Source organism: Nonomuraea sp. ATR24 (assembly GCF_041950485.1).
Taxonomy (GTDB): Bacteria; Actinomycetota; Actinomycetes; order Streptosporangiales; family Streptosporangiaceae; genus Nonomuraea; species Nonomuraea ceibae.
In genome coordinates this window covers 226185-275403 of the sequence record NZ_JBGNUU010000013.1, presented here as the reverse complement: position 1 = coordinate 275403, position 49219 = coordinate 226185, and the positions used below count along the sequence as shown (strand labels likewise).

The window sequence follows — 49219 nt, the reverse complement described above, 5'->3', positions numbered from 1 at the left end:
TCACCCGTTCGCCGCTCGAGTACCCCGAAGGGCCTTTCCGCTCGACTTGCATGTGTTAAGCACGCCGCCAGCGTTCGTCCTGAGCCAGGATCAAACTCTCCAAAAAAGGTTTGATACCAGGCAACATATCCGTCAAATATTTGACGAGGTGTTGCATGAAAAACTTCATGCACTGGCTTTTGACACACTGTTGAGTTCTCAAGAAACGGACGCTTGCTCCCCAGTCCTGCGAGAGGCGCTCATTTCGTTGTGTCTTAATTCTTTCAGCCGTTCAAGTCTCTGTCAAATTGACCGGACTTGCTCGACCTGCTGGAATTTCGACGCCCCGCTAACTTACCAGCCATTCGGACAGCTTCGAACCGTCCGGATGTCTCGCCAGAGAGTGGGATTCGCCGGGCACCTCCGGAGCTTGATCAGCCCCTCGTCGCCCGCGCCTCAGCAACTCTAGCAGCCCCGAAGACCACCGTGGCCCGTCTCGGGTAATCATGACGTTCTTCCCTCCCCAGGCAACCGCCAAACCTCTCCACGCGCATGGCAAGGCTCGGCCCGGGGGCGCACCCCCCGGATCCGGCGGAACGCGCAAGTGCCCGGCAAGTCATCCGCAATCGCTCCCAGGTACGAAGTACGTACGAGCAGACTGCGCTCTCGGAGGTATCCGCCATGACCCGCTCGGAGTTCGACGACATCCGCGCCTTCCTCGCCGACGACGCCACGCAGCCGGAGGATCTCCTGCGCATCGCGCGGACGCTCGTCGACGACCTTGAGCACGCCCGGATGCGCGAGGCCGTCATGCGCACCCACTACCTGCGGCTGCTGACCGCCGCCCGCGCCACGGTGGCGGCCGACTCGGTGGGGGCGCCCGAGCCGATGGCGTTCCTCACGCACGAGCTGGGCGAGCACGGCCAGCTTCCGGCGAACGGCGAGGCCGTGCAGCGCATCCTGTCCGACGCCCGCACGGCGGCGGCGCTGCTGGCCTGCCTGGAGCAGCATGCCCGGCCGAGGCCCCGCGCCGGCATCCGGTTGCGCCGCTGCGTCGGCTCCGTCCGCACTCTGCCGCGCTGACCCCGACGCGCCCCTTTCCGGACCGGTCGGGAGGGGGCGCCACGCCGGGTCGGTCAAGGGAGAGGCGCCACCGGGGGGCCGAGGAAAGAGGTGCCGCTGCTGGGCCGCACCGGACGAAAAGCGTGCGACCCGGCCCGTACAGCGGCGGACCGTAGAACCGGCGCGGGATAGAGCGCGCGTGTATCACCGGATGACGACCTGGGACATACCCGCGCTTGGCGGACGGCCTGGGAGACTGCGCATATGTGGCAACGCGGGATGAACTGGGCGGCAATCGCCTTTGTCGGGACATTCAGCGTTATGTGGCTGGGTGTCGTGGTGTACGCGGACGTGGCCTCTGCCTTTTGGACGCGCGCCGGTCAGGTGGTGTTCGCCCTGTTCCTGCTCGGATGGGCCGGGTGGAAAGCGGCCATCATGATCGGCAAGGCGTGAGTTCGATGAGCGAGCAACCGTACGAGGTCAGTCAGGACCTGGGGGACGACCCGCAGGCGTCGTTCGCGGCGATGTACCTGGACCGGCTCCCGCAGCGGCATCGGATCGACGAGATCGACGACGCGGCCGCCCGCGGGATCTCCCGGTGGACGCGCGAGGAGGACGTGCGCGAGTCCGACGCGCACGTCGACCCGCTCGCCGAGCCGGAGTGCTACTTCGAGTGACTACGGCGTGTACGGCGGCGCGACTCCCCAGCCCCAGTGGGGCACGGGCGCCTGGGGCGGAGGCGTGGCGCCGGGCTGGGAGTTGTGCCGGGCAATGCGGGTGCCCCATTCGATGTAGCCGAAGAACGCGGCCCTGAACTCGGGGTCGTCGGGCAGCGCGACCTCGTCGGCGGCGTCCATGAGCAGGCTGACCCAGCGCCGGCGCTGCGGCTCGGTGATGGCCTTGCCCAGGTGGTAGGAGAGCATGTGCGCGTATCCGCCACGTTCGTCGGTGTAGCGCGACGGACCGCCGAACACCTCCGCCAGCCACATGGCGACGTGCTTGGGGTGCCCCGGGTCCATGTGCGCGAACAGCGGCCCGATGAGTTCGTCCTTGACGACGTGTCCGTAGAAGACCTCGGTGAGCCGTTCCAACGCCTCGATGCCGCCGGCCCATTCGTAGAGCGTCGGCACATTCTCTTCAGTCATGTAATCATGTAATCATTGATCAACAATGGCGGACAAGCCCATAATTCCGAGATGTTCGACCATAACGACCACTACCACGGCCTGCTGCTGAAACAGCTTCCGCCGGGCGCCCGGCACGCGCTCGACGTGGGGTGCGGCACGGGGGCGTTCGCGCGGGCCCTGGCCGCGCGCGGGCCGGCGGTGGACGCCGTCGATCCGGACGAGGCGGTCATCCGGGCCGCCGGTCAGACTCCCGGGGTGACGTTCACGCACGGCGACATCACCGCGATGGAGCTGCCGGGCGGACGCTACGACTTCGTGTCCTGCCTGGCGAGCCTGCATCACGTGCCGTTCGGCACGGTGAGCCGGCTGCGGGAGGCGCTGGCTCCCGGCGGGGTGCTCGCGGTGCTGGGCTGCTATCGCGAGAGCACCTGGTCCGACCGCCTGGTCAGCGGGGCGGCCGTCCCGGCGAACGCCGCCATCAGGCTGGCCCTGGCAGGCAGGGCGGCGCACTCGCCGGTGCGGGCGCCGGTCAGGCCGCCCGCGATGACGCTGCCGGAGATCAGGGAACGGGCCGCCGAGCTCCTGCCCGGGGCCCGGATCCGCCGTCTGCTCTTCTGGCGGTATCTGCTGGTCTTCAGAAAGCCTCGCACGTGACGTACCAGCGGCCCGAGAGGTGGTCGGCCGACGTGGCGCGGATGGTCCCGGTGGAGTAGGTGAGCCCGCAGAACTCCAGCCATCCCCCGGAGCCGACGACGCCCAGGTCGGTGCTGCCGACATGGCGTACGGCACGGCCGACGGGGAACAGGCCGACCCATTCGACGCCCAGCCCGGCCTCGACGTCGCCCACGGTGACGCTCTCCGGATGCATGGGCAGGGACCGTACGTAGGTCGACAGGGCGTGCTCGGAGACGGCGAACGCGAACCGGATCGGCAGGTCGGCGGCCACGACGGCGAAGGTGGCGACGGCGAGCAGCGGGCCGACGGCGGACAGCTTGCGGTAGCGGCGCAGGAAGAACAGCACGCCCCAGGCGACGGCCGCCAAGATCCAGAACATCAGCGCATAGGACCAGATATATAGGCTGCCGCCGGGAAATATCGCCCCGATCACGCTCGCCGTGGCCGCGATGCTCGGTGGCACCACCAGCCACAACCACCGCATATCCCTACGCCTGACCGGTCCCCCTGGCCCATGCACACCAGGGACCATAGCAAGGCGGCTGCTGAAAGTTTCACCCTTCCGCACAGCCGAACAGCCTGTCCCGCCTGTGACTTTCGCCGGGCGCCCTCGTCGCGGCCGGTGCGGACCCTTCTGGGAACGGCGACCGGCTCCCTACCATCCGAGTGAACCCCGTGGGAGCGCTCCCACATCACCGGACGGAGTATCCATGTCTCGCAGCAGGCCCTTGGTGGCCGCCATCGTCGCCGCGGCCGTCACGGCGGTGGCGGGGGCGGCCGTCTTCACCTCCTCCGCCGTCCAGGCCGCCGACTCCGCGTTCTACGTCGACCCGCAGACCAACGCCGCCAAGTGGGTGGCCGCCAACCCCGGCGACAGTCGCGCCGCCGTGATCAGGGACCGGATCGCGGCCGTGCCGCAGGGCCGCTGGTTCGCCAGCTACAACCCGTCGGCCGTGCGCGGCCAGGTGGACGCGTACGTGGGCGCCGCCGCGGCGGCCGGCAAGATCCCGATCATGGCCGTGTACGCGATGCCGAACCGCGACTGCGGCGGCCCGAGCGCCGGCGGCGCCCCCGACCACGCGGCCTACCGAGGCTGGATCGACCAGATCGCCGCCGGTCTGGGCGGCCGCCCGGCCACGATCGTGCTGGAGCCCGACGCGCTGGCCATCATGTCCAACTGCATGAACTCCGCCGAGCAGGCCGAGGTCAAGGCCTCGATGGCCTACGCCGGGCAGCGGTTCAAGGCGACGTCCTCGCAGGTCAAGGTGTACTTCGACATCGGGCACGACGCCTGGCTGTCGCCGTCGGAGGCCGCCTCGCGGCTGAACGGCGCCCAGGTCGGCACCAGCGCCGACGGCATCGCGGTCAACACCTCCAACTACCGCTCGACGCCCGGCCTGGTGTCCTACGCCAAGAGCGTCATCGCGGCGACCGGCGTCTCCGGGCTCGGCGCGGTGATCGACACCAGCCGCAACGGCAACGGCCCGGCGGGCAGCGAGTGGTGTGACCCGGCGGGCCGCGCCACCGGCACCTGGAGCACGACGGACACCGGCGACCCGGCGATCGACGCGTACCTGTGGGTAAAGCCGCCCGGCGAGGCCGACGGGTGCATCGCCTCGGCGGGACAGTTCGTGCCGCAGCGGGCGTACGACCTGGCCATGGCCGCGCCGCAGCCGACCGTCACGCCGACGGTCACCGTCTCCCCGACAGTTACCCCCACCGTCACCCCCACGGGCACGCCCGGCTGCACCGCCACGTACAAGCTGGTCAACAAGTGGCAGGGCGGGTTCCAGGCCGAGGTGACCGTGCGCAACACCGGCACGGCGCCGATCAGCGGATGGCGGGTCGGCTGGACGTTCTCCGGCGGTCAGTCGATCTCGCAGCTCTGGAACGGCTCGGTGTCCGGCAGCGGCGGCAACGTGACCGTCTCCAACCTGGGCTGGAACGGCTCGGTCGGCCCCGACGCGACCACCACGTTCGGCTTCCTGGCCAACGGGGACGGCACGAGCACGCCGTCGCCGATCAGCTGCACGACGTCCTGACGGCTACCTCCGGCTCACCGCGTGGGTGACGAGCGTGGTGAGCACGTCCTTGACCGAGGCGCGGTTGCGCGCGTCGCACAGGACGACCGGGGTGCCCTCGTCCAGCCCGACGGCCCGCCGTACCTTCGCAGGATCGTGACGGCGGGCCCCGTCGAAGCAGTTGACCGCGACCACGAACGGCAGCTTGAGCTGCTCGAAGTAGTCCACCGCCGGGAAGCAGTCCTGCAGGCGGCGGGTGTCGGCCAGGACGACGGCGCCCAGCGCGCCGAGCGCCAGCTCGTCCCACATGAACCAGAACCGGTCCTGGCCCGGCGTGCCGAACAGGTAGAGCCACAGGTCCTCGCGGATGGTGATGCGCCCGAAGTCGAGCGCCACCGTCGTGGCGACCTTGGTCTCCACGCCCGACAGGTCGTCCACGCCGACGCCGCGGTCGCTGAGCAGCTCCTCGGTGTGCAGCGGGCGGATCTCGCTGATGGTGCCGACCATCGTCGTCTTGCCGACGCCGAATCCACCCGCGATCAGGATCTTCAGGGCCGTCGCGGTGAGCGTCCCGCCGGAGGGCCGGGGGCGGTCAAAGCCTGCGAATTCCATGCAGTACATCCCTGTAAGTGCGTTCGTCGATCGTCTGGTCGGGAGGCTGCGGCGGGTCGATGTTCACCAGGCCCTCGCGCCGCAGGTCGCCGAGGAGCACACGGGTGATGTTGAGCGGCAGGCCGAGCTGCGCCGCCACGTCCGCCACCGGCGTCGGCCGGCGGCAGATGGCCAGCATGGCGTGGTGCTCGGGGTTCAGCCCCGGCAGCTCGAAGGGCGTCCTGATCGTCGTGACGATCGCGACCAGGTCGAACGCCTCCCCCGACGGCCGCGCCCGGCCGCCGGTGAGCCCGTACAGCCTGATCAGCGGCCCCGGATCGTCGTCGGTCACGGTGCCGTCCCGTTCCAGACAGGCGCGGGCGCGGCTCCTCTCGGCTGGGTGGAGAGGTGCTCGCCGACGCGCTTGACGAGCAGCGCCATCTCGTACGTGATCAGTCCCAGCTCGGCGTCCGCCGCCGTCAGCACGGCCAGCCGGGCGCCCTGTCCGGCGGCCGAGACGAACAGGAAGCCGCCCTCCAGCTCGATGATCGTCTGGCGTACGCCGCCGAGCCCGAAGTGCCGCCCGGCGCCCACGGCCAGGCTGTGACTGCCCGCCGCGATGGCCGCCAGATGCTCGTGGTCCTCCCGGGTCATGCCCTGGGAGCCGCCCATCGTCAGGCCGTCGGCCGACAGCAGCACGGCGTGCCGTACGCCCGGGACCCGGTGGGTCAGGTCGTCCAGCAGCCAGCTCAGCTCAGATCTCGCGTCGGCCATGGTCATCCCTTTCATCGCGCATGTCACGGCTCTCCTCCGCCTCCCTGCGCCCCTGCCGCCAGCCCTCCTGCATGGAGGTCATCAGGTCGTGGAGCTCCTGCGGGGAGCGAGTGGAGATGTCGGGTTCCTGCCGTGGGCGCGTCTTGCGGAGTTGTGGTGCGAGGCTGGCCTGCCGTACCCGTACCGGCAGTCCGTCCAGGTCGTCGTCGGTCTCGTAGCGCGCCGGGGAGGGCGGCGGGGGCAGGGTCCGTACGGCGGAGGGGGCCGGGACCTGCCGGACCGGCGGCGCCGAGGCCGGCTCGAACAGCGAGACCGTGGTGTGCGGGCGGGCCTGCACGGGCTCGGTGAGCACGCTCACCGGGACCATCAGGATCGCCGTGGTGCCGTCGTAGGGCGACTGGCGCAGCGTGACCTTGATCCCGTGGCGGGCGGCCAGCCGGGAGACCACGAAGATGCCCATCCGGTCGCTGCCCGCCAGGTCGAACTCGGGCGGCGTGGCGAGCTGGGCGTTGAGCTCGGCCATCGTGGCGGTGTTCATGCCCAGGCCGCGGTCCTCGACCTCGATGGCGAAGCCGTTGGCCGCGGCCAGGCCGCGCACCTGGACGCTGGTGTTGGGCGGGGAGAAGGAGGTGGCGTTCTCGATCAGCTCGGCGATCAGGTGGATGACGTCGGTGACGGCTGCGCCCGCGAGCATCGGCGCCTGCGGCATCGGCTGGATGGTGACCCGCGTGTAGTCCTCGACCTCCAGCGCGGCGCTGCGGATCACGTCGTGGATCGGCACCGGGTCCCGCCAGCGCCTGCCGGGCGCCGCGTCGGACAGGATGATCAGGTTCTCCGCGTGGCGGCGCATGCGGGTGGTGAAGTGGTCGAGCTTGAACAGCCCTTCCAGCGTGTCGGGGTCCTCCGCCTTGCGCTCCATCGCGTCGAGCAGCGTGAGCTGGCGGTGCAGCAGCGCCTGGTTGCGCCTGGCCAGGTTGAGGAAGACCTGGCCGACGCCCTTGCGCAGCGTGGCCTGGCCGACCGCGGCCTCGACGGCGGTGCGCTGCACGGCCGAGAACGCCTGCACGACCCGCTCGACCTCGGCGGTCCTGGCCTGCTCCAGCTCGGCGGTCGTCTCGGCCGGGTCGACGTCCTCGCCCTTGCGCAGCCGCTCGACCAGCTTGGGCAGCCGGACCTCGGCCAGCTCGACCGCCGACGCCTGCAGCTTCCTCAGCTCGTCGATCATGGAGCGGCCGAACCGGTACGACAGCACGATCGACAGCAGCACCGCCAGCAGGCCCAGGCCCAGCACCACGCCGATGCGCACCAGGCCCTCCACGACGCGGGTCTCGCCCTTCAGCGTGGCCCGCCGCACCTCCTGGCTGGAGTTGCCGCTCAGCCCGGCGAACGCCTCGGCCGCGTCGAGCCGCCAGGCCGTGGCGGTCACGGGCGGCATGCCGCGCGCGTTCCAGGCGTAGACGGCGTCCTCCGCCTGCTCGAACCGCTGGTAGGACGGGGTGGCGACGAGCCGTTCGTGCAGGGCGCGCAGCTCGGGGCCGATGTCGCGCAGCGCGTCGGCGAGCTGCACCCGCCGGGCCGTCATCGCCGCCACGAACGCCGCGTGCTCGGTCGAGGTCATCTGCCCGCGCTCCAGCGCCGGGGCCAGCACCGCGGCCTCCCTGGAGGCGTACTCGGCGGCCGAGCTGTAGGCCGACAGGCCGCGCAGCACCCGGTAGGAGTAGACCTCGGTGAGCCGCTCGGCGCCGCCGAACTGCTGGTTGGCGACGCCGATCATCACGTTGTACTTCTCGGTCGTGGTCAGCGCCGCCTCGTCGCCGAGATCGGCCGCCGCGCGCAGTCCCGCCAGCCCGTCCAGCGCCTTGAGCAGCGCCCGCACGGTCTCGGGCGCGGTGCCGGCCTGCGGCTGCTCGGCCAGCCCGGCCGCCACGTCCCGCACCCGCGCCACCGCCTGGTCGGTGACGTGCCGCTGCGTCGCGAGCTGCGTGTCACCCGCCGCCCGGCCCGCCAGCTCGGCGGTGAGCAGCCGCTCCCGCTGGAGCGCGATGATCAGCTCACGCGACGGCGCGCCGACCGCGTCCCACTCGCCCCGGCTCTGCGCGAACCCCGTCGTCTCCGACACCATGCTGTACGCGATGTAGCCCCACAGGCCGACGAGCGACACCAGAGGCACCAGGAGAATCCGCAGGATCTTGCGGCGGATCGGCGGGGCGGATCTCATGCGCTTCGTCCAATCCGCGCTTTCCTGCGCATAGTCGGTCTGCCTGGGGGCGGCAGTGCCTGAAGTGCACGCCGCGACGGATGCGCGCTGTGATCTGCACCACTATGCCGCTGGTGTCCCGCGCCGACAAGATGCCGTTTCAAAAGTTGATATTTCGATATCTCCGCGGCTATGCCGGAGTCATGGGCGGTCGGCTGCTGCCAGTTCCGTCAGGGGGATCGGGCGGAAGGTGTCCAGCATGGCCAGCAGGGTGTCATAGGAGGCAGTCTCGCCCTCCAGCCGCACCGTGGTGCCGCCGCGGCTCGCGTACATGACCCTGTAGTCGTCCATCCAGACGCCGTCCCGCACCTGCCGGCAGTCCGCGCCGCTGTCGTACTCGCAGGCCAGGTACGGGCCGGTCAGGTCGGGCCGCAGCACCCAGACCTCGATCATCGTCCCCTCGCCCTCGTACGTGAGGTGCAGCTCCGGCTCGTCGGGATGGCCCGTGTAGTCGTCGTCGGCGTGGGTCAGGCGGAAGCCGTCGAGGCCGGGCCCGACCAGGGGCAAGCCGGCGCGGTGCAGCCGCTCGGCCTGGGCGCCGGCGGCGATCAGGTCGTGCGGCAGGCCGAGCCCGAGGCAGGTCACGGCGACGAAGCCGGCGGCCAGCGACCTGGCCTTGGCCGGTCCCGGCATCACGATCGCGGCGGCGGCCACGTACCCGATGACGCCGAGGGCCATGAAGGCGGCGGTGCCGGTGACCGCGCCGAAGTCCATGGCGGTCGAGAGCGTCAGCCCGAAGACGGCGAACGCCAGCATGAGCACGTACAGCAGGAAGGACGCCAGCGTCGACACCGCCCAGGACAGCGGCAGCCTGCCGAACCAGCTCAGGAACATGCCCAGCGGGAACGGCAGCAGGGCCATCGCGAGGACGACCGGTATCTCGTCGGCGTCGCCGAACACGTACAGCATGGCTTCGGCGATTCCGACCACGGCGCCCACGAGCGCGGCCCTGACTAATGCACTCATACACCGATCTTGCCTGATTAGTCACCGGAGTCGAAGGACAACGGGCGGATCCGCCGTTCCCAGGGGAGCCAGCCCTCGGGGGTTCCCCCACGTTCGGTCGCGGACCTGTCGCCAGCGGTCGTCGTCCCGGGGCTCCGGTGCGTGCGCGGGCCCGGCGACGCCGCACGCCGGGCAGACCGCGTCCGGCGGTCTCGGCGTCGCGCACAGCACGCATACGCCGGGGGCGGGCCTCCCGTAGGCATGGGCCTCGACGAGCCGCCGGATCACCGGGACGACGGCGACGTGCGGCAGCCACAGGCTGCGGGCGGCGGCCAGTTCGTCGACCGCTCGAGCCAGCGCGGCGGGGTCCCGTTCCACCTGTTTGGGGATGCGGGCGGCGAGCACCAGGTGATGCCAGGTGGCGCGGAACCCGTATCCCGTCAGCTCGGCCATTAGAGTAGGCTGTCTACATGTAGGTGGTCTACATATGAAGGAGGCTTGATCATGAGTGAGGCCCGGGAATCCGCCTGGCCGGCGGTGCGGCTCGTCATCCTCATGCTCGCGGGCGTCGTCGTCGCCAACGTGGCCCTCGCGTTGCTGACGACCAGGGACGAGGGGCTCGGGCTGGACGAGCTCGTCGCCTTCGGCGGGGGCGCGCTGGCGGGGCTGGCGGTGGAGTTCGGCGTCTTCCGGCGGACCCGGCACTGAAGGCTTTCAGGTGATTAAGTCGCGGAATTGCGCATACGAAAAAGTCCTCCAGGAGAAACTCCTGGAGGACTTTTTCTTTTGGTAGCGGGGGCAGGATTTGAACCTGCGACCTCTGGGTTATGAGCCCAGCGAGCTACCGAACTGCTCCACCCCGCGTCGGTGTGTGTCTAAAGACTATCCCTGACACGGGGCTTACGCAAACTGACTGACCTACGTCCCCCCGGTGGCCGTCGCCGTGGGTGAAGCCGTGGGCGAACCGGTCGGCGTGGCCGGGGGTGAGCCGGTGGGCGTGGCCGACGGTGACGCCGTGGGCGAGGCCGTGGGTGAGGCGTTCGGCGCCGGCTGGGCGCCGAGCGACTTCAGCTTCTCCAGCGCCGCGTCGAGCCGCTCCTGGGCCTTGCCGTACGCGTCCCAGTCGGGCGGGCTGGCCTGCAGGGCCTTCTGGGCGTCTTCGTAGGCCGTCTGGGCCTCGGAGATGGCCGTCGCCAGAGCAGTGGTCTGGGCCGGCTGCTGCTGCTGGTTCTCATCGGCGGGCTTGTTTTCGGTGGTTTCCTGCTGTTCGCCGCCGAAGACCTCGGCCAGGCCCTCCTCCAGCGTGCGGCCGACGCCGATCTTGCTGCCGAACGAGACCAGGACGCGCTGCAGGATCGGGTACGGCTCCTGGCCACCGCCCGCGGCGACCTGGACGTACACGGGCTCGATGTAGACCAGCCCGCCCGCGTACGGCAGCGTCAGCAGGTTGCCGTAGCGGACCGACGAGGCGCCGACGCCGAGCAGGTTGAGCTCACCCGCGAAGCGGCTCTGGAAGGCGTTCTGCGCCTGGCCGGGGCCGGGGATCGGGGCGTTGGACGGCATCCGCAGGACGCGGAGCTGGCCGTAGTTGGGGCCGTCGGTGGAGTCGACCGCCATGAAGGCGGCCAGGTTGGGCCCCTGTCTCGGGACGAACGTGGTCGTCAGCGAGAACGTCGGCTGGCCGCCCGGCATCGTGGCCGTCAGGTAGTAGGGCGGCTGCTTGATGTTGCGGTCGCCCTGCGACGGGTCGTTGGGGACGTTCCAGAAGTCCTGGCCGCTGTAGAAGGCCGCGGCGTCGGTGATGTGGTAGCGCGACAGGGTGTAGCGCTGCACCTTGAACAGGTCTTCGGGGTAGCGGACGTGCGCCCTGAGGTCGGCGGACATCCGCTCCTTGGGCTGGATGACGCCGGGGAACGCGTTGCTCCACGTCTTCAGCACCGGGTCGTCAGGCTCCCAGGCGTACAGCGTGACCGTGCCGTCGTAGGCGTCGACCGTGGCCTTGACGGAGTTGCGCATGTAGTTGACCTGGTCCTGCGGCTGCTGGGCGATGACGCGCGAGCGGTCGGTGGCCGTGTCGCGGGTCATCTCGCCGAGGCTCTCGCTCTGCGAGTAGGGGTAGGCGTTGGACGTGGTGTAGGCGTCGACGATCCACGTGACCCGCCCGTCGACGATCGCCGGGTAGGGGTTGGAGTCGAGCGTCAGGAACGGGGCGACCTTCTGGATCCTGGCGCGCGGGTTGCGCTCGTACAGGATCTTGGAGTTGTCGTTGATGTCGCCCGACAGCAGGATGTTCACCTCGCCGTACTTGGCGGCGTAGAACAGCCGGTTGACGAACGAGCCGACGGGCACGCCGCCCTTGCCGGTGTAGGTGGTGTTCGCCTGGCCGGTGCCGCCCGTCTCCGGGTAGTCGAGCTCCTGCGGCCGCTGGGGGTTGCCGCCGGCGATCGCGTACTCGTTGTTGTTGGGGTGCTCGCCGAAGTAGATGCGCGATTCCTTGAGCCCGGTGGTCTGCGTCAGCGGGCCGGTGACGGGCATGTCCTTGGCGTCGTAGTCGGGCAGGCCGCCGGAGTCGACCTTGTTGCCCGGCGCGGCCACGATGCCATAGCCGTGGGTGTAGACGAGGTGCCGGTTGATCCAGTTGTTCTGGCCCTCCGGCGGGCCGCTCAGCTCGCGGACGCCGACGATGTGGTCGACGGGCTTGCCGTTGGCGTCGGGGTAGCGGTCGACGTCGAGCTGGTCGGCGAACTCGTAGAAGCCCCTGATGCGCTGGGTCTGCTCGTAGGTGTTGGACACGAGCGCGGGGTCGAGGAGCCGCACGCCCGTCACGGACGTGTCGCCGGCCTGCTGGACCTTGGCGGGGTCGGCCTCGGCGGAGTATTGCTCGACCTTCACGTCGTCGATCCCGTACGCCTGCCGCGTGGCCTCGATGTTGCGCGCGATGTAGGCGGCTTCCTTGCCCTGCTGGTTGGGCTTGACCTGGAACTGCTCGACGAGCAGCGGGTAGACGCCGCCGATCAGCACGGCCGACAGCACGAGCAGGCCGAAGGAGACGCCGGGCAGCATGCCGCCGGGGCGGAAGATGCCGGCGAAGAAGAGCGCGGCGCAGATCAGCGCGATGATCGCGAGGATGGTCTTGGCGGGCAGCACCGCGTTGACGTCGGTGTAGGAGGCGCCGTGCACGAAGCCGCGCTCGGAGAAGACCAGCTCGTAGCGGTCGATCCAGTAGGCGATGGCCTTGAGCAGCACGAACACGCCCAGCAGCACGGACAGGTGGATCCGGGCCGCGCGCGAGGCGTGCACGCCGGGCGACTGCAGCCGGAAGCCGCCGTAGAGGTAGTGCGTGATCGCCGCCAGCACGATCGAGATGATCACCGCGGCGAACAGGAAGTTCAGCACCATCCGGATGAACGCCAGGTCGAACATGAAGAACGACACGTCGATCTTGAACATCGGATCGGTCTTGCCGAACGTCTCGCCGTTGGCGAACTTCATCCAGGTCTGCCACTGCCCGGCGAAGGACGAGCCCGCGAAGAGCGCGAGCATCGCCATGCCGACGAGGAAGATCAGCTTACGGTGCGGGTCGAGCGCCATGCGGTAGCGGTCGGCCCCGCTCGCTCCGCCGAACATGGCGGGCCCGAACATCGGCTTGGTCCGGAAGGCCAGCAGCATGTTGCCGCCGACGATGCCCACCATGAGCACCGCGCCGATGACGAACAGCACGATCTCCGTCAGCAGCACGCCGGAGAACACCGGCATGAAGTCGATCGCGTTGAACCATAGATAGTCGGTATAAATCCCCGAAAAAAGGAAGAAAAGCGCCACAATCGCAACTAGTGCGATCGCGACAGGCAGAAGCAGTCGCGGTCGGCGGGGCAAGCGCATCGCCCTACCGGCTCCTGGGGTCCGGAAGCTCAAGGCCAACCCCTCGTCGTGATGAAGAAACGGTCCGTGTCTGGCAACCTACACCGCAGGGCCATCCGTACGGCTAACGCACGACCATCACAAGAAGTTTCATCCCGCGTCGCATGACGGCACTTTTCCCTTGCCGGTGCGCAGCGCGTCGAGCGCCTGCACCGCGCTGTGCAGCGTTTCGGCCTTGACCAGGCGCAGCCCGTCCGGCGCGCCCTTCACGGCCTCGGCGCAGTTGCCGGCGGGCGTCAGGAAGACGGTCGCGCCGGCCTTCCGCGCGCCGACCATCTTCTGCGCGATGCCGCCGATCGGCCCCACCTGCCCCTCGGGCGTGATGGTGCCGGTGCCGGCGATCTGCTTGCCGCCCGTCAGCTCGCCCTTGGTGAGCTTGTCCAGGATGCCGAGCGAGAACATCAGCCCGGCGCTCGGCCCGCCCACGTCGCCCACGTTGATGTCGACGTCGAACGGGAACTTGTACTCCCGCTGCATGGTCACGCCGACCCGGCTCTGCCCCTGCTCGCCCTTGGCGGTCTGGAGGGTCACGTCCAGTTGGTCGTCGCCCCTGGTCACGGTGAACGTCACCGATTCGCCGGGCTTGTGCTCGCGGACGGCCTTGCCGACCTCCTCCACGTCGACCATCGGCCTGCCGTCGACGGCGGTGATCTTGTCGCCGACCTTCAGCTTGCCGTCGGCCGGCTGTCCCTTCTGGACCGTGCGCACCGAGATCACGGTCGAGTAGGGGATCTTGAGCTCGTTGAGCGCGGCGGCGGTCGCGTTGTCCTGCGAGCTGGTCATCTCCGCCACGTTCTCCTCCTCGACCTGCTTCTGCGTGCGGTCGGGGGCGAAGATGGTCTCCTGCGGCACGACGGCGACCGACGGGTCGATCCAGCCGCGCAGCGCGGTCAGCAGGTCGATCTTGGAGTTGGGGCCGCCCTGGTAGGCGACGGTCACGAGCCTCAGCGACCCGCTGGTCGGGTAGGTCTCCCGCCCGCTGATCGTGATCACGGGCTTCTTGTCGACCTCACCCAGCGTGTTCTCCGTCGGGCCGGGGCTCAGCACGACGTACGGCACGTCCACGAACGCCCCCACGATGCCGAGCGCGAGCACCAGGAAGCCCGATACGAGCAGGGTCAGGGCGCGTCGTGACATGGATCGAGCTTATTCGCAGGCGCCGACCCACTCGGTCGACCCGTCGGCGAACACCTGATGTTTCCAGATCGGCACCTGGGACTTGAGATCGTCGATCAGCCTGCGCGCGGCCCGGAACGCCTCGTCGCGGTGCGGGCACGCCACGGCCACGATCACGGCGACGTCGCCGAGCTCCAGGTCGCCGACGCGGTGGACGGCGGCCAGCGCGGTCACCGGGAAGTCGGAGGCCACCTTCTCCGCCACCGAACGCAGTTCGCTCTCGGCGGAGGGGTGCGCGGAGTAGGAGAGCCTGGTCACGGCCTTGCCGTGATCCTCCTCGCGGACGGTGCCCACGAACAGCGAGGTGCCGCCCGCCGCGTGGTCGCCCACCGCGGCCATCACCTCGTCGACGGACAGCGCGCTGTCACGAATGGCCAGCAACCGGATGACGTCCACGAAAAGAGACTACAGAGTCTTCACCCGCGACGCTTCTTGCGCACCTGCCTGACGATCGCCGCGGTGCCGATGACCGCCACGGTGGCGCCCGCCGCCGTGAGCGTCGCCTCCTTGACGGGCAGCCGCCTGCCGACCACCGTCGTACGGTTCTCGCGCAGCTCCAGGAGCTGGGCGAAGGCCGCCTCGTTCGTCCACGCCGGCTTCCACCCCGCCTCGCGCAGCGCCGTGCAGTCGACGACCCACGGGTAGACCACGTAGTGCAGGTCGGTGGCGGGCGCCGGGGTGATGCCCAGCCGGTGCAGGCGCTGCGCGGTGCCGAACGTGAGCCCCGCCGGCAGCTCGAACCGGCGGATCCCGGACAGCTCCTCGACCTGCTCCTGCTCCAGCCAGCCGTCGGAGCCCACCGCCACCACGCCTGTGACCTGCCCGCGCGCGGCCAGCTCCAGCGCCGAGAGCAGGTCCTCGATGTGACAGAACTGCCAGCGCTGCTCGCAGCCCTTGACCGTCAGCAGCCGGGGCGACTCGAAGTGGCGGGTGATCACGGTGTCGACGCCGGGACCGACCACGGCCGCCGGCCGCACCACGGTGACCTCCAGGCCCGGATGGCTGCGCAGCGACCGGCGCACCAGCGCCTCGATCTCCAGGAAGTCACCGACCACGCCCGTGTCGGGCTCGGCCGCCACCGGCCCGTCCTCTGCCAGGGGCACCTCGTTGTCGGGCGCGGCCCCGTACACCATCGCGCTGGTGACGAGCACCACACGGCGGACGCGCGCGGCCGCGCTCGCCGTGAGCACGGTCTGGGCGGCGCGCAGGTTGTAGGCCCTGCGCTCCTTCGGGTCGGAGTCGACGGCGTAGTCACCCGCCAGGTGCACCAGGACGTCGATGTCGGAGATCCGGTTCGCCAAGAGCGGATCGCGTACGTCGATCACTCTCCAGGTGGCCTCCTGGATGTCGCCGCGTTCTTCGTCAATGGCCACCACCCTGCGGAAATCCGGGGCGGACACGAGCTTGGCGAGCAGCTCGCGGCCCAGACCGGAGGCGGCGCCGGTGACGGCTACGACGGGTTGGCGCGGGCGTTTCGAGGTAGGCACCAGGTCCTCACTTTGCACTGATCCGCCGTAGGACGACTAACGTGGCGGATGTGGACTCCTCCATCCTGCACGAGGTAGAGCGGTGACTGACCTGCCAGGTCGCGAAAACGACCCCAACGAGAACCCGTTCGCCATGTTCGGCAACCCTGAGCAGATGGCTCAGGCGATGCGCCAGTTCGCCGACATGCTGTCGGCGCCCCAGGGCTCCGGCCCTGTCAACTGGGACATGGCCAAGAACATCGCCCGGCATGCCGTGGTCGCCCAGGGCGATCCCAGCGTCATGGAAGGCGAGCGGCGCCAGATCGTCGAGGCGCTGGAGCTGGCCGACCTGTGGCTCAACGAGGCCACGACGCTGCCCAGCGGCGTGTCCAATCCGCAGGCGTGGAGCCGTTCGGAGTGGATCGAGAACACGATCCCCGTCTGGCGCAAGCTGGCCGAGCCGATCGCCGAGCGCATGGTCGAGACCATGGGCGGCGCGCTCGGCGGCTCCGGGCTGCCTCCCGAGGCCCAGCAGATGGCCGGGCCGCTCATGGGCATGCTCAAGCAGATGGGCGGCATGATGGTCGGCCAGCAGATCGGGCAGGCGCTCGGCTCGCTGGCGCGCGAGGTCATCGGCACCACCGACATCGGGCTGCCCCTGTCCGGCACCGCGGCGCTGCTGCCCGGCGGCATCGCCTCCTTCAGCGACGGGCTGGAGCACCCCGCCGAGGAGATCCGGCTCTACCTGGCTCTGCGCGAGGCCGCGCACCACCGGCTGTTCCAGCACGTGCCGTGGCTGCGCGGGCACCTGCTCGGCGCCGTCGAGGAGTACGCCAGGGGCATCACGGTCGACACCTCCGCGCTGGAGGAGCAGATCCGCGGCCTCGACATCAACAACCCCGAGGCGCTCCAGGAGGCGCTGAGCGGCGGCGCGCTGCTCAAGCCCGAGGAGACCGAGCGGCAGAAGGCCGCCCTGGCCCGGCTGGAGACGATGCTCGCCCTGGTCGAGGGCTGGGTGTCCACGGTGGTCGACCAGGCCGCCGCGGGCAAGCTGCCCTCCGCCGCCGCCCTGGCGGAGAACGTACGGCGACGCCGCGCGACCGGCGGGCCCGCCGAGCTGACCTTCGGCACGCTCGTCGGCCTGGAGCTGCGCCCGCGCAGGCTGCGTGAGGCGGCGGCGCTGTGGCAGGCGCTGGAGAGCGCCCGCGGGGTCGACGGCCGCGACGCGCTGTGGGGCCACCCCGACCTCATGCCGACGGCCGACGACCTGGCGCACCCCGAGGTGTTCGTGGCGGGCGAGACCGCCTGGGACATCTCGCAGCTCGACAGCAAGCCCGACGACGAGCAGGGCGAGGACGGCAGGAGTTGAGCCTGCACGGCGACGCGCTGGCGGTGCTCTCCTCCTGGACGGCCCCGTCCGCCGAGGAGGAGGCGCTGCGGGAGAGCTTCGTCGAGCACCTGCGGGCGCACGACGACGCGATGCTTCGGGCGTGCGCGCCCGGCCACCTGACGGCGACCACGGCGGTGCTCTCGCACGACGGCCGGCGGGTGCTGCTCACGCTCCACCCCAAGGCCGGGATGTGGCTGCCGATGGGCGGCCACTGCGAGCCGGGTGACCGCACGCTGGCCGAGGTGGCGCTGCGCGAGGCCGTGGAGGAGTCGGGCATCCCCGGCCTGGAGCTGCTGCCCGGGCCGCTGGCGCTCGACAGGCACCAGGTCTGGTGCCATCCGCCGCACAGCTGGCACCTGGACGTCGAGTACGCGGCCGTGGCCCCTGCCGGGGCGGAGGCCGTGATCAGCGACGAGTCGCTGGACCTGCGCTGGTTCCCCGTCGAGGAGATCCCCGAGCCGTCCGACGAGGCGACCCGCCGGCTGGCGGCACGCGGGCGCGCGACACTGGCCACGCTGGGCTGACCCGTGGGCGTATCGGCGGAGAGCCCGATCGGCGGCACGATCGTCACGCCTGCCCGTCCCCGGCGCCGCGGGCGTACGGGGACCACGCTCACCTGGCTGGCCGTGACGCCGTTCGCGGCGTGGGCCGTGACCCGGCTGGCCGGCCTCGAACGCGGCTCCATCCCCACCCAGCTCATGACCGCCACGCCCTACGCGGCGGCGGGCTCGCTGGTGCCGCTGCTGATCGCCGCGCTCGGACGCAGGCGGGCCGCCGCCGCGGTCGCGCTGCTCACCACCGCGGCGCTCGGGTTCAGCGTGCTGCCCCGGTGGTTCGGCACGGCGGAGGCGACGGCGGGCCGGCCGCTCCGGGTGCTGTCGGTCAACCTGCTGTTCGGCAAGGCCGACACGCGGTCGATCATGGAGCTGGTGCGCGCGTACGACGCCGACGTGCTCAACACGCAGGAGCTGACGCCGGGCGCGGTCGAGGAGCTCGACCTGGCCGGGCTCAAGGAGCTCATGCCGCACCGGGTGCTCCAGGCCGAGTGGAACGCCAGCGGGAGCGGCCTGTTCTCCAGACATCCGCTCCGGCCCCTGCCTGACGCGCTGCCGCCGCTGCCCGGGCACAACATGCCCGTGGCCGCGCTGGCGCTGCCCGGGGCCGCGCCCGTCGAGTTCTACGACGTGCATCCCGTGCCGCCGCTGGGCGCCAAGCTGGCCGACTGGCACGCGGTCTTCGACGCCCTGCCCGCCGCCTCGGCCGACACCGTGCGCATCCTGGCGGGCGACTTCAACGCCTCGCTCGACCACGCGCCGATGCGGCGGCTGCTCGCCCGCGGCTACAAGGACGCCGCCGACCAGGTGGGGGCCGGGCTGATCCCGACCTGGCCGGCGAACAGGCGGATGCCGCCGATCATCACGATCGACCACGTGCTGGTGGACGAGCGGGTCGGGGTCCGGGCGGTCAGCGTGCACGACGTGCCGGGGACCGACCATCGGGCGGTCTTCGCGGAGCTCAGCGTGCCGTACGGACCCGCGTAAGGCTCAGCGGGCGGCGAGGAGGGCGCGGGTGTTGTCCCAGCCTTCCAGGCCGGGGTCCAGGCGGGCGGCGTCGTCCGGGACGCGCAGCCGGTGCCAGCCCGGGGTGGCGGCCACCATGCGGGGGCCGGGGGCCTGCGCGCGCAGCGCCGCCACCGGGTCGGCGGCGTCGAGGTCGGGATCGGCCCAGCCCGGCGCGGGCAGCCCGCAGGCCAGCGCGACCGCGCCGCCCCGCTCGGCCGGGCACACGGTGATCCGGGCGCGGCCCAGCTCGCGGAAGAGCTTGCCCACCAGCAGCGGCGGCAGATCCGGCGCGTCGCCCGAGATCACCGCGGCCTGCTCGCCGTCGAGCCTCTTGAGGATGTCCCGCAGCGGCTCGTCCTCGCCGACCGCGATCACCTCGGTGCCCGGCCAGACGATCTCCGACAGCTCCGGCACGCTCGTCAGCAGGACCGGCGTGACCAGCTCCAGCCCGGCGACCATCTCGTACGTGTCCTCGGCCACGGCCTCCAGCCACGCCCGGCCGTCGACGCCCGGCGGCGCCGCCTCGGCCATGCGCTGACGTACCAGGACGGCGGCGAGACGGGTCAACATTCCTCCGGTGCGGAATTGGCGGCGGCGGAGAATCCTTCGAGGAACCCACGGGCCCGCTCCGCCTTGGGATACTGTTCGACGAGCGCCCAGAAACGCGGGCCGTGGCTCGGCACCATCAGATGCACCAGCTCGTGGATGATCACATAGTTGATGACCCACTCGGGCAGGCCCTTGATGCGGGTCGAGATCCGGATCGTGCCGTTCTCCGGCGTGCAGGAGCCCCACCGGTGCTGCTGGTTGTCGACCCAGCGCACGCTCGCGGGGACGGCCCGGCCGTCGAGATATTTCGCCGACAGCTCCTTGGCCCGCTCCAGCAGGGCCTCGTCGGTCGGACGTCGCCGGCGTTCCTTCGCCGCAAGCCGATCGAGCATCCGGCTCACCCATTCATCCGCGTCTTCGCCGCTCAGCCAGGCGGGCAGGAGCACGATCGTCTTGTCGCCGTCGCGGTAGGCGGAGACCGTACGCCGACGACGAGAACTGCGACGGACCTCGACTGTCTCGGGGGGCACATATGCACGTTAGCCGAGACTGGCGGAATTCCACAGAGGGCAAGCGTTGTTTTCGCTGGTCAGATGATTAAGAGCCGGTGAATTTGGGCACACGCCTTTCCCGATGCGCCGCCAGGCCCTCGATCATGTCCGCCGAGGTCATGGTCACGGGCTGGGCCAGGGACTCCCAACTGAGCGCGGCTTCCAGGTGTTGGTGATCCTGCTTGAGTGCGGCTTTGGTGAGCCTGGTGGCAATGGGGGCGTTCGCCGCGACCTGCCGGGCGATGGTCATCACTTGCGCCAGCAGATCATTTCTTGGGAAAGCTTGATTTACCAGACCTTTATCTGCGGCCTCCGTTCCGCGCAGTGTACGGCCGGTCAGCAGCATCTCCCGCGCCAGCGCCGTGCCCGCGCGATGGGGCAGAAGGTAGGTGGCGGCCATCCCCGGGTGCAGGCCCAGCGAGGTGAACGGGGCCAGCAGCTTGGCCTCGTCCGCCGCGTACACGAGATCGCACGCCAGCGCCACGCACAGCCCCGCGCCGACCGCCGCGCCGTTGACGGCGGCGATCGTCGGCACCTCCAGCTCCGTGACGGACAGCCAGGAACGGTAGAAGGCGAGCATCCTGTCACGCAGTTCGGGGACCGGCTCCACGCCGCGCTCGCCGAGTCAGGACAGGTCTCCCCCGGCGCAGAACGCCGTCCCCGCGCCCGTCACCACGACGCAGCGGACGTCACGATCGGCGGCGAGTGCAGTCATGGCGTCACGCCAGGCGGCGGTCATGCCGTCGGTCATGGCGTTGCGCACGTCGGGGCGGTTGAGGGTGACCAGCACCACGCCGTCGTCGTGGCGGTCGATCAAGAGCTCGCTCATGCGGGAGAGCGTAACCCGGGGCGGCGGGGTCGGCCGTCTGGAGATCTCCCGCGTACGCGTGGTTGTCCTCAGGAGGGTGGGCCGGGGGCGGGTTGCCTCGGGAGGTCGGGTCGGGGGCGCGGTTGCCCCAGGGGGGCGGGCCCGGTGCGGGGTTGTCCACAGGGGGTCGGGGCGGGTGCAGGGTTGTCCACAGGCGGAGGGAAAGCCGCTCGGGATCTTGGCGTGGCGTGCGAATCTTCGCGGCATGAGGCCACGAGTGAAACCCGCCCTCCTCCGCATCGACCACGACGAGCGCACCCTCCAGCTCGGCGCGCATCCCGGCCGGGCCGTCGTCCTGCGCGACCTCACCCGGCGGGTCCGCAGGTGGATCGACAGCCTCGACGGCACCCGCGACCTTGACCAGGCCCTCCGGGAGGGCGCCGCCGCGGGCGTGCCGGAGCCTGCCGCCTTCCTTGACTCGCTCACACGTACGGGGGTGCTCCACGACGCCTCGGTGACGCCGCCGTCGTTGCCGCTGGCCGAGCTCGACCGGCTGCGACTGGACCTCGACGCCCTGGACCTGGCCTCCCATGCGCCAGGCGGCGGCGTGGAGGCTCTGCGCCGCCGGCGACGAGCGCATGTCCGCGTCTACGGCGCCGGACGAGTGGGCGCCCAGGTCGTCGGCCTGCTCGCCGCGGCGGGCGTCGGCACGATCCGGGTGATCGACCCCGGCACCGCCCGGCCCCAGGACCTCACCCCCGGCGGGCTGAGCTGGGAGGAGGTGGGGAGCTCGCGCGAGGAAGGCGCCGTACGCGCCGCCCGCCGTCTCACCTGGTCAGAAGGCGGCCACGCCGACGAAGGCCCCGAGCGCCGGCCGCACCCCGCCGTCGCCACCCCGAGACGCGACAGCACCCATGCCCCCGAGCTGCGTGAAGAGCCAGAGGCGCACCGCCTCGCCGGTGGAACCGCAGGGCGCAGGGGCACGGAGGCCCGCAGCCACTCTGGTGTGGTGAAGCGGCCCGGCGCCGCTGGTGTGCCTGACCGGTCCGGCGTGCCGGGCGAGGGGGACGGCGTGCCGGGCGGGAGGGACGGCAAGCGGGCGCGCCGGGCGGGCCGGGATGCCGGGCGGCGGTACGAGCCGGGGGCCGATGTGCGGGCGGGCGGGCCGCCGTTGAGCGATCGGTCGCACCGGCCCGACCTGGTGATCCTCACCCCGGTGCGACCGCTCGACGGCGTGCTGGTCAACGAGCTGTACGAGCTGGGCCTGCCCCACCTGCTGGGCTCGGCGTTCGAGGGGCACGGGAGCGTGGGGCCGCTGGTCCTGCCCGGACAAAGCGCTTGCTTGCACTGCCTAGACTTGGCGCGTCGCGACCACGACCCCGACTGGCCGATCGTCACCGCCCGGCTCGGCGGCTATCCGCCAGGCGAGATCGCCTGCGACACCCCTCTTGCCGGCCTGGTGGCGGCGGCGGTGACCGGTCACGCCCTGGCGTATCTGGACGGCCGGGAGCCCGTTGTGACCAACGGCACAGTGCACGTCTTGCCTGATTGGCAGTGGAAAAGGCAAGCATGGGACAGGCACCCGCAATGTCGTTGTATGCGAAACAATCCATATCCGCTAACAATGGTCATGTCGGCTTCAAGCGGCTGACGTGCAGAGCTGCTAACCACGAAGGGGGGAAGTGGCATCCCTGCCAGGGATACCGCGCATCAGTGTGAGCGATCTTCCGCGTCGCGCCGTCACGCGCTCGGCGAAGCTGGCCTCCCTTCCGCTCGGGTTCGCCGGGCGTGCGGCTCTGGGGCTCGGCAAGCGCATCGGCGGCAAACCGGCCGAGATCGTCGCCGAGGAGATCCAGCAGCGCACCGCCGAGCAGATCTTCAAGGTCCTCGGCGAGCTCAAGGGCGGGGCGATGAAGCTCGGCCAGGCGCTGTCCATCTTCGAGGCTGCCCTGCCCGCCGAGATCGTCGGCCCCTACCGGGCGACCCTCACCAAGCTCCAGGACGCCGCGCCCCCGCTGCCTGCCTCGACGGTCCACAAGGTGCTCGCCCAGCAGCTCGGCGACGACTGGCGTGACCACTTCCTCTCCTTCGACGACCAGCCCACCGCCGCCGCCTCGATCGGCCAGGTGCACCGGGCCGTGTGGCACGACGGGCGCGAGGCCGCCGTCAAGATCCAGTACCCGGGCGCGGGCAAGGCCCTGCTGGGCGACTTCGCCCAGCTCGCCCGCCTCGGCAAGCTGTTCGGCGCGCTGCTGCCCGGCCTCGACATCAAGGCGGTGCTGGCCGAGCTGCGCGAGCGCATCGCCGAAGAGCTCGACTACCTGCGCGAGGCCGAGGCGCAGCACGCCTTCGCCCTGGAGTTCCACAACGACCCCGACTTCCACGTCCCCGACGTGATCGCCGCCAACGAGATGGTCCTGGTCACCGAGTGGATGGACGGCACCCCGCTGTCCCGCATCATCACCGGCGGCACCCAGGAGGAGCGCGACCGGGCGGGCCTGCTGTTCGTCCGCTTCCTCTTCTGCTCTCCCGCCCGTGTAGGCATGCTGCACGCCGACCCCCACCCGGGCAACTTCCGCATGCTCCCCAACGGCAAGCTGGGCATCCTCGACTTCGGCGCCGTCAACCGCATGCCCGACGGCTACCCCATGGTGTTCGGCCAGCTCACCCGCATCTTCAACCAGGGCGACATGGCCACCGTGGTCCAGGGGCTGCGCGATGAGGGCTTCATCCGGCCCGGCATCGAGGTCGACCACGACGCCCTGCGCGCCTTCCTGTCGCCCTACGTCGAGCCGACGGCCGTGGAGGAGTTCACGTTCAGCCGGGAGTGGCTGCAGGACCAGTTCGCCAGCGTCACCGACCTGCGTCCCACCAACGTGGTGCGCCAGCTCAACCTGCCGGTCTCGTACGTGCTCATCCACCGGGTGCACGCGGCGGGCGTGGGCGTCCTCTGCCAGCTCGGCGCCACGGCCCGCTTCCGCGACGAGGTCGTCCGCTGGGTCCCGGGCTTCACCGACGACGACACGGACACGGACGACAAGGAAGCCCTCGTCACCACCTGACCTGGACAGTTCGGCCCGTCCTGGTGCGGCGGTGGTGCGTTCACCTGCGGCGGCGCTCGGGCGCTCGCCTGCCACCCAACCCCGAGCGTCCCGCCCGTCCTGACGCGGCGGGGTGACGCCTTCAGCGGCGGCGCTCCGGCACTTGCGGCAGCGCTTGAGCAGGGGGCGGCGCTCGGGCACTCGCGTTGCCACCCAACCCGAGCGTCCGGCCCGTCCCGGCGCGGCGGGGTGATGCCTTCAGCGGCGGCGCCCGGGCACTTGCGGCAGCGCTTGAGCGGGGGGCGGCGCTCGGGCGGGGGAGGCCGCGTGACATGAGGCTGCCCCTGGTGGGGCGGCGGTGCTGGAGTGCGCGGGATCAGGGCGATGCCTTGCGTGGGGGTTGGCGATAAATCGTTCGTATGTGTGACGGCTTGCGTGCTTGCATGGTGGTGCGGGGGTCTGGGTGCTTGGTGGAGTGGCGTCGTCTGGGGGTGAGGGCGTGGAGGAGCCTCGGCCGGTGGAGCGGGGGGCTGGGCGCATCATCATGCTCAACGGCGCGTCCAGCTCGGGAAAGACGACGCTCGCCAGGATGGTGCGGCGGGCCATGGACGAGCCGTTCCTGTACGTGTCGTCCGATCAGCTGGTGGCGGCCGGGATGTTGCCGGAGCGGCGGGAGCCGGAGGGGCCGTTCGCGTGGTGGGAGGAGATGCGGCCGAGGTTCTTCAAGGGCTTCCATCGGTGCCTGCCAGCCCTGGCCGGAGCCGGGAACGACCTGATCGTGGAGCATGTCATCGAGTTCGCGGCCTGGCGCAGGGAGCTGGCGGAGTTGCTGGGCGGGTTCGATGTGTTCCTGGTGGGGGTGCACTGTTCGCTCGACGAGATCGATCGGCGGGAGCTGGCCCGTGGGGATCGGCAGGTCGGGGAGGAGCGGTCGCATGTCGAGCAGGACGGCATTCACGGGTTCGGGCCCTATGACTTCGAGGTCGACACCACGGGTGGGGTGGATGCTGCCATGGCCGAGGCGGTGATCGCCGCGTGGCGCGGCCGGGGGCGGCGGCGAGCGCTCACGCACGGCTGAGGGCCGCGAGGCGGGGGCCCCGCGGCCACGTCGGCAACGGACCGCCCGATGATGGCGGGCGGTCAGCGGCCCCCGCCCCTTGAGCCGTAGGCCGGTCAGTGGCGGGCCGGTCGCCGGTGGTGGACCATTCAGTGGCGGGCCAGTCGGTGGCGGACCAGTCGGTGGCGGACCAGCCGGTGGCGGACCAGCCGGTGGCGGGCCAGCCGGTGGCGGACCAGTTGGAGGAGACCTCCGGGGTGCGTGTGCTGGTCGCCGCCGAGCCCTTTGTCGGCGGCGGGGTGGTCAGTGGGGGGTGGCTACTTCGCCTGATGGGTGGAGGGCGGTGCGGAGGGTGGTGGTGGCTAGGTCCAGGGCCGTCTGGTTGGCGTGCGTGTCGCGGAGCAGGTCGATCATGGCGAAGTCGTGGATGATGCCGCCGAGGCGTACGGCGGTGACCTCGACGCCGGCCTCGCGGAGCTTGGCCGCGTAGGCTTCGCCCTCGTCGCGCAGGACGTCGGCTTCGCCGGTGAGCACCAGGGCGGGCGGGAGGTCGCGGAGCTGGTCGGGGGTGGCGCGCAGGGGTGAGGCGTGGATCTCGGCGCGCTGGGCGGGGTCGGTCGTGTACTGGTCCCAGAACCACTTCATGCCGTCGCGGTTGAGGAAGTAGCCGGTGGCGAACTGCTGGTAGGACTCGGTGTCGAAGTTCGCGTCGGTGACCGGGTACCACAGCACCTGGGCGCGCAGGTGCACGTCGCCGCGTTCCTTGGCCATGATCGCCAGCACGGCCGACATGTTGCCGCCGACCGAGTCGCCGGCGACGGCCATGCGGGAGGCGTCGAGGTCCTTCTCCTTGCCGTGTTCCATGACCCAGCGGGCGGCGGCGTAGTTCTGTTCGATCTGGGTGGGGTATTTGGCCTCGGGCGCGCGGTCGTACTCGGGGAAGACGACGGCGGCGTTGACGCGGGTGGCGAGCTCGCGGACGAGCCGGTCGTGGGTGCGGGCGGAGCCGAACACCCAGCCCGCGCCGTGGATGTAGAAGATCACGGGGAGCGTGCCGGTGCTGCCTCTGGGCTTGACGATGCGCACGGGGACGACGCCGGTGGGGCCGCCCTGGATCTGGATCCATTCCTCGTCGATGTCGGGGCGCGGCACGGCGGGGTCGGACTGGAGCTTCTCCAGGATCTCCCGCCCCTGCTCCGGCGGCAGCTCGTAGATGAACGGCGGCTTGGCGTTGGCGTCGGCGAAGTCCTGGGCGGCCTTCTCCAACACCACGCGCCTGCTGATGGTGCTGGTCATGGTGCTCTCCTCGTGACGGGTCGACGGCTGCGGGCAGCGTCGCGCACGGCACGGGTCCCCGGCCGGCGCTGGTTCGGGCGGGGGGACCGAGCGGTGACCTACCCCGATATGCGGCGGTTCCAACGCTGGGCGGGACGGCCGTGGGAGTCCTTTCGGGGTGCTTACGGAGGGGCGCGAGCTCTCGGCCCGGGCGCTGCGGGCGCGGATGATGGCGGGCAGTCCCCCAGTCCTCCCGCTCTCCCGGGAGCTCTCCCGGGAGCTCTCCCGGGAACTCCCCAGGGAGCTCTCCAAGGAACTCTCCAGGAAAGGGTGAAAGATCGTGCTTCTGTTTCGTACGAGTGCCGCCGCCGGGTTCGTCTGCGCGGCGCTGCTGGTCGTGAACGTGCTGCGGCGGGGCGGCGTCCTGCCGGAGAACGCCGTCACGCACGCCATCGCGCCGTTCGCCGCGCTGACCGGGCTGTTCGCGATCACCGGGCTCTATCTGCTCATCCGTGACGCGGCGGGCGGGCTCGGGCTGGCCGGCTACCTGCTCAACGCGGCGGGGCTGGCCGGGGCCTTCGCCATCGAGTACACGCTGCACTTCGTCTTCCCGGGACTGGGCGGCGCCACGGTGATGGGGCTGCTCGCGGGCGGGACGGGCATGGCGTTCCTGGTCACGTCGGCGGTGCTGGTGGCCGGGGTGCTGGTGTTCGCGGCGGCCGCGGTCAGGAGCGGGACGCTGCCGTACGCGGCGGTGGGGCTGTATGCCGTGGGGATGGTTCCGGGCTCGCTGCGCAACCTCGTGCCGGAGCCCGTCTACCTGGGCGGGCTGGTCGTGGCGGCGGCGGGTGTCGTGTGGATGGCCGCCCGGCTGTGGAGCGCCGCCGAGGAGCCGCGGCCCGTACCGGCCCGATGATCCCGGAGAACCGTGCCGGCCCGTTGACCTGGGAGAAACCGTACCGGCCCGCTGAGATCCGGAGGGCCGGGAGGCCGGAAAGCCGGAAAGCCGCCCCGGGCGGGTGCCCGGGGCGGCTGATGGGTCGGGGGAGGGATCCCGGGAGATCCTGCGCCGGCGGCAGGACCTCCCGGATCAGCCCTCCAGGCTCAGGGCGCGCAGAAGGCGTTCGTTCGCCTTCCGGACCCCGCGCCGCGCCCGCTGTACTCGGCTGATGCGGGCGGCGAGGCGGTACTCGCGCGCCTCGCGGTGAAGGGTTTGTATTCGGTCGTTGACCAGTTCTTGGTAAAGATACGGCGCGGTCAGGTCGGTCGTCGGGAAGGTGTTCATCTCTGTCTTCTTTCTGTGTGAAGCGGACGTGCGGAAGGTCAGGCAGCGACCGGGTGCTTGCGCGGACGGCCGCGCGGACGCTTGCGAGGAACGACGGTCCCGCGGAGGATCAGCTCCCCGCCCCAGACGCCCCAGGGCTCCTCGCGCTCCAGCGCGCGGGCCAGGCAGGCCTTCTGGATCGGGCAGCCACCGCAGAGCGCCTTGGCGAACTCGACGTCGTCCGGCGACTCGGCGAACCACAGGTCAGGGTCGGTACGACAGGGGATCTCGGCTTCGTCGATCAGGTCCATGATCGTCTTCGCCCCCATCTGGTTTCTCCTTTTGATCGGGCTGTTTGCTCTGGTTCGGGCACCTCGTGGGTGTTGGGGGGATCACGGACAAACAAAGAGGCCGCGGATCCTGTGTGCGGATCCGCGGCCTGGGGGCTGCTATGTGCCGGTCAGGTTATGACCGGCGCATCCCTCCAGGGTTGCGGACCGCGCACTCCACCCTTGGTGTTCGGCTGGGTCGGCACTTCGGCGCCTGCGATGCGGACAGGAGCGCTCATGGCGGCGGCGCCCGAGTGGGCGTGCGCGTAGAAAGCCATCTCCTGGCGGCGGGCAGACTTCGGCTGCCGCAGCTTGGCCGGCCCATCGGCGAGCCTGACCGCGTCACGGCATGCGGAAGCGAGCCACTGCGTGGCCGGCATCATGTTGCTGCTGATCACTGGGACTCACCTCCGTCTGAAGATCGTCGAGCTGATTGCCCGACTCGCTTGACCATGACCCTAAACCGGTAGCCCAGGACTGGGCAACTTATTTTCTACCTGCGATTTTGTTACTTTGTCACGCGGATCATGGCCTCCTGCACCACGGACACCACGAGTTCGCCGGAGGCGGTGAACATCTCGCCACGGGCGAGCCCGCGGGCCCCTCCCGACCAGGGCGACTCCTGGGCGTACAGCAGCCAGTCGTCGGCCCGGAACGGCCGGTGGAACCACATGGCGTGGTCGAGCGAGGCGCCCATGACGTTGGAGGCGCCCCAGGCCATGCCGTGGGCCAGCAGGATCGTGTCGACGAGCGTGAAGTCGGAGGCGTAGGCGGCCAGCACGACGTGCAGCAGCGGGTCGTCGGGCAGGTCGGCGTCGTAGCGGAACCACACGTTGGTCGTGGCGCTGCGCAGCTCCGGGTTCTCGTACGCCTCCCACGTGAGCGGCGAGGCGTAGCGGGCGTCGACGGGACGCGGGCGCGACAGCCACTCGCGCAGCTCGTGGTGCTCGCCGACCAGCTCGACCATCCGGTCCTGGAACGTGGGCAGCGTCGCCGGGTCGGGCACCACCGGCATGACGGACGCCTGGTGCTCCACGCCCTCCTCGAACAGGTGGAACGAGGCTGACATCGAGAAGATCGCCTTGCCGTGCTGGATGGCCAGCACCCGGCGGGTGGTGAACGACCTGCCGTCGCGGACCCGTTCGACGTTGTAGACGATCGGCACCGAGGGGTCGCCGGGCCGGATGAAGTAGGCGTGCAGCGAGTGCACGTTGCGGTCGGCGGGCACCGTGCGGCCGGCCGCGACCAGCGCCTGCGCGGCGACCTGCCCGCCGAAGACGCGCTGGATGCGCTCCTCGGGGCTGCGGCCCCGGAACATGTCCAGCTCGATCTGCTCCAGGTCGAGCAGGTCGAGGAGCTCCTTCAGCGCCTCGTTCACCTATCCCCCTCGGGTATGACCAGGTATATGGTCGCACGCCCGTTGCGGAGGCGGCAGCACAGCCTACGCGACGGCCGAGCGGCACAGGTCAAGGACCGCCTCCCCGTAGCGGTCGACCTTGACGCGGCCGATGCCGGTGATCGACAGCAGCTCCGCCTCGCTGGTGGGCACCCGTTCGGCGATCGCCTGGAGCGTCACGTCCGTGAAGACCACGTACGGGGGGATCTTCGCCTTCTTGGCGGTCGCGGTGCGCCACGCCTTGAGGCTCTCCAGCAGGCCCTCGTCGTAGTCGGCCGGGCAGGTCGCGCACCGGCCCAGCTTCTGCTCGGCCGCCGCGCTCAGCGTCTTGGCGCAGATCCGGCAGCTCACCGGCGCGGCGACGGCCCGGCGTTCGCGGGCGGGCGTGGCCGCCGGGCGGGACGCGGCGGCGGAACGGCCGGTGAGCCCGTCGAGGAACCGCGACGGGCGGCGGCCCTTGCGGCCCCCCGGGGCGCGTGCCAGCGCCCAGGAGATCGTCAGGTGCTCGCGCGCCCGCGTGATGCCCACGTAGAGCAGGCGGCGCTCCTCCTCGATCTGCTCGGGCGTCTCGGCGTAGATGATCGGCATCATCCCGTCGGTCACCCCGACCAGGAAGACCGCGTCCCACTCCAGGCCCTTGGCGGCATGCAGGGAGGCCAGCGTGACGCCCTCGACGGGCGGCGCGTGCTGCTCGGAGGCGCGGCGCTCCAGCTCGGCCACGAACGCGGGCAGGTCGGCGCCCTCGGCCGCCATGTCCTCCGCCAGGTCGGCCAGAGCCTTGAGCGACTCCCACTTCTCGCGCGCCTTGCCGCCGCCGGGCGGCGACGGGGTCAGGCCGATGCCGGTGAGGATCTGGTGGACCTCCGAGGCCAGCGGCTCGTGCGCGGCCGACCGGGCCGCGCCGCGCAGCAGCACGACCGCCTGGCGCACCTCGGGGCGCTCGAAGAAGCGCTCGGCGCCGCGCAGCACGTACGGGATCTCGGCCTTCGACAGCGCCTCCTCGTAGGACTCCGACTGGGAGTTCGTACGGAACAGGACGGCGATCTCGCGGGACGGGACGCCCCGGTCGAGGAGTTTCCTGATGGCGCGGGCGACCCCGGCGGCCTCGGCGGGCTCGTCGTCGTAGTCGGCGAACACCGGGCGGGGGCCGTCGGGGCGCTGGGCGACCAGCTCCAGGCGGTGCGGCGAGCGGCCCTTGGCGATCACCAGGTTGGCCAGGTCGACGACCTGCGGCGTGGAGCGGTAGTCGCGGACCAGCTTGATGACGGCCGCGCCGGGATGCTCGACGGCGAAGCCGGTCAGGTAGCGGGGGCTGGCGCCGGTGAAGGAGTAGATGGTCTGGTTGGGGTCGCCGACCACGCACACGTCGTCGCGCCCGCCGAGCCAGGTGTCGAGCAGGAGCTTCTGCAGCGGGTTGACGTCCTGATACTCGTCGACGACGAAGTAGCGGTATTGCTGGCGGATCTGGCTCGCGACCTCCTGGTGCTCGGTCATCACCGCGGCGGTGAGCTCCAGGATGGTCTCGAAGTCGACCAGGTGGCGCTCGCGCCGGATCCGCTCGTACGCCTCGTACAGCCTGGCCACCTCGTCGGCGGGCACCGGCGGGGTGCGGTTGTGCTTGGCGGCGGCGGCCACGTAGTCGTCGGGGCCGATCTGGGTGACCTTGGCCCATTCGACCTCGGCGGCGATGTCGCGCAGCTCTGAGCGGTCCGGATTTTTCCGGATCTGGCGGCAGGCTTCCACGAGCACCGGCAGCTTCGACTCGATCACCGACGGCGCCTCGCCGCCGATCACCCTCGGCCAGAAGTACGTCAGCTGCCGCAGCGCCGCCGCGTGGAACGTGCGCGCCTGCACCCCCGGCGCGCCCAGCGCCCGCAACCGCTGCCGCAGCTCCCCCGCCGCCCGTGTGGTGAACGTCACGGCCAGCACGCTGCGCGCGTCGACCACCCCCGACCGCACCGCGTGGGCGATGCGATGGGTGATCGCCCTGGTCTTGCCGGTGCCCGCGCCCGCCAGCACGCACACGGGCCCACGCAGGGTCTCCGCCACCTCCCGCTGCTCCGGATCGAGCCCGGCCAGCACGTCATCCACGCCGTTCACCCCACCATCCTCCCAGCAGGTGGCGCTCCGGGCGCCATTCTGGCAGCATGCGGCAGTCAATCGTTTCAATGTCGCTGAGATGCAAAGAAGTGGTCTCTTCCATCACAATGGGGCCGACCTGAGCATGGGAGAGAAGGGCAGGCTGTGCGAACCGCGGTTTCCCTGAGCGCTGTCGCGCTCGCTTTAGTCGCGCTGACTCCCGTGGCCGCGCACGCGTCGGGTGACCCCGCACCGGGGCCGACCACGATCACCGACCCCGACGGCATCGGCGGCCTTTCCAGCGAGACGATCGCGTACGGCAGGCATCGCCACCAGCAGATGGACGTGTGGTGGACCCCCGACGGGATGAAGCGGCCGGGGATCTTCCTGATCCACGGCGGCTGGTGGTCCAGCGGCGACAAACGGCAGATGACGGCCATCACCCGCGAGTACGCCGACCGCGGCTACACCGTCTTCAACCTCAACTACCGGCTCTCCACCGAAGCGGCCTGGCCCGCGCAGCGCACCGACGCGCTCGCCGCCATCGCCAAGGCCAAGAAGCACGCCGAGCGCTGGGCGCTCGACCCCGACAACTACGTCGTGGTCGGCTTCTCGGCCGGCGGCCACATCGCCGCCTCGGTCGGCACCTACGGCAACGGGATGACGGGGCTCAAGGGCGTCGTCGGGCTGTCGCCGATCATCTCGCCGCTGCGCGCGTTCAAGGACGGCGAGAAGTCGCTCGACCCCTACAAGCGCAAGCTGCGCTCGGCCGCCGTCCAGCTCGCCGGCGGCTGCGCCCCCAAGGGCAAGTGCTCGCGTGTGTGGGCCAGCATGGAGGTCGCCTGGCACGCCAGCGCCAAGGACGCGCCGATGCTGACCGTCCACTCGCAGGACGAGTTCGTGCCGCCGGTGCAGAGCCAGCTGCTCAAGCAGATGCTCGGCAAGGCCGGGGTGGCCGTCACGACCTGGAGCGTGCCGGGCATCGCCCACAGCAGCGCCCTCTACCGCACCCCCGGCGTGGCCGAGCGCGTCCACGAGTGGATCACCTCGCACGTCGGGTAGGGATTAACCGGGGCACCGGGGTTGTTGCACGGAGCGCCTGTTTCCTTGACCTTGGAGGGAATCGCTGACATGGCGCTCACGGTCTACAGCACCACCTGGTGCGGCCCCTGCAAGCGGCTGAAGTCCCAGCTGGCCCGCGAGGGCATCGCTTACGCCGAGATCGACATCGAACGTGACCCGGAGGCGGCCGCGTTCGTGATGAGCGTCAACGACGGCAACCAGACGGTGCCGACTGTCGTCATCGACACCCCGAAGGGGCGTGTCGTGCGCACCAACCCGTCGGCCCGCGAGGTCAAGGACCTCCTGGGCGTCTCCTGACACACCTGACACACCACGAGCCCCCGGACCACTGGCCGGGGGCTCGAACGGGTTTTACGATACGTCACCAATCTCCGGTGAGGGGTTCGCCGTACCAGGTTTCGATGAGGCGGCGGGCGATGGAGACCGGGGGCGGGAGGCGTACGTCGCCCTTTTCGATGGCCTTGGCCAGGTCGGCGCGGGAGAACCAGTGGGCCTCGGCGATCTCCTCGGGGTCGAGGGTGAGCTCCGTGGTGAGGGCGTCGGCGAAGAAGCCGAGCATGAGGCTGCGCGGGAACGGCCAGGGCTGGCTGCCGAGGTAGCGGGGCCGGGTGACGGTGACGCCGACCTCTTCGGCGACCTCGCGGGCGACGGCCGCCTCCAGGGACTCGCCGGGCTCGACGAAGCCGGCGAGGATCGACAGGCGGCCTTCGGGCCACTGGGGGCCGCGGGCGAGCAGGCAGCGGTCGTCGGCGTCGCGGACGAGCATGATGACGGCCGGGTCGACGCGGGGGAAGTGCTGGCTGGAGTCGTGCGGGCAGACGCGGATGTGGCCGCCTGCCTGGACGGCGGTGCGGGTGCCGCAGCGGGGGCAGAACTCGTGGGTGGCGTGCCAGGCCTCCAGGGCGACGGCGTAGACGAGCAGGCCGGCGTCGCGGTCGCCGAGCAGGCCGCCGGCCTGGCGCAGGCCGGCCGGGACGGGCTGGCCGTCGGGGGTGTCGCGCAGGCTCATGGGGACGGTGACGCGGCCGTTGACGTCGCCGGCGGGCGTGCCGGGCAGCGGCGCGGCGACGGCGAAGTAGGCGACGTCGCCCTCGACGCCGAGCAGGTAGCGCTCGCCGTCGGGGGCGTCGGCGGTGGGGTAGAGGACGGCGTGGACCTCGTCGCCGTCGCGGCGGACGAGCGTGTGGCCGTTGTCGATGATCAGCACCCGGGTCGAGGGGTCGGCCCAGGCACGTTCCAACCAGGCGCGGTCGGCTCTGAGCGCCGCCGATCTGTCGATGGTGCCGCGTGCGAGGAGCAGCGGTCCGATGAGTTGGTCTTCCGCCCTCGTATCCAAGGCCCCACCCTTCCCAAATCCCATGTCATCCTATGACCTCAGGGTTAGCCGCCGATTACGGTTTCCCTGCAGCGGTGGGATCTTGGAGGGGCTAGGATCTTTCGGGTTAGGTTAGCCTTACCTGATCATCCGGGGGTGCCTTCGCGTTGCGGCTCTACCTGACCGCGCTCAAACCGACCGATTCGGTGACCGACGGGTTCCTGCCCGCCGCCCGCGCGCTGGGGTGCGAGGTGACGATCCTCACCGACCGGCCGGAGCGGCATCCGTACGCCGTCGGTTGTGACGTGCGTGACCCGCGCGCGCTGATCGACGCGATCGAGCACCTCGGCAGGCCGGACGCGATCTTCTCCAACTCCGACCACCTCCAGGCGGAGACCGCGCTGGCCGCCGGTTACTTCGGGCTGCCCGGCAAGGACTGGCGGGCCTGCCTGACGGCCAAGAACAAGTTCCTGACCCGGCGCAGGCTGGCGGAGGCGGGCGTGGAGCGGGTGTTCTCGGCGCGGCTGGCCCCGGGCGACCCGGTGCCGGACGACCTGCCGTACCCGCTGGTGGTCAAGCCGCGTGAGGGGGTGGCCAGCGAGGACGTGCTGCTGGTCGAGTCGGATCTGGCCAAGGCCGTGGAGGCGGTCCGGGCGCGGCGGCCCGGCGAGGCGGTGGTGGTCGAGGAGTACCTGGAAGGGCCGCTGCGCACGCTGGAGACGCTGGGCGACGGCTCGCGGATCGGCGTGCTGGGCGGGTTCGCGACGACGCTCGGGCCGCTGCCGCACTTCGTCGAGGAGCGTCTCGACTGGGCGCCCGAGGGGCCGCACGAGCACGTGCTGGCGGCGCTGCGGGCGATCGGGGCGGGGTTCGGCGCGTGTCACACCGAGTACGTCGTCACGCCGGCCGGGCCCCGGATCGTCGAGGTGAACTACCGGGTGATCGGCGACCATTGCGACTTCCTGCTGGCCGACGTGCTGGGAGTGCCGCTGTTCGAGTGGATCCTGCGCGTGCACCTCGGCGAACCCATGCCCGCGATGCCCGAATCCTCCAGGTATGGGACGGCGGTCAGCCTGGTGGCCGACCGGCCGGGCACGATCCTGACCGCGCCCGGGGCCGAGGAGACCGAGCACGACGGCGTCAAGCTGTGGCACCAGCCGCTGCGCCAGGCCGGCGAGCGGGTGGAGCTGACTCACACCAACCGCGACTACCTGGGCGTGATCAGGGCCGTCGGGCCGGACCGGGCCCGCGTCGAGGCCGCCGTCGAGGGCTACCGGGCGTCCAGGCCGTGGGTCGTCGGATGAGCTCCCGCGACTCCTACCTGGCCGCCCGGGTGCTCAACGCGCTGCTGCGCGAGGACTACGGCAGGCTCTCCTCCCGCGTCACCCGCGACCGCGACGGCGTCGCGCTGACGATGGCCGACGGGCGGCTGGTGCGGCTGGCTCCCGGATCGCTCTTCCAGGACTTCGTGGTGGCGCCGGGCGAGCTGCTGGGCCTCGAACAGGTGCTGGAGACGCTGGCGGAGATCGCCGACCCGGCGGACGCCGAGGGCGTGGCCGCGTTCTTCGACGAGTGCCTGGCCGCGCTGGCCGCCCTGGAGCTGCACGACGCCCATCTGCCCGGCGTGCTGGCCAGGAAGCCGTCGTACGAGTCGCTGGCCGCCTTCACCGACCACCCGGTCTATCCGACGGCGCGGGCGCGGACGGGGCTGTCGGAGGCGGACCTGCTGGCGTACGCGCCGGAGTTCGCGCCGTCGTTCCCGCTGCGGTGGGCGCGGGTGCCCGGCGAGCTGCTGATGGCGGGCTCGTCGCCGCTGCCCGCCGACGTGCTGCCGGACGGTGACGGGCTGTTCCCGGTGCACCCGCTGACCGTCGCCGAGGTCGCCAAGATCGACGGGGTGCGGGTGCTGGACGAGCCGCGCGTGACCGTACGCCCGACGCTGTCGATGCGGACGGTGGAGGTCGGGCCGCGCGTCCACCTCAAGCTGCCGCTGCCCACGGCCACGCTGGGCAGCCGCAACCGGCGCTCGATCAAGCCGGGTACGCTGCGCGACGGCGCGCGGGCCGAGCTGCTGCTCCGCGAGCTCGCCGGCCCGGACGTACTGATCGCCGACGAGCAGGCGTACGCGCACGCCGGGCACGAGTATCTGGCCTGGATGGTCCGCAGGCTGCCGCCCGGCAAGATCGTGCCGGTGGCGGCGCTGGCCGTGCCCGGGGTGCTGGCCGAGCTGGGCGACGTGCTGCCCGCCTACCTGCGGCTGCTGTTCGGCTGGAACGTGCGGCTGTTCGTCGAGTACGGCGTCGCGCTGGAGGCCCACCAGCAGAACCTGGCCCTGGTCTTCGCCGACGGCGCCATGAAGCTGCTGGTCAAGGACAACGACGGGCTGCTCGCCTCCCCCGCCAGGCTGGCGGCGGCCGGGGTGGCGGTGCCCGCGTTCGGCGACGCGCGGATGATGACCGACGACCCGCACGCGCTGGCCGACGTCTTCGTGACGATCACGCTGCACCTGGCGGCGGCCGCGATCACGTTCGGCGCGCTGCCCCACGCCGAGGCGTCCGCGCTGCTGCGCGACACGCTCGCCGCGGCGCTGGAGCCCTACGGCGACGACCCGATGGCCAGGCTGCTGCGCGCCCGGACGCTGGAGGCGGCCAGGCTCACCGGCAAGTCGATGGTCACCGCCGGGACCCTCGTGGCCAAGCAGCGGTCGGGCGCGCGTGACATCAACAAGTTCTACGGCACCAGCGGGCCCAACTACCTGAGGAGAGCTTGAATGCACGGTCTGGCCCTCACCTCGTCTGCCGGGCCGGCCGAGGAGGCGACGCTCGCCGCGCTGCTGCGCTGCTGCGTGCGGGAGGTGGCCGGACCGCGCGGCCTGGTCTGGCCGGCGCCGCCGTTGCTGCTGCTGCGCGTGGGGGGCACGCTGCTGCGGGTGCGCACCCACGGCGGGGCCGCGCTGCGCTTCGACGGCCGTCCCGAACGGCTCGACGCGGGCGCCTGGCATCCGCTGACGTCCGCCGAGCTGGTCCGGCTGGCCGAGGCGGAGCTGGGCGCGGGGCGCAACGACGAGTTCGCCGGGCAGGTGGCCGCCAGCCGTGAGGCGGTGGCCGCGATCCTACGGGCCAGGGCGGAGGCCGTGCCGCCCGCCGATCCGTGGCTGGCCTCGGAGCAGGCGCTGGTGTACGGGCACCCGTTCCATCCGAGCCCGAAGGCGCGCGGCGGCGACGGGTGGCTGGCCTACGCGCCCGAGGCGCACGCCGAGTTCCCGCTGCGGCTGCTCGGCGTGCGGGACGACGCGGCCGCCGAGGAGGGCGACGTGCGCGCGCTCGACGCGCTGGGCGAGGCGCCGCCCGGCTACCGGCTGCTGCCGGCGCACCCGTGGCAGCTCGGCCTGCTGCGGCCCCCGCTGGGCGGCGAGCTGATCGACCTGGGGCCGGGACCGGTCGTGATGCCGACCTCGTCGGTGCGCACCGTGTACGCCCCGGCGGCCGGGGCGTGCCTGAAGTTCAGCCTCGACGTGCGGATCACCAACTGCGTGCGCAAGAACGCCTGGTACGAGCTGGCCGGGGCGGTGGAGCTGACCTCGCGGCTCGCGCCGGTGTTCGCCGAGGTGGCCGCCAAGCATCCCGGCGCCCGGTGGCTGCCCGAGCCAGGCTACCGCTCGGCGACGCCGCTGCTGGAGGGGCTGGGCGTGATCGTCCGCGCGAGCCCGTGGGCGGCCTGCTCGCCCGGCGTCACCCCGGTCCTGGCCGGGGCGCTGGCCGCCGGGCCGCCGCCGCCCGACCCGCTCGCCTGGTGGACGGCGTACGTGACGGCCGTGGCGCCGCCGGTGCTGGAGCTGTACTTCACGCACGGCGTCATCCTGGAGCCGCACCTGCAGAACGTGCTCGTCGGTCTCGACGGCTCCGGCCTGCCCGTGGAGGCGGTCTTCCGCGACCTGGAGGGCGCCAAGCTCGTCACCGGCCGCCACGACCTCAGCGGCGTGCCGGCCCGGGTCGCGGAGGCCATGTCCTACGACGCCGAACGCGGCTGGGCCCGGGTGGTCTACTGCCTGCTGGTCAACCACCTGGTCGAGATCGCGGCGACCGTCTCGGACGGCGACGACGGGCTGCTGCGCGAGCTGTGGCGCGCCGCCCGGGAGGTGCTCGCCAAGCAGGCCGCCGAGCTGGGCGGGCCGGTGCCGCTGTCGGACCTGCTCGCGGGGGCGCCGCTGCCGGCCAAGGCCAACCTGGGCGTGCGCTGGGCAAGGGCCGCCGACCGGTCCGCCGGTTATGTCCCGATCGCGAACCCGCTCGCATGATCACCGCGAGGGTCCTGGAGGCCGCCCCCCGCCTGGCCGCCCCGGCCTACCTGTACGACCTGCCCGCCCTGGACGAGCACGCGGCCGCGGTACGGGCCGCGCTGCCCGGCGTCGAGCTGTACTACGCGGTCAAGGCCAATCCGGACGCCGAGCTGCTGCGGGTGCTCGACGCGCACGTCGACGGGTTCGAGGTGTCGTCCGGCGGCGAGCACGCGCACGTGTCGGCGCTGCTGCCGGGCAGGCCGCTGGCCCTGGGCGGCCCCGGCAAGACCGACGCCGAGCTGCGGCTGCCGCATCACCGCATCCACGTGGAGTCCCCGTACGAGCTGCGGCGGCTGGTGGCGACAGGGCTGGAGGCGGACGTGCTGCTGCGCGTCAGCCCGGACCTGGCGGTGGAGGGCGCGGCGCTGACCATGAGCGGCCCGTTCGGGATGGACGAGGCGGGGGTCGAGGAGTGCCTGCCGCTGTTCACGGACCGGGTGCGGCTGCGCGGCAGGCACACGCACCTGGCGAGCGGGCTGGCCGCGCCAGAGCTGCTGCGGCTGGCGGCGGTGCTGCTGGACACCGGCCAGCCCGAGGTGAACCTGGGCGGCGGCATGGCGGTCTCCTACGGCTCGCCGGAGCGCTTCGACTGGGCGGCCTACGGCGCGGGGCTGGCGCGGCTGCGGCGGCCGGGGCAGCTCGTCAGGATCGAGCCGGGGCGGGCGCTGACCGCCTACTGCGGCTTCTACGTGACCCGGGTGGTGGACGTGAAACGGGTGCGCGGGGAGGCGTACGCCGTCCTGCTGGGCGGCACCCACCACCTGCGGACCCCGGTGACCAAGGGCCACGACCAGCCCTTCACCGTGCTGCCCACGGGCGACGGGCCGGGCGTGGCGGACGAGCCGGTCACGCTCGTCGGGCAGCTCTGCACCCCGAAAGACGTCTTCGCACGAAAAATCGTGACAACGGTACGGGTGGGGGACACGGTGGTGTTCGGGATGGCCGGGGCCTACGCCTGGAACATCTCACACCACGACTTCCTCATGCACCCGAAGCCCGGCTTCCACCATCTGCGCGGCTGACCTCCGGCACCGCCTCGATGAGGGCCACCAGGCCGTCGGCGTCGAGCAGGTCCACCGGGCGCACGGTGCGGTTGGCGCGCACGTAGTGGAAGGCCGCGCTCACCCGCTCCAGCGGCACGCCCGCCAGGTGCGACCAGGCCAGCCGGTAGGCGGCGAGCTGCACCGAGGCGGCCCTGGCCTTCTTGCCGGTCGGCGGGTCGCCGGTCTTCCAGTCGACGACCTCGTAACGTCCGCCGGGCAGCTCGAACACCGCGTCCATGCGGCCGCGCACCAGCCGGTCGGCGATCATGGTCTCGAACGGCACCTCCAGGTCCACCGGACGCCGCTCGGCCCACTCGCTCTCCTCGAAGCGCTCCTGCAGCTCCGCCAGCCGCACGTCCGCCTCTTCCGGCTCGTGCTCCAGGTCCAGGTCGAAGTCGTCGATGAGCCGCTGCTGGTCCCAGCGCGTCTCCAGCCACTTGTGGAAGGAGGTGCCCCGGCGGGCCAGCGGCGCGGGCTTGACCGGCACCGGGCGGCGGATCCTGCGCGCCAGCTCGCGGGCGTCGGTGGCCAGCGTGACCAGCGACGACACGGTCAGCTTGGACGGCAGCTCGACGGTCGTGGAGCCGCGCCGCCGATGCAACTCCCGCTCGCGCAGCAGCAGCTCGGTGTCGCGGTCCCAGGCGCGCACCCGCTCCTCCTCGAAGGCGCGCAGCGGCTGCTCCTCCTCCTCGTCCTCCAGGGTGCCCGCCAGCGCGTCCTCCACCAGGCGGGCGCCGTCAAGCACGGACTCGTACCGCAGCCCCTCGGGCGTGACGGGCCACACGGCGGCGGCCGGCTCGGCCAGCAGCGGGTTCGTGGCGCCCTCGGCGAGCTCCGGCGCCCAGAACGCGATCCGGTCGGCGCTCTGCGCGATCTCCCGCAGGAAGTCGGACGGCTCCAGCGGCTTGGACGCGCTGCCCCACCGGTAGCCGGAGGCGATCAGGTGGTAGTGGGCGCGCGTCACCGCCACGTACGCCAGCCGCCGCTCCTCCATCAGGTCGCGCTCGCGGCACCGCTCGTCGAACGCGGCCAGCTCGTCCTTGCTCAACCCCGTCAGCCGGGGCAGGTCAGCGGCGTCGCCGCGCAGCGGGTAGGGCAGCTTGCGCGGGTTGTCGGTCCAGCGGCTGTTCATGACCGGCGTGGCCGGGAACACGCTGCCCGTCGCGACCGCGCCCTTCGTGTTGAGGAGCTGCGACAGGCCCGGCACCACCACGACCGGCCACTCCAGGCCCTTGGACGCGTGCACGGTCATCAGCTTGACGCTGTTGCTGTCGCCGACCCGGCCCGCCTCCAGCCCGAACTCCTCGCTCTCCGCCGCCTGGAGATAGGCCAGGAACGCGCCCAGCGTCGGATCCTCGGCGTCGCCCGCGAACCGGGACGCCGCGTCGAGGAACGCGTCGAGGTCGGCCCTGGCCGCGAACGCGCTCACCGTGCCGCCCCGCGCCGCCACCTCGACGTCCAGGCCGAGCTTGCGCTCCACCTCGCTGATCAGGTCGGGCAGCGGCTGCGCCGTGTGCGCCCTGAGCTGGCGCAGCTCGTGGGCCAGCGCCACCAGCCGGGTCGCGGCCAGCGGCGAGAACGCCTCCAGCCACTCCTCCCGGTCGGGCAGCTCGTCGAGCGCGTCGACCAGGCTGCCGCGCTCCTCCGCCAGATCGGCCACCACCTGGTCGAGCGGGTCCTGCACGCGCTGCCCGTCACGCATCTCCCGGTTGAGCTCGCGGGCGCACTCCCCCAGCGCCCGCAGGTCCGCCGGGCCGATCCGCCAGCGCGGCCCCGCCAGCAGCCTGGCCAGCGCGTCGCCCGCCGTCGCGTCGTAGAGCACGCGCAACGTGGCCACGATGTCGGTCACCTCGGGCACCGTCAGCAGCCCGCCCAGCCCGACCACCTCGACCGGGATGTCACGATCCTCCAGCGCCCTGCGCAACGCCGGGAACTGCGACCGCTTGCGCGCCAGGATCGCCACGTCCTGCGGCTGCAGCGCAAGGGTCTTCTTGCGCTCCTTGTCCCCCCACGGCAGGCCGTCCGGGGCGACCTCCTGGCCGAGCAGCCGGGCGACGCGGTCGGCGACCCACTTCGCCTCGTCCTCGGCCGTCTCGTGGAAGGCACAGGTGACACGGCCCCGGTCGACCCGGTTCGGGCCCGGGACCAGCACCGGCACCTCACGCGCCTCCATCCGCAGCGGCAGCTGCACCCGGGCGGCCACGTCGAGCACCCGGTCACCGTTGCGGAAGCTGACGCTGAGCTGCCGCACCGGAGCCGGATCGCCCGCCCCCGTCCGGAAGTCCTCGGCGAACCGGCGCAGGTTGCCCGCCGACGCCCCCCGCCAGCCGTAGATCGACTGGCACGGGTCGCCCACCGCCGTCACCGGATGGCCGCCCCCGTACAGCGAACGCAGCAACACCAGCTGCGCATGGCTGGTGTCCTGATACTCGTCCAGCAGCACCACCGCGAACCGCTCCCGCTCGATCTGACCGACCTCGCGGTGATTGGCGGCGATCCTCGCCGCCAGCGACATCTGGTCGCCGTAGTCGATGACCTCCCGCCGCCGCTTCAACCTCTCGTACGCCTCCACCAGCGGCAGCAACTGCTCCCTGGCCGCCTGCACGGCGATCGGCTTGCGCTGCGTCTGCACCGTGCGGCCCGGCAGCTCGGCCAGACGCTCGTCCAGCCACTCCCCCACCCGCCGCACGTCACCCGGGGCGCGCAGATGCTCCGACAGCTCACCCGCCAGCTCCAGCACCGCCGCCGTCACCGAAGGCGGGCCCAGCTCCACCCGGTCCATCGGCCCGTCGTACATCGCCACCACCCGCGACGCGAGCTGCCACGACACCGCCGGCGTGACCAGCCGCATCGTCGGCTCCAGCGCCTCACGCAGCGCGTGATCGGTGACCAGGCGGGCCGCGTACGCGTGATAGGTGGAGACCGTCGGCTCCTCGTCCAGCATCGACGGCTCCACCAGGCCCGCCTCCGCCAGCCCCGCCAGCCGCTCCCGCACCCGCGTCGCCAGCTCCGCCGCCGCCTTGCGGGTGAACGTCAGACCCAGCACGTTCGACGGCTTCACCAGACCGTTGGCCACCAGCCAGACCACCCGCCCGGCCATGGTCTCGCTCTTGCCCGAACCCGCCCCGGCCATGACGACCATCGGCTCCAGCGGCGCTTCGATGACGGCGGCTTGCTCCCGGGTGGGCGGCAGGATGCCGAGCTTGCCGGCCAGCTCGACCGGGGTCAGCACACCTGTCCCCCGCTGTCGTTGACCGGGCAGCTCGCCCTGGCCGCGCACGTACGGCAGCCGTCGTTGACCTTCGCCTGGAAGAACGGGCCCGACATGCCGATCGCCACCGTGTCGACCAGATCCCGCGCCCAGCCCGGGTTCGCGTCGTCGGCCAGCGCGCCCTGCTTCTGCTCCACCGCCGCCGTCTTGCCCGCCGCCTTGCCGAGCTGCACCAGCGCCGCCCCGCCGGGCTCCGCCATGCCGTGCCTGGCGAACGCGCCCAGCAGCGCCGCCAATTGATAGACGCCGAGCTGCGGATGGCGGTCGAGCTCGCCCGGCTTGGGCTTCGTGCCGCCCGTCTTGAGGTCGATGATCACCGCCCGGCCCTCCGCGTCCTTCTCCACACGGTCGACCCGGCCCTTGATCTGGACGCCGTCGCCCACCATGGCGACGAACGCCTCCTCCAGGGCGACGAGCTCCCGCGGGTTGTCCTGCTGCCAGCGGAGGAACCGGCCGATCATCTGCTCGGCCACCCGGCGCTGCTTGCGGTTGAACCATACGCCACCGAAGTCGAGCTCGTTCCAGATGCCGTCCAGGCGGTCGCCGAGCGCGTTCTCGTCCGACAGATCCGTGGCGCCCAGCACCGCCAGCGCGTGGATGACCGTGCCCAGCCCCTGCGCCGTGCTCGTCCCGGCCGCGCCCACCGCCGTCTCCAGCAGCCAGCGCAGGCCGCACTTGGTGAAGCTCTCCACCGCCGACGGGGAAATGCTCACCACGTCGTCCGGCCAGCTCAACGGCCGGTCATCGGTCATCGTCGTCAACGCGTACCAGTCGTTCGGATGCGCGCCCTGCACCCCCGCCGCCGCCAGCCTCGCCAGCTGCCTGGCCGCCCTGCGCCGCATCGACGCCGGCTTCGTCGGATCCGTCACCGCGCTCCGCAGATCGGCCACCAGCGACGGCATGCTCAGCCAGCGCGACCGGTCCTCCACCGTCGCCTCGTCCACCGCGCCCGGCATCAGCTCCGACAGGAACCGCGACGGCCGCTCGTCGGTGTCCTCACCGCCCACCGCCGTCACCACCAGCCGATGCCGCGCCCGCGTCGCCGCCACGTAGAACAGCCGCCGCTCCTCCGCCAGCAGCTTCGACGCCAGCGACGCCGCACGCGGCCTGCCCCCCTCGGCCACCTCCGCCAGGTCCTCCACGCCCAGCATCGTGCCCCGCAGCCGCAGATCCGGCCAGACGCCCTCCTGGACGCCCGCCACGACCACCACGTCCCACTCCAGGCCCTTCGAGCGGTGCGCCGTCAACACCCGCACCGCGTCACCGTCCGGCGCCCGCTCCGCCAGCGTGTCACCCGGGATCTCCTGCGACGCCAGATCGTCCAGGAACACCTCCGGGCCCGCCTTCGGCATCCGGTCCACGAACTTCGCCGCATGATCGAACAGCGCGACGACCGCGTCCAGGTCCCGGTCCGCCTGCGCGCCCCGCTGGCCGCCGCTCAGGCTCAGGTCCGTCCACCGCTCCGCCAGGCCGCTGCCCTGCCACACGGCCCACAGCACCTCCTCGGCCGTCGCGCCCTCCCGCAGCGCCTCCCTCGCCGTGGCCAGCAGCCTCGCCACCCGCTCCGCCGGAACGGCCACGTGCGGCTCCACCCGTACCAGCTCCCGCGGATCGTTCACGGCCGCCACCAGCAACTCCCCCGACGACCGCACCCCCTCCCCAGAGCCCGCCGCCGCCCCTTCCTCCGCCGCTCCGGGCCCGGCCGAGTCGCCCTGCGGCGCGACCGCCTCCGCTACGGCGGCACGGGGGGAGTCCGCGGGCGGCGGCTCCTCCTGCGGAGCCTGCGGGCCGCCCTGCGCCGCACCAGACGGCGCCGCGCCGGACGCGCGGCCCGGTGCCGCCTTGGGGTCCGCCAGGGTGCCGGTCTGCGGGGCGCTCTGGGGTGCGCCGGCCTGTGCGCCCGGTTGGGGGGCGTCACCTTCCGGGGTTGCGGAGGCCGGGGGGTCTGCCGGGGTGGGGGCGGAGGGGGTGGGGGCGGTGTGGGCCTCGTTTTCGGCGATCTTGAGGGCGCGGCGGAGGCGGCGGACGCCGATCATGTCAGTGCCGCCGAGCGGGCCGGTGAGGAGCTCCTCGGCGACGCCCTCGTCCAGGGCGGCGGGGTCGAGGGCGACGCGCAGCAGCGTGAGAAGGGGGCGGACGCCGGGCTCCTGGGCGATGGGCACCTCGTCGCCGGCGATCATCGTGGGGACCCCGGCGGTGACGAGGGCGCGGCGCAGCAGCGGCACCTGCCGGGTGGCGGAGCGGACCAGGACGGCCATGCGGTGCCAGGGCACGCCGTCGATGAGGTGGGCCCGGCGCAGGGTGTCGGCGACGACGGCGGCTTCCTGGCTGGTGCTGTCGGCGAGCAGCACCCGTACCTCGCCGGAGGGTGTGTCGGGCAGCGGGACGAGGTCGCGGTGGCCGCGCGCCCGGGGGATGCCGTCGGCGGGAGGGCCGGCCGAGGGGGCGGGGGTGGCGGGGAGGCGGTCGGCGACGCGGCGGGAGGCCTCCAGGAGGTCGGCGCCGCTGCGGCGGCAGACGCGCAGGGCGACGATGGGCGCGTCGTGGCCGGACCGGGTGCGGAAGCGCTGGGGGAAGGCGAGGATGCCGCGTACGTCGGCGCCGCGGAAGCCGTAGATGGACTGGTCGGGGTCGCCGACGGCCACCAGGTCGCGGCCGTCGCCGGCGAGCTGCTGGAGGAGGAACTCCTGGGCGGGGTCGGTGTCCTGGTACTCGTCGACGAACAGTGCGTCGTGGGCGGCGCGTTCGCGGCGGCGTACGTCGGGGTCGGCGAGCAGTCCGGCGGCGGTGCGGATCAGCTCGGCGTAGTCCATGGCCGGGTCGGGGTCGAGGTCGAAGCGGAGCTGGTAGCGCTGGGCGAAGCGGCCGGCGGCGACCCAGTCGGCGCGGCCGTGCTGCCGTCCGAGCTCCTGTACGCGCTCGCCGTCGAGGCCGCGTTCGGCGGCGCGGGACAGGAAGTCGCGCAGCTCTTCGGCGAAGCCGCGGGTCTTGAGCGGTTCGCGCAGGTCTTCGGGCCAGTCGAGGGCGCCGTCCTCCAACTCGCCGTGGAGGAGGCGGCGGACTTCGAGGAGTTGTTCGGGGCCGGTGAGGAGGCGGGGCGGCGGCTCGCCGGCAAGGACGGCCTCGCGGCGCAGCAGGGCGTAGGCGTAGGAGTGGAAGGTGAGCGCCAGCGGGGTGCGGGTGGTGCGGCGGAGCCGGCCGGTGACGCGTTCGCGTAGCTCGCCGGCGGCCTTGCGGCTGTAGGTGAGGATGAGGACGCGTTCGGGGTCGGCGCCGCGCCGTTCGATGCGGTCGACGACGCTCTCGACGATGGTCGTCGTCTTGCCGGTGCCGGGCCCGGCGAGGACGAGCAGGGGGCCGCCGGGGTGCTCGACCACGGCGCGCTGATGTTCATCAAGCACAGGGGCCTCAACAGGCCTCCCGCTGCCGCGGCGCACCAATCGCCAGGTCTGACCACTCACAGCACTAGATTCCACCAGACCACAGGGGTAGATCGTGCCGACTTGCCCGGTCTCCCCGCGCGGACGCCCACGTTATCGGGGCCAATCGGGGCAAATTTCAGGATTCGCCCCGACACGCCGTCGTCGGTACGCCCTCAGAAAACGTGGTCGACCACGCGGGCCGTCGCCTTGCCGTCGTCGCGCGGCGCGAACGTGGCCCGGAAGGCGTCGTAGCGGTCGGCGTGGGCGGCCGCGACCTCGTCGATGGAGCGCAGCGCCTCGACGACCTCGCCGGAGGTCGACAGCACCGGCCCGGGGGCGACCTCGGGCAGGTCCACGTAGATGCCGCGCTTGGCGGAGTATTTGGCCAGGTCGTAGCCGTACAGGACGATCGGCCGCCCGGTGACCGCGAAGTCGAACATGACGGACGAGTAGTCGGTCACCAGCACGTCGGCCACGAGCAGCAGATCCGCCATATCCGGATAAGTCGTTACGTCACGCGCGATGTCGGGAACGGCGGGCATGGCCTGCATGGGATGCGCCCGTACCAGCAGCTCGTGGTCGGCGCCCAGCGCCTCACGCGCCTTGGCCAGGTCGAGCTTGACCATCGCGTTCTTGCGGTCGTAATCGCGCCACGTGGGCGCGTACAGGACCACGCGCTTGCCCTCGGCGAGCCCGAGCCGCTCGCGCACGGCGGCGGCGAGCTCGTCACGGTCGGGCGAGGTGAGCACGTCGTTGCGCGGCAGCCCGCTCTCCAGCACCTCGCCCTGGTAGCCGAACGCCTTGCGCAGCACCGGCGTGGCCCACGGCGACTGCGACAGCAGCACGTCCCAGCCGCGCACCTCGGCGGCCTGGCGGTGCCAGACCGGCGGCTTGGGGTCGCGCCGCATGTGGGCCTGGTCGTTGCCGATGTGCTTGACCGGGGTGCCGTGCCAGGTCTGCACGACCACCTGGCCCTCGCGGGAGCGGAACCAGACGGGCAGGAACGCGTTGGTGACGATGTAGCGCGAGCGGGCCAGCGCGGCGTGGTGCTCGCGGCTGCCCGCGCGCACCGAGGTGGCGCCGTCGGGCGGGGTGAACGCGCCGTCCTTGACGATCCAGATGTGCGGGCGGTCGTCGCCGCGCCGCACCCGCTCCTCGTAGATGGCGCGGACGCTGTCGGCGTACAGGCGGCCGTCGTTGACCACGTAGACGGTGGCCTCGTCGAGCGGCTCGGTGCGCTGGGCCGGGTAGAAGACGCGGCGCAGCACGTGGGTGCCGGCGACGCCCTTCTCGGCGGCGGGCCGCTCCTCCTCCGAGACGACCACCGGCACGTCGAAGCGGGTGGAGACCATGCGGAAGGAGTGGCCGCCGAGCAAGCGCGGGTCCTCGTCGAGGGTCTCCAGCGCGGCATGGTCCATGCGCACGGGCACGATCTCGCCGGACGGGTGCCGTACGGACATCTGCCAGGTGCCGGACGACAGCGGCACCGCCTCGCCGAAGCGGTCCATGAACCCGGGCTGGACGCGCACGGTGAACTCCTCGCCCTCGCGCTCCATCGGGACCTGGTAGGCCAGGCCGGAGCGGTGGCGCAGGGTGAGCGAGCGCGGCCCTTCGGCGTCGGGGTAGTGGCCGCGCAGGACGAGCGTGGGCCCGTCCCAGACGGCCGAGGAGATCACCGGGCGGATGCGGTGGGCGGAGACGACCACGCGGTCACGGCGGTCGCCGAGCACGGTGATCTCGCGGTCGCCGGCCACGGCCCTGGTGCCCTTGAGGTCGCCGAGCATGACGGAGGCCGCCGGGTCGCCCTTGGGCTCGACCCACAGCCGCCGCCCGTCCTTCTCCTGCAGCAGCGCGGGCACGGCGAGCGTCAGCAGCACGTCGGTGCCCTTGCCCGCCGGGCTGAAGTCGGCGGCGATGCGGTGGCCGCCGAGCCGGGCGTGGCCCTTGGTGACGACGCGGTCGGGCAGGTGGATCTTGAGCTGGAGGCGCTCGTCGTCGACGGTGACGCCGGTGAGCTCGGCCCGGTTGGGCTGGAGCACCACCTGGAGGGCGCGGTCGGAGGTCCAGACGGGCCTGGCCCACCAGCCAGGCTTGAGCTGGCGGCCGGCGGGGCGCTCGCTGCGGCCGATGGACGCGCCGCGCAGCAGGCCGGTGGCGCGGGCGCCACGGCTCCAGAACACGATCTCGGCCCGCCACGTGGTGGTGTCGCGCACGGCGGGACGGCGGCGCAGGCGGCGGCGCACGCCGGAGACCAGGCCGCGGACGGCGCCGCGCCAGCGCAGCGCCCACGGGCTCAGCTCGGCGTGGAAGCCCGACCAGTCGTAGTTGCAGCCGGGCTCGCGGGCCCCGTGGGTGGCCTCGGGGGCGAGCACGCGGCGGGTGCGCAGCCGCACCGGCGGCAGCCAGCGCGGGCCGCGCAGCACCACGGTCGCGCGGTTGAAGCGGCGGCTGCGCACCGACAGGCCGGCCAGGTAGGCGAAACCGGTGATGCGCAGCTTGCCGTCGACCCACACGATGTCGTCGATGTGCGTGACGGGCACCAGGTCGGCGCGGCGCAGCCGGAACAGCTCGGCGGGCAGCTCGTCGCGGAACGGCAGGTCGGCGTACCAGCGCAGGCCCTTGCGGATGCGCTTGGACGGCTCGGCGGCGGCCGCCACGACCTTGGCGAGGGCCTCGCCCTCGACGAGCTCGTCGTCGGGGCGGTGCTCGATCAGGTGGCAGATGAGGCGGCGGGCCACGGGCAGCTCGCGCTTGACCCCCGCGGCGACGCCCGCCAGGTAGGGTCGCACGAGGTCGACGAGCTCGCGCCTGCGGGCGGCGCCGCGCTTGACCGCGAGGTCCATCCGCGTGCCGAGCGGCCCGCTGAGCACCTCGGCGTCGAACGCCGCGTCGCGGCCGCCCGGCCCGACGGCGCGCATGACCGCGTCGAGTGGCTCGCCACGGTCGCAGAGGTCCTGGACGGCCTTGAGTCGGTCGGGGACCGCATCGCCGCCCGGGCTCTGGGCAGTTACGCCGGTAGCCATCGGGGAGGCACCGCCTTTCAGGCTGCCGTCAGTGTTCTGCCCATGGTAATAGGAGTCACCTACTACCAAATCGCCCATTCAGGGAACCGGCAGGTCAGCGGCCTTCCTGAGAATCGGCTGAACGCCCGTCCCAGCGGGCGCCGCGCATGTCCACGCGCTCCCCCCGCAACGGGGTGCCCTCCTCGCGCCAGTGCGCCAGGCAGCGTTGCAGGTGGTCAGGGGCCACGCCGCTGCCGTCAGCGTGCACCACGCGCCACCACGGAACGCCGCCGCCCCACACGGACATCACGCGTCCCACCTGCCGGGGGCCGCCCTCGCCCAGGTATTCGGCGATGTCGCCGTAGGACATGACCTTGCCGGGCGGGATGCGCTCGACGAGGTCGAGCACGCGCTCGGCGAACGGCTTCAGCGGCTCCACGCCGCCGGTC

The 49219-nt window shown here is 71.9% G+C and carries 45 protein-coding genes, 1 tRNA gene, 1 rRNA gene and 1 pseudogene (1 of these 48 running past the window's edge); 19 read left to right on the top strand and 29 right to left on the bottom strand.

Annotated features, from left to right (window positions below):
- Positions 1-106: ribosomal RNA gene (locus ACBI99_RS29510) — 16S ribosomal RNA — on the bottom strand; the annotation flags it as partial.
- A 554-nt stretch (positions 107-660) separates the two neighbouring features.
- On the opposite strand from ACBI99_RS29510, the gene ACBI99_RS29505 reads away from it, so the two are divergent.
- From ACBI99_RS29505 to ACBI99_RS29495, 3 genes are all read left to right on the top strand, one after another.
- A complete protein-coding gene (locus ACBI99_RS29505) occupies positions 661-1062 on the top strand; it encodes a hypothetical protein (protein ID WP_219504897.1) in 402 nt (133 codons plus the stop codon).
- Between the two features lie 243 nt (positions 1063-1305).
- A complete protein-coding gene (locus ACBI99_RS29500) occupies positions 1306-1494 on the top strand; it encodes a hypothetical protein (RefSeq protein ID WP_375073989.1) in 189 nt (62 codons plus the stop codon).
- Between the two features lie 5 nt (positions 1495-1499).
- On the top strand, positions 1500-1718 hold the full coding sequence (locus ACBI99_RS29495) for a hypothetical protein (RefSeq protein ID WP_219504893.1): 219 nt from the start codon (positions 1500-1502) through the stop codon (positions 1716-1718).
- On the opposite strand, the gene ACBI99_RS29490 is transcribed toward ACBI99_RS29495, so the two are convergent.
- The gene (locus ACBI99_RS29490; protein ID WP_219504890.1) at positions 1719-2186 is read right to left on the bottom strand and encodes a group II truncated hemoglobin; all 468 of its coding nucleotides are present in this window, start codon (positions 2184-2186) and stop codon (positions 1719-1721) included.
- A 51-nt stretch (positions 2187-2237) separates the two neighbouring features.
- On the opposite strand from ACBI99_RS29490, the gene ACBI99_RS29485 reads away from it, so the two are divergent.
- Positions 2238-2822: a class I SAM-dependent methyltransferase gene (locus ACBI99_RS29485; RefSeq protein WP_375073988.1), complete on the top strand. Its 585-nt coding sequence runs from the start codon at positions 2238-2240 to the stop codon at positions 2820-2822.
- On the opposite strand, the gene ACBI99_RS29480 is transcribed toward ACBI99_RS29485, so the two are convergent.
- Positions 2803-3327, bottom strand: coding sequence for a hypothetical protein (locus ACBI99_RS29480; protein WP_375073987.1), 525 nt, complete (start codon positions 3325-3327; stop codon positions 2803-2805). The genes ACBI99_RS29485 and ACBI99_RS29480 overlap by 20 nt on opposite strands.
- A gap of 226 nt (positions 3328-3553) precedes the next feature.
- On the opposite strand from ACBI99_RS29480, the gene ACBI99_RS29475 reads away from it, so the two are divergent.
- Positions 3554-4885, top strand: a complete 1332-nt coding sequence (locus ACBI99_RS29475; RefSeq protein WP_375073986.1) for a glycoside hydrolase family 6 protein — start codon at positions 3554-3556, stop codon at positions 4883-4885.
- A 3-nt stretch (positions 4886-4888) separates the two neighbouring features.
- Here ACBI99_RS29475 and ACBI99_RS29470 read toward each other — a convergent pair whose 3' ends face one another.
- The 6 genes from ACBI99_RS29470 to ACBI99_RS29445 all read right to left on the bottom strand — a co-directional run bounded on the left by ACBI99_RS29470 (position 4889) and on the right by ACBI99_RS29445 (position 9884).
- Complete coding sequence (locus ACBI99_RS29470; protein ID WP_219504881.1) at positions 4889-5476, bottom strand: ATP/GTP-binding protein; 588 nt, start codon at positions 5474-5476, stop codon at positions 4889-4891.
- Positions 5457-5807, bottom strand: coding sequence for a DUF742 domain-containing protein (locus ACBI99_RS29465; protein WP_219504879.1), 351 nt, complete (start codon positions 5805-5807; stop codon positions 5457-5459). The genes ACBI99_RS29470 and ACBI99_RS29465 overlap by 20 nt, the downstream gene beginning before the upstream one ends.
- Entirely contained in the window at positions 5804-6229 is a 426-nt protein-coding gene (locus tag ACBI99_RS29460) for a roadblock/LC7 domain-containing protein (RefSeq protein WP_364176495.1), read from the bottom strand. Before ACBI99_RS29460 ends, ACBI99_RS29465 begins: the two co-directional genes overlap by 4 nt.
- Entirely contained in the window at positions 6210-8447 is a 2238-nt protein-coding gene (locus ACBI99_RS29455; protein WP_375073985.1) for a nitrate- and nitrite sensing domain-containing protein, read from the bottom strand. The genes ACBI99_RS29460 and ACBI99_RS29455 overlap by 20 nt, the downstream gene beginning before the upstream one ends.
- Positions 8448-8627: 180 nt before the next feature.
- On the bottom strand, positions 8628-9452 hold the full coding sequence (locus ACBI99_RS29450; RefSeq protein WP_375073984.1) for a hypothetical protein: 825 nt from the start codon (positions 9450-9452) through the stop codon (positions 8628-8630).
- 21 nt (positions 9453-9473) lie between these two features.
- Positions 9474-9884, bottom strand: a complete 411-nt coding sequence (locus tag ACBI99_RS29445; RefSeq protein ID WP_375073983.1) for a hypothetical protein — start codon at positions 9882-9884, stop codon at positions 9474-9476.
- A 51-nt stretch (positions 9885-9935) separates the two neighbouring features.
- Between ACBI99_RS29445 and ACBI99_RS29440 the strand changes: the two genes are divergently transcribed.
- On the top strand, positions 9936-10139 hold the full coding sequence (locus ACBI99_RS29440; RefSeq protein ID WP_375073982.1) for a hypothetical protein: 204 nt from the start codon (positions 9936-9938) through the stop codon (positions 10137-10139).
- Between the two features lie 79 nt (positions 10140-10218).
- On the opposite strand, the gene ACBI99_RS29435 is transcribed toward ACBI99_RS29440, so the two are convergent.
- The 5 genes from ACBI99_RS29435 to ACBI99_RS29415 form a co-directional block, all read right to left on the bottom strand.
- Positions 10219-10295 (bottom strand) — tRNA-Met (locus ACBI99_RS29435).
- A gap of 54 nt (positions 10296-10349) precedes the next feature.
- Positions 10350-13313 carry a UPF0182 family protein gene (locus ACBI99_RS29430; protein ID WP_219504866.1) on the bottom strand — a complete coding sequence of 988 codons (2964 nt, stop codon included), beginning with the start codon at positions 13311-13313 and terminating at the stop codon, positions 10350-10352.
- 129 nt (positions 13314-13442) lie between these two features.
- Positions 13443-14489, bottom strand: a complete 1047-nt coding sequence (locus tag ACBI99_RS29425; RefSeq protein ID WP_375073981.1) for a PDZ domain-containing protein — start codon at positions 14487-14489, stop codon at positions 13443-13445.
- A gap of 9 nt (positions 14490-14498) precedes the next feature.
- Positions 14499-14924 (bottom strand): molybdenum cofactor biosynthesis protein MoaE, encoded by a 426-nt coding sequence (locus ACBI99_RS29420; RefSeq protein WP_219504862.1) that lies wholly within the window; start codon positions 14922-14924, stop codon positions 14499-14501.
- Positions 14925-14944: 20 nt separating this feature from the next.
- A complete protein-coding gene (locus tag ACBI99_RS29415; RefSeq protein ID WP_375073994.1) occupies positions 14945-16018 on the bottom strand; it encodes an NAD-dependent epimerase/dehydratase family protein in 1074 nt (357 codons plus the stop codon).
- Between the two features lie 130 nt (positions 16019-16148).
- Between ACBI99_RS29415 and ACBI99_RS29410 the strand changes: the two genes are divergently transcribed.
- Genes ACBI99_RS29410 through ACBI99_RS29400 form a run of 3 tightly spaced genes read left to right on the top strand, consistent with a single transcriptional unit; the run spans position 16149 to position 18925 of the window.
- Positions 16149-17363, top strand: coding sequence for a zinc-dependent metalloprotease (locus ACBI99_RS29410; protein ID WP_219504923.1), 1215 nt, complete (start codon positions 16149-16151; stop codon positions 17361-17363).
- On the top strand, positions 17360-17908 hold the full coding sequence (locus ACBI99_RS29405; RefSeq protein ID WP_219504860.1) for an NUDIX hydrolase: 549 nt from the start codon (positions 17360-17362) through the stop codon (positions 17906-17908). Before ACBI99_RS29410 ends, ACBI99_RS29405 begins: the two co-directional genes overlap by 4 nt.
- Before the next feature lie 3 nt (positions 17909-17911).
- A complete protein-coding gene (locus ACBI99_RS29400; protein ID WP_375073980.1) occupies positions 17912-18925 on the top strand; it encodes an endonuclease/exonuclease/phosphatase family protein in 1014 nt (337 codons plus the stop codon).
- Positions 18926-18928: 3 nt separating this feature from the next.
- On the opposite strand, the gene ACBI99_RS29395 is transcribed toward ACBI99_RS29400, so the two are convergent.
- From ACBI99_RS29395 to ACBI99_RS29385, 3 genes and pseudogenes are all read right to left on the bottom strand, one after another.
- Positions 18929-19516, bottom strand: coding sequence for a hypothetical protein (locus ACBI99_RS29395; RefSeq protein WP_246644805.1), 588 nt, complete (start codon positions 19514-19516; stop codon positions 18929-18931).
- Positions 19510-20025 (bottom strand): M48 family metallopeptidase, encoded by a 516-nt coding sequence (locus ACBI99_RS29390; protein WP_219504858.1) that lies wholly within the window; start codon positions 20023-20025, stop codon positions 19510-19512. The genes ACBI99_RS29395 and ACBI99_RS29390 overlap by 7 nt, the downstream gene beginning before the upstream one ends.
- A 67-nt stretch (positions 20026-20092) precedes the next feature.
- Positions 20093-20875, bottom strand: a pseudogene (locus ACBI99_RS29385) (enoyl-CoA hydratase/isomerase family protein).
- A gap of 244 nt (positions 20876-21119) precedes the next feature.
- On the opposite strand from ACBI99_RS29385, the gene ACBI99_RS29380 reads away from it, so the two are divergent.
- From ACBI99_RS29380 to ACBI99_RS29370, 3 genes are all read left to right on the top strand, one after another.
- Positions 21120-22505 (top strand): ThiF family adenylyltransferase, encoded by a 1386-nt coding sequence (locus tag ACBI99_RS29380; RefSeq protein WP_375073979.1) that lies wholly within the window; start codon positions 21120-21122, stop codon positions 22503-22505.
- Between the two features lie 64 nt (positions 22506-22569).
- Positions 22570-23916, top strand: a complete 1347-nt coding sequence (locus ACBI99_RS29375; RefSeq protein WP_219504854.1) for an AarF/ABC1/UbiB kinase family protein — start codon at positions 22570-22572, stop codon at positions 23914-23916.
- 496 nt (positions 23917-24412) lie between these two features.
- Entirely contained in the window at positions 24413-24973 is a 561-nt protein-coding gene (locus ACBI99_RS29370) for a chloramphenicol phosphotransferase CPT family protein (protein ID WP_375073978.1), read from the top strand.
- A 282-nt stretch (positions 24974-25255) separates the two neighbouring features.
- Here the strand turns inward: ACBI99_RS29370 and ACBI99_RS29365 are convergent, their stop codons facing one another.
- Positions 25256-26248: an alpha/beta hydrolase gene (locus ACBI99_RS29365; RefSeq protein ID WP_375073977.1), complete on the bottom strand. Its 993-nt coding sequence runs from the start codon at positions 26246-26248 to the stop codon at positions 25256-25258.
- A 319-nt stretch (positions 26249-26567) separates the two neighbouring features.
- On the opposite strand from ACBI99_RS29365, the gene ACBI99_RS29360 reads away from it, so the two are divergent.
- On the top strand, positions 26568-27143 hold the full coding sequence (locus ACBI99_RS29360; protein WP_219504848.1) for a hypothetical protein: 576 nt from the start codon (positions 26568-26570) through the stop codon (positions 27141-27143).
- Between the two features lie 174 nt (positions 27144-27317).
- On the opposite strand, the gene ACBI99_RS29355 is transcribed toward ACBI99_RS29360, so the two are convergent.
- The 5 genes from ACBI99_RS29355 to ACBI99_RS29335 form a co-directional block, all read right to left on the bottom strand.
- Positions 27318-27512, bottom strand: a complete 195-nt coding sequence (locus ACBI99_RS29355; RefSeq protein ID WP_219504847.1) for a hypothetical protein — start codon at positions 27510-27512, stop codon at positions 27318-27320.
- A gap of 38 nt (positions 27513-27550) precedes the next feature.
- Positions 27551-27820 (bottom strand): WhiB family transcriptional regulator, encoded by a 270-nt coding sequence (locus tag ACBI99_RS29350; RefSeq protein WP_049571282.1) that lies wholly within the window; start codon positions 27818-27820, stop codon positions 27551-27553.
- A gap of 131 nt (positions 27821-27951) precedes the next feature.
- Complete coding sequence (locus tag ACBI99_RS29345; protein WP_219504845.1) at positions 27952-28218, bottom strand: hypothetical protein; 267 nt, start codon at positions 28216-28218, stop codon at positions 27952-27954.
- 110 nt (positions 28219-28328) lie between these two features.
- On the bottom strand, positions 28329-29198 hold the full coding sequence (locus ACBI99_RS29340) for an acyl-CoA thioesterase II (protein ID WP_219504843.1): 870 nt from the start codon (positions 29196-29198) through the stop codon (positions 28329-28331).
- 63 nt (positions 29199-29261) lie between these two features.
- The gene (locus tag ACBI99_RS29335) at positions 29262-31307 is read right to left on the bottom strand and encodes an ATP-dependent DNA helicase UvrD2 (RefSeq protein ID WP_375073993.1); all 2046 of its coding nucleotides are present in this window, start codon (positions 31305-31307) and stop codon (positions 29262-29264) included.
- Between the two features lie 153 nt (positions 31308-31460).
- Between ACBI99_RS29335 and ACBI99_RS29330 the strand changes: the two genes are divergently transcribed.
- Together ACBI99_RS29330 and ACBI99_RS29325 are read left to right on the top strand one after the other, a co-directional pair.
- Positions 31461-32357: an alpha/beta hydrolase gene (locus ACBI99_RS29330; RefSeq protein WP_357589994.1), complete on the top strand. Its 897-nt coding sequence runs from the start codon at positions 31461-31463 to the stop codon at positions 32355-32357.
- Positions 32358-32426: 69 nt separating this feature from the next.
- Positions 32427-32675, top strand: coding sequence for a mycoredoxin (locus tag ACBI99_RS29325; protein WP_246644793.1), 249 nt, complete (start codon positions 32427-32429; stop codon positions 32673-32675).
- 64 nt (positions 32676-32739) lie between these two features.
- Here ACBI99_RS29325 and nudC read toward each other — a convergent pair whose 3' ends face one another.
- On the bottom strand, positions 32740-33714 hold the full coding sequence (gene nudC, locus ACBI99_RS29320) for an NAD(+) diphosphatase (RefSeq protein ID WP_246644788.1): 975 nt from the start codon (positions 33712-33714) through the stop codon (positions 32740-32742).
- Between the two features lie 146 nt (positions 33715-33860).
- On the opposite strand from nudC, the gene ACBI99_RS29315 reads away from it, so the two are divergent.
- From ACBI99_RS29315 to ACBI99_RS29300, 4 genes are read left to right on the top strand one after another with little or no spacing between them, the layout of a single operon-like run.
- The gene (locus tag ACBI99_RS29315) at positions 33861-34997 is read left to right on the top strand and encodes a siderophore biosynthesis protein (protein WP_375073976.1); all 1137 of its coding nucleotides are present in this window, start codon (positions 33861-33863) and stop codon (positions 34995-34997) included.
- Entirely contained in the window at positions 34994-36463 is a 1470-nt protein-coding gene (locus ACBI99_RS29310) for an IucA/IucC family protein (RefSeq protein ID WP_357589990.1), read from the top strand. Before ACBI99_RS29315 ends, ACBI99_RS29310 begins: the two co-directional genes overlap by 4 nt.
- Positions 36464-37990, top strand: coding sequence for an IucA/IucC family protein (locus ACBI99_RS29305; RefSeq protein WP_357589988.1), 1527 nt, complete (start codon positions 36464-36466; stop codon positions 37988-37990). It begins immediately after the preceding gene.
- Positions 37987-39054, top strand: coding sequence for a type III PLP-dependent enzyme (locus ACBI99_RS29300; RefSeq protein ID WP_364176557.1), 1068 nt, complete (start codon positions 37987-37989; stop codon positions 39052-39054). The genes ACBI99_RS29305 and ACBI99_RS29300 overlap by 4 nt, the downstream gene beginning before the upstream one ends.
- Here ACBI99_RS29300 and ACBI99_RS29295 read toward each other — a convergent pair.
- The 5 genes from ACBI99_RS29295 to ACBI99_RS29275 all read right to left on the bottom strand — a co-directional run.
- Positions 39014-42307 carry an ATP-dependent helicase gene (locus ACBI99_RS29295; protein ID WP_375073975.1) on the bottom strand — a complete coding sequence of 1098 codons (3294 nt, stop codon included), beginning with the start codon at positions 42305-42307 and terminating at the stop codon, positions 39014-39016. The two genes, ACBI99_RS29300 and ACBI99_RS29295, sit on opposite strands and share 41 nt — an antisense overlap.
- A complete protein-coding gene (locus ACBI99_RS29290; RefSeq protein WP_375073974.1) occupies positions 42301-45747 on the bottom strand; it encodes a UvrD-helicase domain-containing protein in 3447 nt (1148 codons plus the stop codon). The genes ACBI99_RS29295 and ACBI99_RS29290 overlap by 7 nt, the downstream gene beginning before the upstream one ends.
- Before the next feature lie 194 nt (positions 45748-45941).
- Positions 45942-48791 (bottom strand): CDP-glycerol glycerophosphotransferase family protein, encoded by a 2850-nt coding sequence (locus ACBI99_RS29285; RefSeq protein WP_375073973.1) that lies wholly within the window; start codon positions 48789-48791, stop codon positions 45942-45944.
- Between the two features lie 94 nt (positions 48792-48885).
- Entirely contained in the window at positions 48886-49209 is a 324-nt protein-coding gene (locus tag ACBI99_RS29280; protein WP_219504827.1) for an MGMT family protein, read from the bottom strand.
- A protein-coding gene (locus ACBI99_RS29275) for a hypothetical protein (RefSeq protein WP_219504825.1) crosses the window boundary here: on the bottom strand, positions 49197-49219 show its 3' end. It continues 337 nt past the right edge of the window; 23 of the gene's 360 nt are visible here — the last part of the coding sequence; its start codon lies off the right edge, out of view; it ends in the stop codon at positions 49197-49199. Before ACBI99_RS29275 ends, ACBI99_RS29280 begins: the two co-directional genes overlap by 13 nt.

Bases quoted from the DNA above. Each gene is read 5' to 3' on its own strand.
- ACBI99_RS29470 (WP_219504881.1), bottom strand. From the start codon at position 5,476: ATGGAATTCGCAGGCTTTGACCGCCCCCGGCCCTCCGGCGGGACGCTC.
- ACBI99_RS29325 (WP_246644793.1), top strand. From the start codon at position 32,427: ATGGCGCTCACGGTCTACAGCACCACCTGGTGCGGCCCCTGCAAGCGG.
- ACBI99_RS29495 (WP_219504893.1), top strand. From the start codon at position 1,500: ATGAGCGAGCAACCGTACGAGGTCAGTCAGGACCTGGGGGACGACCCG.
- ACBI99_RS29475 (WP_375073986.1), top strand. From the start codon at position 3,554: ATGTCTCGCAGCAGGCCCTTGGTGGCCGCCATCGTCGCCGCGGCCGTC.
- ACBI99_RS29450 (WP_375073984.1), bottom strand. From the start codon at position 9,452: ATGAGTGCATTAGTCAGGGCCGCGCTCGTGGGCGCCGTGGTCGGAATC.
- ACBI99_RS29500 (WP_375073989.1), top strand. From the start codon at position 1,306: ATGTGGCAACGCGGGATGAACTGGGCGGCAATCGCCTTTGTCGGGACA.
- ACBI99_RS29445 (WP_375073983.1), bottom strand. From the start codon at position 9,884: ATGGCCGAGCTGACGGGATACGGGTTCCGCGCCACCTGGCATCACCTG.
- ACBI99_RS29455 (WP_375073985.1), bottom strand. From the start codon at position 8,447: ATGAGATCCGCCCCGCCGATCCGCCGCAAGATCCTGCGGATTCTCCTG.
- ACBI99_RS29380 (WP_375073979.1), top strand. From the start codon at position 21,120: ATGAGGCCACGAGTGAAACCCGCCCTCCTCCGCATCGACCACGACGAG.
- ACBI99_RS29285 (WP_375073973.1), bottom strand. From the start codon at position 48,791: ATGGCTACCGGCGTAACTGCCCAGAGCCCGGGCGGCGATGCGGTCCCC.
- ACBI99_RS29490 (WP_219504890.1), bottom strand. From the start codon at position 2,186: ATGACTGAAGAGAATGTGCCGACGCTCTACGAATGGGCCGGCGGCATC.
- ACBI99_RS29355 (WP_219504847.1), bottom strand. From the start codon at position 27,512: ATGAACACCTTCCCGACGACCGACCTGACCGCGCCGTATCTTTACCAA.
- ACBI99_RS29310 (WP_357589990.1), top strand. From the start codon at position 34,994: ATGAGCTCCCGCGACTCCTACCTGGCCGCCCGGGTGCTCAACGCGCTG.
- ACBI99_RS29480 (WP_375073987.1), bottom strand. From the start codon at position 3,327: ATGCGGTGGTTGTGGCTGGTGGTGCCACCGAGCATCGCGGCCACGGCG.
- ACBI99_RS29505 (WP_219504897.1), top strand. From the start codon at position 661: ATGACCCGCTCGGAGTTCGACGACATCCGCGCCTTCCTCGCCGACGAC.
- ACBI99_RS29395 (WP_246644805.1), bottom strand. From the start codon at position 19,516: ATGTTGACCCGTCTCGCCGCCGTCCTGGTACGTCAGCGCATGGCCGAG.
- ACBI99_RS29410 (WP_219504923.1), top strand. From the start codon at position 16,149: ATGTTCGGCAACCCTGAGCAGATGGCTCAGGCGATGCGCCAGTTCGCC.
- ACBI99_RS29300 (WP_364176557.1), top strand. From the start codon at position 37,987: ATGATCACCGCGAGGGTCCTGGAGGCCGCCCCCCGCCTGGCCGCCCCG.
- ACBI99_RS29305 (WP_357589988.1), top strand. From the start codon at position 36,464: ATGCACGGTCTGGCCCTCACCTCGTCTGCCGGGCCGGCCGAGGAGGCG.
- ACBI99_RS29425 (WP_375073981.1), bottom strand. From the start codon at position 14,489: ATGTCACGACGCGCCCTGACCCTGCTCGTATCGGGCTTCCTGGTGCTC.
- ACBI99_RS29365 (WP_375073977.1), bottom strand. From the start codon at position 26,248: ATGACCAGCACCATCAGCAGGCGCGTGGTGTTGGAGAAGGCCGCCCAG.
- ACBI99_RS29485 (WP_375073988.1), top strand. From the start codon at position 2,238: ATGTTCGACCATAACGACCACTACCACGGCCTGCTGCTGAAACAGCTT.
- ACBI99_RS29440 (WP_375073982.1), top strand. From the start codon at position 9,936: ATGAGTGAGGCCCGGGAATCCGCCTGGCCGGCGGTGCGGCTCGTCATC.
- ACBI99_RS29460 (WP_364176495.1), bottom strand. From the start codon at position 6,229: ATGGCCGACGCGAGATCTGAGCTGAGCTGGCTGCTGGACGACCTGACC.
- ACBI99_RS29350 (WP_049571282.1), bottom strand. From the start codon at position 27,820: ATGGGGGCGAAGACGATCATGGACCTGATCGACGAAGCCGAGATCCCC.
- ACBI99_RS29430 (WP_219504866.1), bottom strand. From the start codon at position 13,313: ATGCGCTTGCCCCGCCGACCGCGACTGCTTCTGCCTGTCGCGATCGCA.